Origin of the sequence: Aeromicrobium sp. (assembly GCF_025965075.1) — a bacterium.
In the GTDB taxonomy this organism is placed as follows: domain Bacteria; phylum Actinomycetota; class Actinomycetes; order Propionibacteriales; family Nocardioidaceae; genus Aeromicrobium.
Window position 1 is genome coordinate 1 of record NZ_JAOPXQ010000137.1, and the last position, 40,617, is coordinate 40,617.

Genomic DNA, 40,617 nt, shown 5'->3' on the forward strand with positions numbered 1-40,617 from the left:
CCTCGCCGGCGGTGAAGTCGCGGGTGAAGCCGCCCTCGGTGCCGGGAGCGATCTGGTTGCGCAGGCGGATGTTGGCGAACGTGCCCCGGATCATCACCTCGTGGTTGCCGCGGCGCGAGCCGTAGGAGTTGAAGTCGCGCTGCTCGACGCCGTGCTCGGCCAGGTAGGTGCCAGCGGGGCTGTCCTTCTTGATCGCACCTGCCGGGCTGATGTGGTCGGTGGTGACGGAGTCGCCGAGCTTGAGGAGCACGCGGGCGCCCTCGATGTCGGTGACCGGGGTCGGCTCGTCGGGCATGCCGTCGAAGTAGGGAGGCTTCCGCACGTAGGTGGAGTCCTCGTCCCAGGCGAAGGTCTTGCCCTCGGGCGTCGGCAGCGAGCGCCACGTCTCGTCGCCGGCGAAGACGTCGCGGTAGCTGTCGCCGAACATCTCCGAGCTGATCGCCTCGCCGATGACCCGCTCGACCTCGGTCGGGGACGGCCAGAGGTCCTTGAGGAAGACGTCGTTGCCGTCGGTGTCCTGACCCAGCGGCTCGTTGTACAGGTCGACGTCCATCGAGCCGGCCAGCGCGTACGCGATGACCAGCGGCGGGGAGGCCAGGTAGTTCATCTTGATGTCGGGGTTGATCCGACCCTCGAAGTTGCGGTTGCCCGACAGGACAGCGGTGACGGCGAGGTCACCGTCGTTGACGGCCTTGCTGACCTCGGGGATCAGCGGGCCGGAGTTGCCGATGCAGGTCGTGCAGCCGTAGCCGACGAGGTTGAAGCCGAGCTTGTCGAGATAGACGTTCAGCCCCGACTTCTCGTAGTAGTCCGTGACGACCTTCGAGCCGGGCGCCAGCGTCGTCTTGACCCATGGCTTGCGCTGCAGGCCCTTCTCGACGGCCTTCTTGGCCAGCAGGCCCGCGCCGATCATGACCGACGGGTTCGACGTGTTGGTGCACGACGTGATCGCGGCGATCGTGACGGCGCCGTGGTCGACCTCGAACTCGGTGCCGTCGTCCAGCGTGACCCGCTGCGGGTTGCTCGGGCGACCGGCGCCGGACGGTGCCGGCGCGTGGGGCTTGTCGCCGTTGGTGCCGGCGTCGCTGCTGCTGGGCGCGTCGGAGGCCGGGAAGGACTCGTCGACGGCCTCGTCGTAGCCGTTGAGGTCCTGCTCGGTGTAGTCGGCCAGGGCCGTGCGGAACGAGCCCTTGCTCTCGCTCAGGGAGACGCGGTCCTGGGGGCGCTTGGGGCCGGCGATCGACGGGACGACGTCGGCCAGGTCGAGCTCGAGGTACTCCGAGAAGCGCGGCTCGTTGTCGGCGTCGTGCCACAGGCCCTGGGCCTTGGCGTACGCCTCGACGAGCGCGATCTGCTCCTCGGTGCGACCCGTCAGGCGCAGGTACTTCGTCGTCTCGTCGTCGATCGGGAAGACCGCGATGGTCGAGCCGTACTCGGGGCTCATGTTGCCGATCGTGGCGCGGTTGGCCAGCGGCACCGCCGCGACGCCCGGGCCGTAGAACTCGACGAACTTGCCGACGACGCCGTGCTGGCGCAGCTGCTCGGTGATGACGAGCACCAGGTCGGTCGCGGTGGCGCCCTCCGGCAGCTCGCCGGACAGCTTGAAGCCGACGACGCGCGGGATCAGCATGCTGATCGGCTGGCCGAGCATGGCCGCCTCGGCCTCGATGCCGCCGACGCCCCAGCCGACGACGCCCAGGCCGTTGACCATCGTGGTGTGCGAGTCGGTGCCGACGCAGGAGTCGGGGTAGACCGTCCCGTTCTTGTCGAACACGACGCGGGCGAGCTTCTCGATGTTGACCTGGTGCACGATGCCGGTGCCCGGGGGGACGACCTTGAAGTCGTCGAACGCGCCCTGGCCCCAGCGCAGGAACTGGTAGCGCTCACGGTTGCGCTCGTACTCGATCTCGACGTTGCGCTCGAATGCCTCGGGCGTGCCGAAGACGTCGGCGATGACGGAGTGGTCGATGACCATCTCGGCCGGTGCGAGCGGGTTGATCTTGGTGGCGTCGCCGCCCAGGTCGGCCATCGCCTCGCGCATCGTGGCGAGGTCGACGACGCAGGGCACGCCGGTGAAGTCCTGCATGATCACACGGGCGGGCGTGAACTGGATCTCCTTGGAGGGCTCGGCGTCGGCGTCCCAGCCGGCGAGCGCCTCGATGTCGGCCTTCGTGATGTCGGCCCCGTCCTCGGTGCGCAGGAGCGACTCGAGGAGTACCTTGAGGCTGAACGGGAGGGTCGAGACGTCGAGTCCCTCACCCTCCACGGCACCCAGGCGGTAGTAGTCGTAGGACGCGTCCCCGACTGTCAGGGAGTCCTTGGAATTGAAGCTGTCGACGGCCATCGTCATTCTCCTTCGCGCGGTCGGTTTCCATCCTGCCCAGCATCGCGGTGCGACGCACGGTCAGGCTCGCCTAACCCGGGATCTCGGATATCTCTTGATATCAAGATACATGATGTCGAGAGGATCGGCACGCTCGTCGACCGCGAGTTCAGAAGATGTGCGGGAACCTCATGAGCTGCGCGAAGAAGACGATGTACGCCAGTGCCACCGCGACCAGGCCCGCCACCCCGAGGACCTCGATCACCGACAGCCACCGGGTGCGCCGCTCCGTCGTGACGGCGGCGGGACCCGTGCCACGCACGACCTGGGTGCGGGCGACCCGGTCGGCGAATCCCCGGTCGGCCTGCAGGAGCAGCGGGACGACGAGGACCAGCAGCGCGACGTACGCCGCTCCCCCGATGTGCCAGGACTCCGGCGTGAGCCGGCGCAGCACCGTCGGCAGGCCGACCGGGATCGCGGCGGCCGCCAGGTCCAGCAGCAGCGCCATCACGAGCCCGCGCAGGAGGCCGCGCGCGGGTCCGGTCGGTCGACCGCTGTCGACGTCCACGACCGCCAGCCCGACCCGGTGCTTGCCGATGCTGTGCCCCCGCACGCCCTGGCGCCAGCCGTTGTTCCAGACCAGGAACAGCTCGCCGGCGACGAGTCCCGCGAGGATCAGGTTGCCCGACAGCGTGACCGACCAGAACTCGGCGCCCCGGTCGTCGTCGGAGGCCCGGCGGACCGACTCGACCAGGAAGTAGCCGAGCGCGCCGATCGAGAAGGCAGCGCTGAACAGCAGGGCGTCCTGGCCCAGCGCATCGCGGCGCAGCTGGCGGATGATGCGGGACTCGGTCATGGTCGTCACCTCATGGCCCGAACGTAGCCGACCAGGCGGCGTCCGTCCCGCACTCGGTCCTCCCACGTGATGCCGATCCCGGTGAGCACGACCCCGACGACCGCGAGCAGGACGACGCGCGGCGCCGCGTTGGCGTAGGGCCCGATGTTGAACAGGACCAGCAGGGCCAGCACCACGGCGCCGGCGACGAACGGCGCCTGCCAGCCGAGCCGGATGCCGAGACCGAGGACGACGACCGCGCCGATCCCCAGCAGCAGCGACCGGGTCCCGGTGGGATCGGCCAGCGCCTGCGGCAGGCTCGGCAGCATCGCGACGGCGAGCCCCGGTCCGAGCAGGAGCCACGTGCCGGACTCGGGTCGGCGCCCGACGAGGGCCAGGCCGGCCGCCAGCAGCATGACGCCCAGCGGCAGCGTGTAGGCCTCGACGAACGAGAAGCCGCTGTCCACGATCAGCAGGACGTACGCGACGAGCAGCGCGACGGCACCGGGCCAGACGTACCAGCGTCGCCCCCGCACCACGAAGGCGAGCGCGACGAGGACGACGCCGGCCACGGTCCACCGCGCCGCGACCTCGCCGGTCGATCCGGGTGCGAGGAGGGCCACGAACCCACCCAGTGCCGCGGCCGCCTCGACCGGGACGCGGACGGGGTGCTGCGGCAGGACGAGCCCCGCGACCGCCACGAGGGCCAGGGCAACCGAGAGGACCACGAGGGCCGTCACGGCGTCGTCGACGTCGAGCAGGTCGACGACGGCGGCGGTGCTCGCCAGCCCGAGGGCGACCGCGCCACCGGCGCAGGTCTGACGCAGCACCGGATGGCACGGGGTGGTCGCCAGGACGACCAGCACCAGGGCGCCCACGGCCCACGTCGCGGCCGAGGTGCCGTGCGACGCGGCCGCGACCACCGTCGCCGCGGCCACCAGGACCGTCGCGGCCGGCGCCGCTGACCTGCTGAGTCCCCGCGCGTGGGCCGCCACGAGCGCCGCGGCGAGGAGCAGGAGGGCGGCCGCGGCGGCCCAGACCGGCGGCCGCCCGGCCACGACGACACCGACCCAGCCGAGCGCTCCGGCACCGAGCGCGAGGTCCACGGCGTGCCGCCGAGTGACCGGCAGCCCGGGCCAGCGGGGCAGGGACCACGCAACGACGACCAGCGCGAGCAGCACGACCGGCAGCGCCCAGAGGGCGTGGTCGTCGATCGACGCGATGTCGAGCCGGGTGTCGGCCGCGAGCTGCCACGGGTCCTCGAGGACGAGGGAGCCGGTCCGCACGGCCTCGGCGAGCAGCACCGCGTGGATCAGCAGCAGGCCCAGCACGACGGGTGCGGCACCCGCCCGCACTCCCTTGCCCCAGTCGTCGGTGCGTGCGGTCCCGGCGACCCCGAGCGCTGCCGCGAGGAGCGCGATCGCGACACCCGCTCCGTCGCTGCTCGCGGCCTCGGAGACCGGTGTGACCACGAGCGCGCACACGGCGAAGACGGCGAGCGCCACGGCCGGGATCCGGACGGGCTTCACGAGTGCCGCGACGACGACCGACGCGATCACCATCAGGACCAGCGGAGCGCCGTGCCCGCCGCCGACGAGATCGTCGAGCGCGGGGTTGTCGACGAGGTCCACGAGCGCTGCGACGTAGGCGGCGGTGAAGAATCCGGCGAAGACGATCCGGGCGATGATCGTCATCGGCCGCAGGCCCGCCGGTCGCGTGGCGAGCGCGAGCAGGCCGGCCACGACGACCGCGATGATCGCGCGCCACGCGAAGTCCAGGTCGTCGACGACGGCCCCGGCGCCGAGACCGGCGATCGTGATGCCGAGGCCGGCGGCGATCGCTGGCGAGACAAGGTCGGTCGTGACCAATGGTCGGGCCCACAGCGCGATGCCCACACCCAGCCCGACCACGACGACACCCCAGGCGACCCACGACGACGGGACGTCGAGGGAGCCGAGTGCGGCCAGCCCCTCGTGCCGGGCGGCGAAGAAGTCGAGCGTCAGCAGGCTCAGGAAGATCGTCCAGACCGCCTCCGCCGAGGCGCGGAGCGGGCGGCGTGTGACCCAGACGCCGAGCACGCCGACGAGGACCGTGATGCCGAGCAGGATCAGCGTCCGTGCGGCGAGCCCGACGTCCTCCCAGGACCGGGTCACGAAGATCAGTCCGGCGACGATGAGGCTGAACGGTCCGAGGACCAGCAGGACGGTCCCGACGGACCAGCGCCGCGGTGCCCGCGCGGGCGCCGAGGGCGGCGTCGGGTACGACGGGAGGTCCTGGGTCGGGAACGGGTCCCGGGCCGGCGGGGCCGGAGGCGGGCCCATCGGCTGCGGAGCGGGCGCGGCGGGTGGAACGGCGCCGACCGGGACGCGCCGGTGCGACGCCCGGCCGAGGAGCTCGTCTGCCTGCAGCAGCATCTGCCACAGCTGTCGCACCTCGACCGTGGTGAGGTCCAGGCCGCACTGCGGGCACGCCGGCTGACCGTTGATGACGCCTCGGCAGTCCGGACAGGCGTGCGGGTCGGCGAAGCGCATGCCCACACTGTGTCGTGCACGCCTGACCGGCACAAGGACCGGGCCGTGTCGTCGACGGCCGCCCGGGGTCAGGCCGGGTCGGCGGCTCGCACCAGCACCGCGACGCACTCGACGTGCTGCGTCATGGGAAACAGCGCGAACGCTCGAAGCCCGTCGAGGACGTACCCGCGGGCGGCGAACGAGGCCAGGTCCCGAGCGAGGGCAGCGGGATCGCAGGCGACGTAGACGATGCGGCGCGGCTCGAGCGCGACGATCCCCGCGACGGCCTTCTTGGCACCCGTGCGGGGCGGGTCGAGCACGACGACGTCGGCCCGCTCCCCCAGCCCGCCCTGGCGGAGCGCCCGCTCGACCGTCTCGCCGACCAGCGTGACCTGCGGCAGGTCGTGCAGGTTGCGTCGCGCGTCGCGGGACGCGCTGCGGTCGGACTCGACGCTGAGCACGGTCCCGTCGTCACCGACCACGTCGGCGAGGAACGTCGTGAACAGGCCGACCCCGGCGTACAGGTCGAGCACGGTCTCCCCGGGACGTGCATCGGCGCCGTCCAGCACGGCCTCGACGAGCGTCGCGGCGGCGGCGGGGTGCACCTGCCAGAAGCCCGAGCCGGAGACCCGGTAGTCGTTCGCGACCACCCGCTCGGTCACGGCACCACGACCACCGCGGGTCGTGCCGTCGGTCGCGACGACACCGTCGACCTCGGCCTCGACCTCGTCACTGATGCTGGCATCCGTCACCAGCAGCCGGTCCCCCGTCGACGACACGATGGCCTCGACGGTGTCGGCGTCCCACGTGCGGCCCAGCACCCGGGGCAGCCCGGGATGGGCGATCAGGCACTCGTCGACCGGAACGATCTCGTGCGACCGGTGGCGCCGCAGCCCGGGCGTCCCGTCCCGGTCGACCGCGAACTGCATCCGCGTGCGCCAGCCGAGCGCCTCGGGCTCGACCGCCTCGACCTCGCCGTCCCAGGCCAGGCCGGCCAGCCGCCGGAGCTGCTCGCGCACGACGTCCCCCAGGAGCCCGCGCTGCACCGCGGGGTCGACGTGCTGGAAGTCGCAGCCGCCGCAGAGGCCGGGACCCGAGAACGGGCACGGTGGCACGACCCGCCCCGGGGCCGCGTCGATGACCTCGATCGCGTCGGCCCGCAGAAACGAGCTCGTCCGGTCTGTGATGCGGATCCGGACCCGTTCGCCGGGCAGCGTGTGCCGCACGAAGACGACCTGGCCGTCCAGGCGGGCGACGCAGTGGCCGCCGTGGGCGACGGGTCCGATGTCGACGACCGGGTCGGTGACGTCGGTGGTCATCAACGCCCCCGGAATCCGCGGCGCACGTCACCCGGTGCCGGGCGTTCCTTGCCGAGCCGCTGCTTGGCCCGGCCGGCCGAGCTGAGCTGGTAGGGCACGCTCGTGACCATGACGCCGGGCATGAACAGCAGGCGCCCCTTGAGCCGCAGCGCGGTCTGGTTGTGCAGGAGCTGCTCCCACCAGCGCCCCACGACGTACTCGGGGATGTAGACCGTGATGATGTCGCGAGGACTCGCCTTGCGACGCTCCTTGACGTAGCGGATGACCGGCCGGACGAGCTCGCGGTAGGGCGAGTTGACGACCTTCAGGGGGATCGGGATCTGCAGCTCGTCCCACTGCTTCATGAGCTTCTCGGTCTCGGCCGGGTCGAACTCGACCGTCAGCGCCTCGATCGAGTTGGGGCGGGACACCCTGGCGTACGCCAGGGCCCGCATCGTGGGCTTGTGCAGCTTGCTGACCAGGACGATGGCGTGGACCCGTGACGGCAGGGTGACGTCGGAGTCGTCGATCGCGAGCTCCTCGGACACCCGGTCGTAGTGACGGCCGATGCCGCGCATCAGCACGAAGACGCAGATCATCGCGACGATCGCGATCCACGCGCCGGCGAGGAACTTGGTCAGCAGCACGATGACCAGCACCGTCGCGGTCATCGCCAGCCCGACCGTGTTGACCGCGCGGGACCGCATCATCCTGGAGCGCTCGGCCGGGTCGGTCTCGGTCCTGAGGTGCCGGTTCCAGTGCCGGATCATGCCCAGCTGGCTCAGGTTGAACGACACGAACACGCCGACGATGTAGAGCTGGATGAGCTTGGTGACCTCGGCGTCGAAGGCCTGGATCAGGACCACCGCGGCCAGCGCCAGGACGATGATGCCGTTGCTGAACGTCAACCGGTCGCCGCGCGTGTCGAGCTGGCGGGGCAGGTAGCCGTCGCGGGCCAGGATCGAGCCGAGCACAGGGAAGCCGTTGAACGCGGTGTTGGCGGCCAGGATCAGGATGACGCCGGTGCACGCGATGGTGAAGTAGAACAGCGGCGTGAAGTCGCTGTAGAGGGTCTTGGCGAGCTGGCCGATCACGGTGTCCTGCTCATAGCTCGACCCGACGGGCTTGCCGTTCTTCAGGAGCTGCGTCGCGGGATCCTCGACGTACCGCAGCTTCATCAGGTCGGCCAGCACGATGATGCTCATCAGCATCGCGATCGCGAGGGTGCCGAGCAGCAGGAGCGTCGTGGCGGCGTTCTTGCTCTTGGGCTTCTTGAACGCCGGGACGCCGTTGCTGATCGCCTCGACCCCGGTCAGCGCGGCGCAGCCGGACGAGAAGGCCCGGGCGAGCAGGAACACCATCGCGATGCCCGTGAAGCCCTGCTCGAACTGTCCCTCCGGGGCGATGTCGAAGCCGGCGCTGGGGACCTCCGGCAGGTCGCCGAACAGGTAGCGGGAGTAGCCCCACAGGCCCATCATGAGGATCGCGATCATGAACAGGTAGGTCGGCACCGCGAACGCCTTGCCCGACTCCTTGGTGCCGCGCAGGTTGATCGCCATCAGGATGATGACCAGCGCCGAGGCGGCGGTCGCCTCGTGCCCGTCCAGCCAGGGCAGGGCCGAGCTGGCGTTCTGCACGCCCGACGAGATCGACACCGCGACCGTGAGGACGTAGTCGACGAGCAGCGCGCTGCCGACCGTCAGGCCCGCGGTCGGGCCGAGGTTGACCGTGGCGACCTCGTAGTCGCCGCCGCCGCTGGGGTACGCGTGGACGTTCTGGCGGTAGGACGCGACGACCGTCAGCAGCACCAGCGTCACGGCGATGCCGATCTTCCAGTTGAACGCGTACGCCGACAGTCCACCCAGCGACAGGGTCAGGAAGATCTCATCCGGTGCGTACGCGACGGAGGACAACGCGTCGCTCGCGAACACCGGGAGCGCGATGCGCTTTGGGAGCAGCGTCTCTCCGAGCTGGGTGCTGCGGAGCTTGCGACCGACCAGCGCCCGTTTGGCGACCTCTGTGACTCCCACGAGAGTCGATGCTAGACCTCATACGGGCATGTGCACGCACGAGCGTCGGGCCCGGTGTAGCGTCGCCTGCGTGCACATCGTGATCATGGGCTGCGGCCGTGTCGGCTCGACTCTCACGCGCAGCCTCGAGGAGCGCGGCCACACGACGGCCGTGATCGACACCAACCCCGACGCGTTCCGCCGTCTGGGGCCGGGATTCAGCGGGATCACGGTGACCGGCATGGGGTTCGACCGGGACGTCCTGGTCAAGGCCGGCATCGAGCGCGCCGACGCCTTCGCGGCCGTCTCGAGCGGTGACAACTCCAACATCATCTCCGCGCGTGTCGCCCGCGAGCAGTTCAAGGTCGAGAACGTCGTCGCCCGGATCTACGACCCGGGCCGCGCCGAGGTCTACGAGCGTCTCGGCGTCCCCACGGTCGCGACGGTTCCCTGGGCCGCCGACCAGGTGCTGCGGCGTCTGGTCCCGGCCGGCTCCGAGCCCGCGTGGCGCGACCAGTCCGGTGACGTGCGCCTGGACCTCGTCTACGCGCCGTTCAGCTGGATCGGCCACCGGATCGCCGATCTCGAGGCCGCCGCGAAGGTCCGCGTCGCGTACCTCACCCGTCTCGGGGCCGGGCTGATCGCCCAGCCCGACACCGTGATCCAGGAGGGCGACTACTTGAGCCTGTTCATGCTCGAGAAGACTGCCGAGTCCTCGCACGCCGCCCTCGATGCAGGACCGGAGGCCGACTGATGCGCGTCGTGATCGCCGGAGCCGGAGCCGTCGGCAGGTCCGTGGCCCAGGAGCTCATCGACAACGGCCACTCCATCCTGCTGATCGACAAGTCCCCCGCGTCGATCCGCGCCGAGCTCGTCCCCAAGGCGCAGTGGCTGCTCGCCGACGCCTGCGAGCTGTCCTCGCTCGAGGAGGCGCAGCTCGAGGGCTGTGACGTCGTGATCTCCGCGACCGGCGACGACAAGGCCAACCTGGTCATCTCACTGCTGGCCAAGACCGAGTTCGCCGTGCCCCGCACCGTGGGACGGGTCAACCACCCCAACAACGAGTGGTTGTTCAGCGAGTCCTGGGGAGTCGACGTGTCCGTCTCGACGCCACGCCTGATGTCGGCCCTCGTCGAGGAGGCCGTCACGGTCGGTGACCTCGTCCGGCTGTTCACGTTCCGCCAGAGCAACACCAACCTGGTCGAGCTGACGATGCCCAGCGACTCCCCCTACGTCGGCACCCGCGTCAGCGAGGTCCCGTGGCCCGACGACGTCGTGCTCGTGGCGATCCTGCGGGACAACACGATCGAGACGCCGGACGCCGACCGCTCTCTCGAGGCCGGTGACGAGCTGCTCTTCGTCACGCCCGCCGAGGCCGAGGACCACCTCGGCGAGCTCCTCAGCCCCAAACGCTGACGCGTGGGTTACGCCCGCCGACGCGCGGGTTACCGACGCTGACGCGCGGGTTACCGACGCTGACGCGTGGGTTAGCGACGCTGACGCGTGGGTTAGTACGTACCGAAAAGCTGGCCGTGGCCGTCACCTGACTCGCATCCGCTCGTGGGCGCGATTCGGCCCACCTCCCACGTGCGCAACCCACGCCTCACCGTGCGCAACCCACGCGTCAGCGGTCGGGGGTGGGTCAGTCGTCGAGCTCTACCGGGGTGCGGTTGCGGCTCAGCAGCCAGCCCATGACGGCGAACGACGCGAGCTGCAGTGGCCAGCCGAGGGCGATCTTGGAGGCGCCCAGCAGGCCGATCTGGTGGTCGAGCCACAATGGCAGCTGGACCGCGACGCGGATGACGCACGGGATCACCAGGATCCAGGTCAGCTGCGAGCACAGCCGCACCATGGCCCGGTCCTGATGCCAGGCCGTGGGGTCGCCCGTCACGGAGCCGACCATGAAGCCGATGATGGGCCAGCCGATGAGGATCGTGAGGATGATGACGACGGCGTACACGCCGTTGTAGATCAGCCCGGGGGTGAAGACCGCCCGGGCGACGTCCTCGTCGGACCCGCCGCCCTGGGACGCCCGATAGGCGAAGAACGCGCCGATCCCGATCCCGAACAGCGCGTTGAGCACGAACTGGGTCGTCGAGCGCTGCAGCACCCGGACCAGCAGCAGCACCGCGGTCACCGCGATGCTGATGACCAGCGACAACCGGATCTCGTCGGTGACCAGGAAGCACACCGTGAACAGCGCCGTGGGCACGGCGCTCTCGACGATCCCGCGCCGTCCACCCAGCGCCTTGGCCAGCTGGGCGCGGACGACCTGCTCGACCGTCGCCTGCGTCGATCCCCTCTCAGGGTCGGACCGGGTCACGCGTCGAGTTCGTAGCGCGGGTTGTAGATGATCCGCGTCCCGGCCCGCATGCCGATCCGGCCGTGCGCCTTGAGCTGTCGCCCCGCGACCACGCCCTCGATCTTGCGGCGGCCCAGCCAGATCAGGGTCACGCAGTCGGAGCCGTCGTAGAGCTCGGCCTCCAGCGCCGAGACGCCGTCGACAGGGCGGATCGTGACGGAGCGAAGGACGCCGTGGATCGTGACGACGGCGCGGTCGGCCTGGGAGGCGATGAGCTTGCAGCCGGCCTTGGCGGCATCGCTCTTGAGCTCACCGGCCTCGAGGTTGTCGTTCGAGAATCGCTCGAGGGTTTTGCTGAAGCGTCCCATGGAAAAATCCTACTCCTCGTCCGAGATGACGGTCGCGTTGTCGGGCAGCGTCAGGAGCAGCGCCTCACGCGGGATCCGGGCCTCGTCGCCGCGCACCACGATGACGTCGCGCAGGGCGTCCATCAAGATCCCCTCGTCGCTCGGGTTGAGGCCCGCGTCGCCCAGGAACGTGGCCCGCAGCAGCCAGCGTGGTCCCTCGACGCCGACGATCCGGCTGGGCTGGAACGCGTCGGTCGCGTCCTCGACCTCGACCGGCACGCGGACGTGCAGCTCGGCGCCGTAGGGGCCCTCGACCTGCTCGCACTGGCCGTCGAGCCGCTCGACCTCGAGGATCAGGTCGTCACGCACCTCGTCCCACAGCCCACCTGAACGGGTGGCCGCGAAGGCGCGGAGCTCGAGGGCCGCGTCGTCGGTCACGAGGACCGCCGAGCCGATCTCGTCACCCTCGCCGTCGGTCGGCATCTGCAGCGTGAGCCCTGGCCGGACCTTGACGAGCAGGTGACCCAGGTCGATGTAGGTCGGATCGTCACCTGCGGTCCGCTCGGTGGAGTCCCACGGGCCCTGGTGGCGGGCTCCCGTGACGACGACGGGGGTCTCCTCGACCGCCTCGTCCGTGGACTTGTTCTTGCCGAATCGGCGTGCCATCAGCTGCTCTCCCCCTCGGTGGCGGCCGCATGGCCACCCGTAGAACCGTAGCCCCCTGCGCCCCGGGCCGACTCCGGCAGGACGTCGGCCTCGACGAACGCCACGTGCTCGACCCGCTGGACCACGAGCTGCGCGATGCGGTCGCCCCGAGCCAGCCGGACCGACTCCCGCAGGTCGTGGTTGACCAGGAGCACCTTGATCTCTCCACGGTAGCCCGCATCGATCGTGCCCGGGGTGTTGACGATCGACAGGCCCAGCCGCAGCGCCAGACCGGAGCGGGGGTGCACGAACGCCGCCAGCCCGTCCGGCAGGGCGAGCGCGATGCCGGTCGGCACGAGGGCCCGTTCCCCCGGGGCGAGCTCGACGTCGATCGTGGTCACGAGATCGGCGCCGGCGTCGCCGGGGTGGGCGTACGTCGGGAGCGGCACCCCCGGATCGAGCCGCGTGACGGTCACGTCGAACATGGCAGCGACCCTACCTGCGTCGCAGCGCATACCGACATGAGGCAAGGTTGAACCGTGACGACCTACCGTGAACGCCTGACTGCCCCCGTCTCCTGGTGGCTGGCCGCACTCGCCTTCGCGGCAGTGTGGGGCTGGGTCATGCTGGTCGCGACCAACGTCGCGATCGCCCTGGTGACGTTCGCCGCGGTCGCCGCGGCCGGCCTGTACGCCGTGTGGCGCTACGGCTCGCTGGCCGTGGTGGTCGACGAGTCGGGCCTGCGCGTCGGAAGCGCGTTCCTCGAGTCCCGGCACGTCGGGACCGTCGCCCCGCTCAACCGCACGGACTACCGGACCCGGCTCGGCACCGGCGCCGACGCGCGCGCCTACCTCGTGACCCGGCCCTATCTCGACCACGGTGTCTCGGTGGGCGTCGACGACCCCAGCGACCCCGCACCGTACTGGCTCGTCTCGAGCCGCCACCCCCAGGATCTCGCCGCCGCCCTCGGCGCACCCACGGCACCGGAGGCTCCGGTGCACGACCCGATCGGAGACACACCCCGTGGCGAAGAAGTCTGAGCACCGCCGCAAGCTCGAGGCCGAGGCCGCCTCGAAGCCCGACACCAGGTCACCCGGCCGGGGCACCTGGAAGCTGATGGACCGCGGGTCGGCGATCGCGGCCGGCCTGCTGGCCCAGCGGGCCTCGGCGATCGCCTGGCGGGTCGTGACGGGCAAGAAGCCTCCGACCAGCGGGCGTCACCCCGACGTCGGGACGCGTGAGGCGGTGGCCTGGGCGGTCGTCGGCGGCGCGATCATCGAGCTCGTCAAGGTCGGGGTCCGCCGCGGCACCGCGACCTACTGGGTCAAGTCGACCGGCAAGCTGCCCCCCGGCATGAAGCCCCTGAAGGCGTCAGGAAAGACGAAGGAGCCGGTCCCTGAGGAACCGGCTCCGAATCACACGTCGACCAAGAAGGTCAGTCGGCGCAGTCGCGGCAGATGAGAGCGCCGTTCTTCTCCGACGCAAGCTGACTGCGGTGGTGCACCAGGAAGCACGACGAGCAAGTGAACTCATCGAGCTGCTTGGGCACGACCTGGACAGCCAGCTCCTCGTGGGAGAGGTCGGCTCCGGGCAGCTCGAATGACTCCGCCGCCTCGGTCTCGTCCTCGTCGACCTTGCCGGAGTTCTTCTCGTGCCGACGCGCCTTGAGCTCCTCGATGCTGTCCTCGGACTGCTCTTCTTCTGTCTTGCGCGGTGCGTCGTAGTCGGTAGCCATCAAATCTCCCTTGTGCGGAACAACCGGCGTGATTGTGCCACACGAACCCGTGGGCATCACACTCAGAACCCACAAGCACGCACCAGGGCAAAATATTCCTTGGCGGCCGCGGGGTGGACCGCCATCACCAGACGCTCGTCCGGCTCGCCGTCCAGGCCGCTGAGCACGAGCCCCGCCTCCCGGGCGATGAGGCCGCCGGCCGCGAGGTCCCAGGACTTCAACCCCTCCTCCAGGTACGCGTCGTACTGCCCCTCCGCAAGGGCGCAGAGGTCGAGCGCGGCCGACCCGATGCGACGGATGTCACGCACCTGCGGGAGGAAGGTCGCCATCGCCGCGGCCTGCTTGGCGCGGATCGCCGGGACGTAGTTGAAGCCCGTCGCGACGAGCGCGTGGGCGACGTTGTCGAACCGGGGTGCGGCCAGCACGCGACGGTCGTCGCCGTCGTAGCGCCACGAGCCCTCGCCGGCGACGGCTCCCCACTCCGCCCCCGAGGCGATGTTGACGACATAGCCGGCGACCACCTCGCCGTCGCGGCGCGCCGCGATCGAGACGGCGTACGTCGGGATGCCGTAGACGAAGTTGACGGTGCCGTCGATGGGGTCGACGACCCAGTCCACGCCGCTGGTGCCGACGACGTCGTCACCCTCCTCGCCGACGAACCCGTCGCCGGGTCGGGCCCCGAGGATCCGCTCCCGGACGAGCCGCTCGCAGGCCTCGTCGATCTCGGTCACGACATCGGTCGGGCTGGACTTGGTGGACGACACGTCGACCCGTCCGGCGGGTCGGGCCGAGCGGACGAACGCGGCCGCCTCGAGCCCCACCGCCCGAGCGAGCCCGAGGAGCTCGTGGGTCATGCCGTCGTCTCGGCGGACCCGATCGTCGGCAGCGACGAGCGGGGGTTGAGGCAGCAGTCGACCGGGCACAGGTCGTGCGACGGGGGCAGCTCGCCCAGGGACGCACGCGTGACGGGCTCCCCGCGCTCGACGGCGGCCCGCTCGAGCAGCAGGTCGCGGACCATCGCGACGAACTCGGGGTGCGCGCCCGGGGTGGCCACCCGGTCGTACTGCAGGCCCAGCTCGGCGGCCGTGGCACTGGCCTCGGTGTCGAGGTCGAAGATGACCTCCATGTGGTCGGAGATGAAGCCGATCGGCACCACGACCACGGACTCCACGCCCTCCTGCTTGAGCTCGCGCAGGTGGTCGTTGATGTCGGGCTCGAGCCACGGGATGCGCGGGGAACCGGAGCGCGAGCAGTACGCCAGCGACCAGCGCTCGGCACCCGCGCCCTCGGCGACGAGCGCCGCGACGCTGGCGTGCTGCCGGACGTACATCCCCCGGCCGGGGCCACCCGAGGCGTCGTTCATCGACGTCGGGATCGAGTGCGTGACGAACACGACGTGCGAGCCGGCCGGTGCCCCGGCGAGGGCCGACCGGGTCGCCTCGGTGAACGGGCCGACGAAGCCCGGGTGGTTGAAGTAGTGCCGCAGCCGGCTCAGCTCCACGTGCAGCCCGCTCGTCGCGTCGAACAGGTCCTCGCGGTACTGGCGGCAGCCCGAGTACGACGAGTAGGCGCTGGTGACGAAGCACGCGGCACGCTGCACGCCGTCGGCGGCCATCTGCTGGGCCGCGTCACGCAGGTAGGGGTCCCAGTTGCGGTTGCCCCAGTAGATCGGCAGATCGATCCCGTGCTCGGCGAAGTCCTTGCGGAGCGCGTCGAGCAGCTCGCGGTTGAGGTCGTTGATCGGGGACCTGCCCCCGAACAGGAAGTAGTGCTCACCGACCTCGACCAGACGCTCCCGCGGGATGCCCCGCCCGGCCGTCACGTTCTCGAGGAACGGGACGACGTCGTCGGGGTGCTCCGGACCACCGAAGGACACGAGGAGCAAGGCGTCGAACGGCTGCACATCCATGTCCCGATCCTCTCACCGGGATCGATAGGGTGCTCAGTCTGGTCGGGAGGAGCGCCATGTTGAGGACGTACCGGGACGTGCTGTCGCACCCCGGCGCCGCGTCGTTCTCCTTGGCCGCCGTGTGGTCCCGGCTGCCGCTGTCGATGGCGGGGCTCGGGATCGTCCTGCTGGTGCACGAGCGGGGCGGCACCTACGGCGAGGCGGGGATCATGGCGGCGGCGTACGTCCTCGCGGCCGCGGCGTTCGGACCGCTGCAGGGGCGGCTCGCCGACCGCATCGGCCAGGCCCCCGTGCTGTGGGGCGTCGGCGCGGGGTACGCCGTCGGGATCGCGGGCTTCCTCCTCGCCGTCGAGCAGGACTGGGCCACCCCGTGGGCGTACGTGTTCGTCGTCGTGGCCGGGCTGGCCACCCCGCAGACCGGCAGCATGGTCCGGGCGCGCTGGTCCCACGCGATCCGCGACCGCTCGCAGCTCAACACGGCGTTCTCGATCGAGGCGATCCTCGACGAGGTCGTGTTCATCGTGGGCCCCGTCCTGGTCACGTTCCTGACCCTGCAGGTCTCGGACTTCGCCGGGCTGGCTTTCGCGGCGGCCAGCGCGCTGCTGGGCAGCTGGGCGCTGGCGGTGCAGCGCTCGACCGCCCCTCCCGGCGTCGGGCACCACGACCGTCGTGGGCCCGCGATCGGGTGGGGCGTCCTCGGCCCGATGGTCGTCGTCTCCGCGGCGCTCGGCATCGTGTTCGGCTCGGCCGAGGTCATCGTGGCGGCGTTCACCGAGGAGCAGGGCCGCAAGGGCGCGGCCGGGCTGGTGCTGGCCGTCTGGGCCGCCGGCAGCCTCCTCGCCGGGATCGCCGTCGGCGCGCTCCCCCAGCCCGTGGCGCCCCTGCGCCGGCTGCGGGCGGCCCTGCTGGCGCTGAGCCTCCTGTTCGTCCCGATGGTGTTCCTGTCGAGCATCCCGTGGCTCGCGGCGGCGATGTTCCTCGGCGGGTTCATGATCTCGCCGACGCTCATCGCGACGGTCAACCTGATCGAGCGCGAGGTGCCGCCGTCGCGCCTCACCGAGGCCCTGACGTGGACCACCACCGGGATGTCGGTCGGGGTGGCCCCGGGCGCGGCGGTGGCGGGTTCGGTCATCGACTCCCACGGCTCCTCGGCCGGCTTCCTGGTCCCGCTCGTGGCGGGGCTGGCCGGATCGATCGTCGCGTGGACCGCCCGGGTCCACGACTGAGCCCGAGTCCGGGTGAGAAGCGACCCCTCAGGTCACTAAGGTGGGGGCACGATGACCGAACTCTCCCTCGCCGAGCGCAGCGTCGAGCTCGTACGCGCCTGGATCGATCCCGCCCGCTCCTCGGCCCGCCGCCCCGGTGCCGCGGCCCGGCGGCTCGCCGAGCTGCTCAAGGACCCGCAGGGGCTCGAGTTCACGATCGGCTTCGTCGATCGCGTCGTCCGGCCCGACGACCACCGCGTCGCGGCGCGCAACCTGCGCTCCCTCGCGCAGGACACGCCCGCGTTCCTGCCGTGGTTCCAGCGGTTCCTGCTCAAGCTCGGGGCCCTGACCTCGGTCCTGCTGCCAGGTCTCGTCGTCTCGATCGCCCGGTGGACGCTGCGCCGGATGGTCGGGCACCTCGTCGTCGACGCCCGGCCCGACCGGCTCGGACGGGCGATCAAGAAGCTGCGCGCCGACGGCAACCGGCTCAACCTCAACCTCCTCGGCGAGGCCGTGCTGGGCGACGGCGAGGCGGCCCGCCGCCGGGACGGCACCCTCGAGCTGCTCGCCCGCGACGACGTCGACTACGTCTCGGTCAAGGTCTCGTCGGTCGCGAGCCAGCTGTCGATGTGGGCGTTCGACGAGTCGGTGGCACGGGTCGTGACCCAGCTGACCCCGCTCTACGAGCGCGCGGCCGCCGGCGAGCCGACCTTCATCAACCTCGACATGGAGGAGTACAAGGACCTCGACCTGACGGTCGCGGTGTTCACGGCGATCCTCGACTCGTTCCCCGACCTCGAGGCCGGCATCGTCCTCCAGGCGTACCTCCCCGACGCCCTCGCGGCGATGCAGGAGCTGCAGGCGTGGGCCGCGAAGCGCCGGGCGTCGGGCGGTGCGCCGATCAAGGTCCGCGTCGTCAAGGGCGCCAACCTCGCGATGGAGCGGGTCGACGCGACGGTCCACGGCTGGCCGCTCGCGACGTGGGGCAGCAAGCGCGACACCGACACCAACTACAAGCGGGTCCTGCAGTGGGCGTTCACGCCCGAGCGGGTCGACGCCGTGCGGATCGGTGTCGCCGGCCAGAACCTGTTCGACATCGCGTACGCCTGGCTGCTCGCCGGCGACCGTGGCGTCCGCGACGCGATCGACTTCGAGATGCTGCTGGGCATGGACACCGGCCCGGCCGACGCGGTCCGCGCCGAGATCGGCCAGCTGCTGCTCTACACGCCCGTCGTCCACCCTTCCGAGTTCGACGTCGCGATCTCCTACCTCGTGCGCCGGCTGGAGGAGAACGCCAGCAGCGACAACTTCATGTCCGCGGCGTTCGAGCTGTCCGACGACCCGAGCCTGCTGGACCGCGAGACGCAGCGCTTCCTCGACTCGGTCAAGAACCTCGACGAGGCCGTGCCCGCCCCGCACCGGGTGCAGAACCGCCTCACCGAGATCCAGCCGCCGCACGCCGCGGGCTTCGTCAACACCCCCGACACCGACCCGTCCACCGCCGCCAACCGGGAGTGGGGCCGGCTCGCCCTGGCCCGCTCGACGTACACACAGCTCGGCACCCAGACCGTCCGCGCGGGCCGCGTCCCCGGACCGGCGAGCCTCGAGACGATCATCCACGACACCCGTCGCGCGGCCCGGGCCTGGCAGGACCGGGGCTCGGAGGTCCGCGGCTGGATCCTGCACCAGGCCGGCAACGCGCTCGGCGCCCGCCGCGGCGACCTGGTCTCGGTCATGGCGGCGGAGGCCGGCAAGACGATCGCCGAGGGCGACGTCGAGGTCAGTGAGGCGATCGACTTCGCGCACTACTACGCCGAGTCGGCGCGTCGCCTCGACGGCGTCGACGGCGCCCAGTTCGTCCCCGACACCCTGACGGTCGTCACTCCCCCGTGGAACTTCCCCGTCGCGATCCCGGCCGGTTCGGTGCTCGCCGCCCTGTCGGTCGGCAGCGGCGTCATCATCAAGGCCGCTCCCCAGAGCCAGCGCTGCGCCGCGGTCATGGTCGAGGCGCTGTGGCAGGCCGGGGTGCCGCGTGAGGTGCTCCGGTTCGTCACGATCGACGAGGGGCCGCTGAGCAAGGCGCTCATCGCGCACTCCGACGTCGACCGGGTCATCCTCACGGGGGCGTGGGAGACCGCCAACCTGTTCCGCTCCTGGCGTCCCGACCTGCCCCTGCTGGCCGAGACGAGCGGCAAGAACGCCATCGTCATCACGCCCAGCGCGGACATCGACCTCGCGGTCGCCGACCTGGTCAAGAGCGCGTTCGGGCACGCCGGGCAGAAGTGCTCCGCCGCGAGCCTCGCGATCCTGGTCGGGTCGGTCGCCCAGTCCGAGCGGTTCGAGCGCCAGCTCGTCGACGCGGTGTCGTCGCTCAAGGTCGGCCACCCCACGGATCCCGAGGTCACGATGGGGCCGGTCATCGAGCCCCCACGCGGCAAGCTCGCCGACGGGCTGACGACGCTCGGCGACGGTGAGACGTGGCTCCTGGCCCCCGAGCAGCTGGGCGCCGACGCGCGTGTCTGGACGCCCGGCATCCGTACGGGCGTGCGTCCCGGCAGCCAGTTCCACACGACGGAGTACTTCGGGCCGATCCTCGGGATCATGCACGCCTCGTCGCTGGAGCAGGCGATCGAGTGGCAGAACGCGACGGACTACGGCCTGACCGCGGGGATCCACTCGCTCGACGCCGAGGAGGTCAACACCTGGATCGACACGGTCCAGGCAGGCAACCTCTACGTCAACCGCGGCATCACCGGCGCGATCGTCCAGCGGCAGCCGTTCGGCGGCTGGAAGCGCTCCTCGGTCGGGACGACTGCCAAGGCCGGTGGCCCCAACTACCTGACCCACCTGGGGTCGTGGACGCCCCGCCCCCTACGGGCGTCGTCCGGTGCCCCCGACCTCGCACCGGCCGTCAGCGCGCTGCTCGAGGCCGCCCGGTCCCACGTCACCCCCGCCGAGCACCTCGCCCTCACCGCCGCCGCGGCATCCGACCACGTCGCGTGGACCCGGGAGTACGGCGTCGCCAAGGATGTCTCGAGGCTCGGGGTCGAGCGCAACGTCTTCCGCTACGTGCCGGTGCCGGTCACGATCCGCTTCGACGGCTTCCTGCCCGAGCTGGTCCGGATCCTGCTCGCCGCCGCCCGGACGGGTTCCCCCGTCACGGTCAGCAGCCGCACCGAGCTACCCGCGGGGCTCGTGGACGGGGCTCGCACCGAGACCCACGACGAGTGGCTGGCCCACGTGGCGCAGGAACGCCCCGCGCGCGTACGCCTGGTGGGGACCGACGCCAAGGAGCTGTCGGCCGTCGTCGAGGGCGACCCCGACGTCGCGATCCACGCCCAACCGGTGACCCCGTCCGGTCGGGTCGAGGCGCTGCCGTTCCTGCAGGAGCAGGCGATCTCGATCACCAACCACCGCTTCGGCAACCACGACGCCGAGTTCGACCGCGTCCTCCCCCGCCGCCGCTGACCCACCCCACCGCTGGGAGTGACGTTTAGGCCCCAGATCCGCGGATTTTGGGGCCCAAACGTCACCGCCAGCGGGCCGCGGGGGGCCACTCACGCCACCAGTCAGGTTGGTCGAGGGTCCAGCGACGGTCTCGTTCCCGTGCGGCATCCCGTCGCGCCCGGACCATCCGTGCCGCCATGGCCAGCCGGTCCGCGTGATCGAGTGACGTGAAGCGACACACCGTCAACCGACCGCGCTCGAGCTCCTCTTCGCGCCGGTTGTCGTCGGTGTGCCTCTCCACCTCGCGGTGCTGGCCCCCATCGGACTCGATGACCAGGCCTGTGGCCTCGTCCAGGAGGTCGACCACGCCGAGGAGGTTGCCGAGCTCGTCGAAGACCGGCGGGTTGACCCGCAGACCCGTGATGCCGGCGTCCAGCTCGGCGACCAGACGGGTACGGGTCTCCCATGGACTCGCCGACCGGGTCGACCCCAGCCCCAGGGCCCTGCGCGCCTGGGCCATCCCCCGCGTCTTGACGTGCATGCTGACGACCCGCTCGACCGCCGCGAGCGTCGCATGTGGCAGACGGTGGGTCGTGCTGGTCGCCATGTCCAGCACCACGACGGACTCACGGAGATCCCGTGCAAGGCGCATCTCGTCGTACGCCGCCCGTGCCATCGTGGTGACGTCGTAGTGCTCGAGCGACACGATCTCCTCGGGATGGAGCAATCCCCGCAACGGGCTGATCCCGGGCCGACGTCGCAGCTGCGACCCGGGGAGACAGTGCAGGCCGACATCCCGGCGCTCACCCTCGGACACCCGGTCGTCGAACCACGTGTTGCCCTGGACCCGCAACGACGCCCATCCGCCGAGGACGTGCTGGGGCCCCAGCAACGCGACCGCGTCGGAGATCTTCAGGAGCAGCGGATCGGTGGCGGACCCGGCATGTCGGAGGACCCCGTGGTGCGGGTGCACGAACGCGGGGCCCCGGGCGCCCTTGGCGGACACTCCCGAGGCGCGGGCGAACGCAGTGCGTCGTGACTGGAAGGTCGGATCGAAGGGGCTCACGCCCCGATGCTCGCGAGATTCCCCGTCCGGCACCTCCCTTCGTCCACAGCCCCGCTGGGCGTGACGTTTGGGCCCCAAAAACGCGGGATCGGGGGCGCAAACGTCACCGCCAGCGGTGCGGGGGGTGGGGTGGGGATCAGCCGATGACACCTGGGGGCAGGGGGGCGCTCCACCCCCGGCGCAGGGCGAGGACCCGCCAGACCAGGCAGATCCCGCCGGCCAGCAGGTACCACCACTGCGGCCAGCCCTGGTGGTGGACGAAGGTCGCGACCAGGGCACCCGCGAACGCCGGGGTGGCGTACAGCTCACCGCGGAAGACGACCGGCACGCGACCCGAGACGATGTCGCGCATCATGCCGCCGCCGATGCCGGTCAGCATCCCGAGAGCAGCCGCCGCGAGGAAGCCGAGCCCGGCCGCGTCCGCCGCGACGGCGCCCGTGACACAGAACAGCGCGAGGCCAACGGCGTCGAGCAGCATGATCTCGCGCTCGAGCCGGCCGAACGCCGGATGGAACGCGAACACCACGATGGCCGTCACGAATGGGACGACGAGATAGCGCCAGTCCTCCAGCGCATTGGGCGGCACGGCACCGATCAGGACGTCGCGCATGACGCCGCCGCCGAGCCCCGTGATCATCGCCAGCACCGCGACGCCGAAGACGTCGAGCTCCTTGCGGACGGCGATCAGAGCACCCGTCGAGGCGAAGACCGCGATGCCCACCAGCTCGAGGACCAGCAGCACGGTGTCCGACACGGCATCGACGCTATCGTGCGTCGGCGCGTCGCCCGATCCTGGTGCTCGTCCCACCTAATATGAGAGGACGCTCCTGTGTACGCCACGCGGAGCGGCGAGACATCGGAGGCGATGGGATGCGCGATCTCGATCTCGAGGGATTGAGTGGGGACCGACGGTTCCTCGTTGCGCGCGACCTCACATCCGGTGAGCAGTTCCGCATCACGGCCGACCACCGCCTCACTTCCCTGATCGGCAAGACGTCCCAAACCGGGAGCACCTCCGGCCAGTTGGAGATCCGCATGCAAAGTTCACTCAGCCCGCGCGACATCCAGACCCGCATCCGCCGCGGCGAGTCGCCGCAGTCGGTCGCCGACTCCGCCGGCGTGCCGGTCGAGCAGATCTCGGGCTTCGCCGGCCCCGTCCTCGCCGAGCGCGAGTTCATGAGTGAGCAGGCCCGCAAGACCTCGATCCGCCGCAAGCACATCGGTGGCGCCGGCGTGCTGCTCGGCACCCTCGTCGACGAGAACATCGCCTCGTCCGGTGGTGTGCCCGAGGAAGCCGTCTGGGACTCCTGGCGGCGCGAGGACGGTCGCTGGACCGTCGTGGTCACGCCGCACGACCGCACCCATCCCGCGACCTTCCTGTTCGACGTCAAGAGCCGCTATGTCGTCCCCGCGGACGAGTTCGCGCACGATCTCGTGGGGGACGTCGCGCTGCCCGACTCGACCGACATGGCGATCGCCGACGCCGTACGCGCCGAGCGTCGGCCCGAGCCCGCCGCCGGCGAGCCGGACGTCGTTGAGGAGATGATGCTCGACGTCGGGATCGTCGAGGTCGAGGCCCTGGCCGACGACGCCGAGTTCCTCACCGGCGTCTCGTCGCTCAAGAAGGCCCGTGACCGCCGCGCCCTCGAGCAGCTCGCCCTGGGCGAGGCCGAGGAGGCCGAGGCCGCCGCACCCGCCCCGGAGACCGAGGTCGACGACTTCGAGGACTCCCTGGAGGACAATGTCGCGGTCCCCGACACGATGGGCCCCCGCAAGAAACGGCACGAGCGCCGCCGCGTCCCCAGCTGGGACGAGATCATGTTCGGCGACAAGTCGGACTGAGCCGAACGGCAGAGCTCGCTCGGCTCAGTCGAACGGGAGGACGTCGGGCGACATCGCGGCGGCCTTGGCCGTCTCGGCCGTCATCCGGCGTCGGTGGTGCCGGCGGCAGAGGACCTCGTAGCCGACCTGTGGAACGGGCCGCTCCGGGTCGTCGACGTCACCGACGACGATGACCTCGCCCTCGGTGACCATGATCCCGTCCTCGGTGCGCGCGTTGTGGGTCGCCCGCTCACCGCACCAGCACAGTGCCTCTACCTGCAGGGTGTGGACCCGGTCGGCGAGCTCGACCAGCCGGAGGGATCCGGGGAACAGCTGCGTGCGGAAGTCGGTGAGGATCCCGAACGCGAACACGTCGATCGACAGCTCGTCGGTGACCTTGGCCAGCTGGTCGATCTGGTCGACGGTGTAGAACTGCGCCTCGTCGCACACGAAGTAGTCGATCCGGCCACCCTGAGTCAGCTCGTCGACGGTGTACTGCCAGAAGTTGAACTCGTCACTGACCTCGATGGCCTCGACCGCCAGGCCGAGCCGGCTCGACAGGGTCGCCGTGCCGGCGCGATCGTGCGACGTGAACACCCGACCGACCCGGCCGCGGGCACGATGATTATGGTCCATCTGCAGCGCCAGCGTGCTCTTTCCGCAGTCCATCGTGCCGCTGTAGAAGCCGAGCTGTGCCATGTGGTCCCCTCAGTGCGCAACGAAGGATCCCGGTGCCCGGATCCCGCGCCCCATGCTTTCATCGCCGGGGCCGTGCGCCACGAGCCGGGTCGGGGGCGAGATCGGCCGGGGCGCATAATGGCTCGACGGGACGCCCGTGAGGCGCAGCCCGTCCATGCCCACGAGGAGCTCATGAGCCGCATCACCTGCCCGGTCCTCAGCACGATGACCAGCACCGCTGCCGCGGCCGCGGAGCTCATCCGCCCCGGTGACAACGTCGGCTTCAGCGGTTTCACGGGTGCCGGCTATCCCAAGGCGCTCCCGGCGGCCCTGGCCGACCGGATCCGCGCGGCCCACGACGCCGGCGAGGACTTCCGGATCGGCCTGTGGACCGGCGCGTCGACCGCTCCCGACGCCGACGGGGCGCTCGCCGAGGTCGACGGCATCTCGACCCGGCTGCCGTACAGCTCCGACCCGACGCTCCGCAGCCTCATCAACTCCGGCGAGGTCGACTACATCGACGAGCACCTGAGCCACTCCGCGCAGCACATGTGGTTCGGCTTCTACGGGCCGCTCGATGTCGCGGTCGTCGAGGTCACCGCGATCCTGCCGAACGGGGTGCTGGTCCCCAGCACGTCGGTCGGCAACAACAAGACCTGGCTCGACCAGGCCGACAGGGTCATCCTCGAGGTCAACCACTGGCAGCCGCGGGAGCTGGAGGGCTTCCACGACGTCTATTACGGCACCGCGCTGCCGCCGCACCGACGCCCGATCCTGCTGACGTCGCCCATGGAGCGGATCGGTGAGCCCTACCTCCGGGTCGACCCGGACAAGGTCGTCGCGGTCATCGAGACGGACCGGCCCGATCGCAACTCCCCGTTCAGCCCGCCCGACGCGACCTCCGCGGCGATCGCCCACCACGTCCTGGACTTCCTGCGCCACGAGGTGCGGGTCGGGCGCATGCCCAGCACGCTGCTGCCGATCCAGTCCGGTGTGGGCAACGTCGCCAACGCGGTGCTGGCCGATCTCGACGGCAGCGAGTTCACGGGCCTGACGGCCTTCACCGAGGTCATCCAGGACGGGATGCTCGACCTGCTCGACAGCGGGACGCTCGTCTCGGCGTCCGCCACGTCCTTCGGGCTGTCCGATCTCGGTGCAGCCCGGTTCATGGCGAACATCGACGCCTACAAGGGGCGGATCATCCTCCGTAGCGAGGAGATCTCCAACCACCCCGAGCTCGTGCGTCGCCTCGGAGTCATCGCGATGAACGGGATGATCGAGGCCGACATCTACGGCAACGTCAACTCGACGCACATCATGGGCAGCGCCATCATGAACGGGATCGGCGGCAGCGGCGACTTCGCCCGCAACGCCTTCCTCAACTTCTTCCTGTCACCGTCGACCGCCAAGGACGGCGCGATCTCCGCGATCGTGCCGATGGTCAGCCACGTCGACCACACCGAGCACGACGTGCACGTCGTCGTGACCGAGCACGGGCTGGCCGACCTGCGTGGCCTGTCACCACGGGCCCGCGCCCGCCGGGTCATCGCCCAGTGCGCCGACCCACGCTTCCGGGACGCGCTGCTCGACTACGCCGAACGGGCCTGGGCGGCCCACCCGACGGCCCGGCACACGCCGCACCTCCTGGGCGAGGCGCTCAGCTGGCACCAGCGCTACCTCGACACCGGGGCCATGTGACCGGGGCCGTCAGTCGGCGCTGATCTGCTGACGGAACGTGTCACGCCGGGTGTGCAGGTTCCACAGGTGATCGGCCAGCACGGCCGGGTCCTTCTCGTCGTCACCCTCGATGATGCGCCCGCCGATGATGAGCTGGGACACCTGGATCCCCTCCTCCCCCAGCACCTCGTGGAGCAGCTCGGCGTACGCCGCCTGGCCCGCGAAGGCGACCGAGGTCCCCGTGACGTTGCGGCCGGGCGTCACGGCCGAGCCGCCGTTGACGAACAGGATCGTGCCGCGGTTCTCACCGAGGAAGCGCATGCCGGGGATGACCTGGTGCACGGCCGCGACCGGTCCGTAGATCGAGAACTCCACAGGTCCGACGAGGTCGGCCGGCGTCGTCTCGAGGACGGGCCGCATGAAGTCCTTCTGCGGCAGCGGGCTGTACTGCAGGACCTCGATCGGGCCGAGCGTCTCGGTCACCTGCTCGAGCGCAGCGGCGATCGAGGCCGGATCCCGTACGTTCGCGGCGAATCCCTGCGCCTGCACGCCGTCGGCGGTCAGCTCCGCCGCCAGGGCGTCGAGCCGCCCCTGGTGCCGGGAGATCAGCCCGACGGCGAATCCCTCCGCCGCGAATCGACGGGCCACGGCCGCGCCGAGTCCCCTGCCAGCTCCGATGATCGCGATGGAAGTCATGGGGCCGCCGTACCCGATCGTCGTGCGGCTAAGCCGAGACCAGCACCGGGATGCGAAGCTCCGCCTCGGTGATCGAGCCGTGGAAACCGGTCATCTTCATCTCGATGCCGAACTCCCGCGACGAGAACACGCCGAAGTCGCCCAGCGCGGCCACGACGACATCGCCGATCCGGCCGCGGACGTCGGGCGACACGGGGCCGAACCACTCCTCGATGTCGGCGTGCGTACGGACGACGGCGCGGTCGCCCAGCGTCGCCCGCCAGCGCTCCGCGACCTCCTCGGCGGCACCGTCGCGCGTGTAGACGTGACGGAACCGCGCCTCGCCGGCCAGCAGCGTCACGTCGTCGAGCAGGCGGGGCGAGGCGTCGACGTCGAAGCGGTCCTCGAACGGCAGGTCGAGCATCCCGTGATCGGCGGTGACGACCAGGGTCGTGTCGCGCGGCAGCTCGTCGCGCAGCTCCATCAGCTCGGTGTCGATCGTCGTCAGCATCGTCCGCCACTCCTCGGACGTGCAGCCCTTGGAGTGGCCGGTGTGGTCGAGGCGCGACTCGTAGGCGTACGTCACCGAGCGGGGCGCGGACTCGATGACGTCGACCACCACGTCGAGGCGTTCGTAGACCGAGTTGACCCCGTGGAACGGGACCCCGCGCTGGCTGCAGACCGTCAGGCCCGTGCCCTCGAACTTGGCGTCGTTGACCGAGGTCGCGGACACACCGGCCTCGGCGAGACGCTGCAGGACGGTCGGGTGCGGCTGCCAGGCCGTGGGGTCGAGCGGCTGGTCCCACTTCAGCGCGTTGAGCCGCTTGCCGGTCGCCGGGACACGCGACGTGTAGCCCACCATGCCGTGGGCGCCGGCGCGCAGCCCCGTGCCGAGCGACGTCAGGCTCGTCACGGTCGTCGACGGGACACCGCACACGACGTCCTCGACATTCTTCAGCGACGACAGGAACGGGGCAGCGTCGCCGTGCTCGCGCAACAGCTCCAGGCCCATCCCGTCGACCAGGAACACGACGTAGCGGGGGCCATCCGGGAGGCCGAGCGAGTTGTCGAGGCCCGGCACACCGAGCGCGGCCCCCACCGACGGCATCAGCCGGTCGATCGTCGCACGCCCGCCGACACCCGGCGTCGTCATGAGGCCCGGCCGCTGGTCGCAGCCGAGAGGGTACGGGCGAAGGTCAACAGCCGCTCGACCGCGGCACCGCCGTCACCCGCTGCTGCGAGACGCAGCGAGAAGTCGTCACCGGTCAGGCTGCCGGAGTAGCCGTGGTCGGCGTCGCACTCGGGGTCCGAGCACCGGGCCGGCTCCAGCTCGACGCGGGACACCGCGCCCCAGCTGATCGTCAGGACCGCCTCCTCGAGCTGCTTGGACTTCGAGGTCACCATGCGGGTCACGACGACGGAGCGCACCTGGTCGATCCCCACGGCCTCCGAGGTCGTCGACGTGTAGGGCTTGGGGAGCAGGTCGTCACCGGGGTGCTCGTCGGTGTGCACCAGGATCAGCCGGCTCGTCGTCAGGGCCAGCACCGTCATGTGACGGCGGATCTCGTCGCGGTCGAACGTGGGCTCGTGGTGCAGCACGTACCCGGCGACGGGTTCACCGGCCAGCGCGTCGCGCAGGCCGTCCGCCACGATCTCGGGGTAGTAGCCACTCCGGGACACCTCGTCGAAGAGGGCGTCGGTGTGGTCGAGGGTCATCACGTCAGCGTATCTCCCGAGACTGGCGGCTGACTGAGCCGCCGGACGTACCACTCGCCCCGACGGTCGGTCGAGGGCATGACCTTGGCCCGCGCGCTGAGCGCGGTGTATCCCGTGCCGTGGACCGACACGGGCTCGAGGTCGAGCTCGGCGATCTCGGGCAGGTCGTCCTTCATCGCGGCGAGCCGCACGATGATGTCCTGCAGCGCGTCGACGTCGGCGGGCTCGGACCCCCGGTAGCCGTAGAGCAACGGAGCCGATCGCAGGTTGCGGATCATGGCTTCGGCGTCGAGGTCCGTCAGCGGCGGGATGCCGTAGGAGCGGTCCCCCAGCAGCTCGCTGGGTGCACCGGCGAGGCCGAACGACACGAGCGGACCGAACAACGGGTCCTCCGTGACGCTGAACGACACCTGGATGCCCTCCGCCGCGACGCGCTGCACGAAGAACTTGGTGTCCTTGCGCATCCCGGTCCAGCTCGTCAGCTGATCCCACGCCGCACCCATCTCGTCGGCGTTGCGGATGCCGCGCCAGATGTGGGCGATGTCGGGACGGCTGCGCAGGTGCTCGCTGCCGGCCTTGAGGACGACGTCCCAGCCGAGCTTCTCCCCCGCCGCGATCGCCTCCTCGCGGTTGTGGACGTTGATCCACGTCCACAGGTCGATGCCGTAGCAGGCGAGCAGGGCGTGGACCTGGTCGGTCGAGAGGATCGCGCCGCGCGGTGCCGCGGCGAGGACCTGCCGCACCAGCGCCCGGGCGTCGCCCGTGCGGTGGTCCAGCGAGAGGTGGAACTCGCCGTGCTCGCGGGCGGCCCACTCGGCGTAGTTGACGACGCGGGACAGCGCGCGGACCGCGGACTCCGGCGCAGAGTACGACGGCACCGATCCGCGTCCGGCGGAGCCGCCCAGGAGGTCAGGGACTCGCAGCAGCACCGGGACGCCCTCCGTGCCGAGGAATGTCGAGACGATGGGCTTGTCGGACTGCTCACCGATCGCGGCGAGCACGTCGGCGACCTCCTCGCCGGTCGTGTTGAGCGGCGGGATGTAGACCGCGACGAGGGCATCGGTGTCGGTGCTGGCGATCGCCTCGTCGATCGCGACCTCGAAGTCGTCGGCGTTGGCGTTGGCGCCCAGCGACACCGGCTCGTTGACCCGCAGCCCCGAGGCCGCCGCGGCGTCCGCCACGATCAGGGCCACGGCGTCGGAGTTGCCGACGATCGAGATCCGGTTGCCGCGCGGCAGCGGCTGGTGGGCCAGCAGCTGGGCGACGTCGAACATCTCGTCGAGGGTGTCGACCTGGATGACCCCGGCCTGGCGGAACATCGCGTCGACGGCGCTCTGGGGCGCCGAGGTCCGGGCGACCGAGTGGCCGACCGGGACGCCCTGCGTCGACCGGCCGGACTTCACCGCGACGATGGGCTTGGTGCGCGAGACCCGGCGGGCGATGCGGGAGAACTTGCGCGGGTTGCCGATCGACTCCAGGTAGAGCAGGACGACCTCGGTCGCGTCGTCCTCCTGCCAGTACTGCAGCAGGTCGTTGCCCGAGACGTCGGCGCGGTTGCCGGCCGACACGAACGTCGACAGGCCGAGGCCACGACGCGACACCGACTCCAGGATCGCGGTGCCGAGCGCACCGGACTGGCAGAAGAAGCCGACACGACCCTGCGGGGGCATCGCCGGCGACAGCGAGGCGTTGAGCTGCAGGTCGGGGGCCGTGTTGATGAAGCCCAGGCAGTTGGGCCCGATCAGCCGCAGCCCGTAGGACCGGCTCAGGCCCAGCAGCGCCCGCTGGCGCTGGCGCCCCTCCGGCCCCTCCTCGGCGAAGCCGGCGGAGATCACGATGAGCCCGTGGACGCCCTTGGCGGCGCAGTCGAGCACGACGTCGTTGACCGACTCGGCGGGGACCGCGACGATCGCGATGTCGACCTCGCCGGGGATGTCCTGCACGGTCTTGTAGGCCGGGAGCCCCGAGACCGCCTCGGCCTGCGAGTTGACGGCGTAGACGCTGCCGCTGAAGTTGCCGAGGACCAGGTTGCGGACCATCGCCTGGCCGATCGAGTCCTGCCGCCGGCTCGCGCCGATCACGGCGATGCTCCGGGCCCGGAAGATCCGCTCGATCGAGGCGGCCTCGGCGCGCTGCTCGCGGGCCCGCATGACGCCGATCGCCATGTCGGTCGGCTCGATCTGGAACGACAGCCGCTGCACGCCGTCCTCGATCATGCCCTCGACCTGGTAGCCCATCTCGCGGAAGATCTGCTGCATGCGGGCGTTGGACGGCAGCACGTCCGCGATGAACCGCAGGAGACCGCGCTCCCGCCCCGCCTGGGCCAGGTGCTCCAACAGGAGCTGGCCGACACCGCGTCCCTGGTGGGCGTCCTCGACGAGGAACGCGACCTCGGCCTCGTCGTCCGTGATCGCGTCGTAGCGACCGACGCCGATGATCTCCCCGTGCAGCGTCACGACGAACGCGACCCGCCGGTCGTGGTCGACCGTCGTGAAGCGGGCGACGTCCTTGTCCGACAGGCGCGGATAGGGTGCGAAGAACCGGAAGTACTTGGACTCCTCGGACACTCTGGCGTAGAACTCGACGATCAGCGCGGCGTCAGCCGCGCGGATCGGCCGGAGCTGGGCGACGCGGCCGTCCCGGAGCAGGACGTCGGCCTCCCAGTGCTCGACGGCATGCACCTCGCTGGTCACGAGCCCAACCTATCGGGTCGGGTGTCGGCGTGGCGGTGGGAGTCCAGTCGTCGGCGTGGGGAAAAATGGACGCCTGACCAGCGTCTCCAGGAGAGGAAGGCATGGCCCGCAGCAGCAAGCAGGCTCCCGAGGAGGACTTCGAGGAGCACATCGTCGACACCGACGTGAGCGACGAGATGCGATCGAGCTTCCTCGAGTACGCCTACTCGGTCATCTACGCCCGGGCCCTGCCGGACGCGCGCGACGGCCTCAAGCCCGTCCAGCGGCGCATCCTCTACACGATGGACGACCTCAACCTGCGCAGCGACCGGGGCCACGTCAAGAGCGCGCGCGTCGTCGGCGAGGTCATGGGCCGGCTGCACCCCCACGGTGACAGCTCGATCTACGACGCCCTGGTCCGGCTGATCCAGCCGTGGTCGCTGCGCCTCCCGCTGGCCGACGGCCACGGCAACTTCGGCTCGCAGGACGATCCGCCGGCCGCGATGCGTTACACCGAGGTCCGCATGCACGGCGCAGCCGAGGCCATGACCGCCTCGATCAACGAGGACACCGTCGACTTCAAGCCCAACTACGACGGCCGGGAGAACGAGCCGGTCGTGCTGCCGGCCGCCCTGCCCAACCTCCTGGTCAACGGGGCCAGCGGTATCGCGGTGGGCATGGCGACCAACATCGCGCCGCACAACCTGATCGAGGTCGTGCAGGCGCTGCGCCACCTGATCAAGACCCCCAAGGCCGATCTCGACGACCTCATGCGATTCATCCCGGGCCCCGACCTGCCGACCGGCGGCAAGATCGTCGGGCTCGAGGGAGTCCGCGACGCGTACGCGACGGGCAACGGCTCGTTCCGCATGCGCGCCTCGGCCCGGGTCGAGAGCGTCACCCCACGCCGCAAGGGCATCGTCGTGACCGAGCTGCCCTACAACGTCGGCCCCGAGAAGGTCATCGAGGCGATCAAGAAGCTCGTCCAGGCCAAGAAGCTGCAGGGCATCTCCGACATCAAGAACCTGACCGACCGGCACAAGGGCCTGCACCTGGTCATCGAGATCAAGAACGGCTTCATCCCCGAGTCGATCCTCGAGAAGCTCTACAAGAGCACCCCGATGGAGAGCTCGTTCGCGATCAACGCCGTCGCGCTGGTCGAGGGCCAGCCGCGCACGCTGGGCCTCAAGGCGATGCTGGAGGTCTATCTCGAGCACCGCCTCGACGTCGTCCGCCGGCGGACCCAGTTCCGTCGCACCAAGGCCGCCGACCGGCTGCACCTGCTGGAGGGCATGCTGCTCGCGCTGCTCGACATCGACGAGGTCATCCAGCTGGTCCGCGCCAGCGACAACCGTGCGGCCGCCAAGGAGCGGCTCATGACGGTGTTCGACCTGTCCGACCTGCAGGCGACCTACATCCTGGACCTGACGCTCGGCCGGCTCACGCGCTACGACCGGCTCGAGGTCGAGAAGGAGATCGCCGAGCTGCGCAAGATCATCGAGGACCTCGACGCGATCCTCGCCGACGACCGGCTCCTGCGGAAGGTCGTCGGCGACGAGCTCGAGGACATGGCCAAGAAGTTCGGCACCCCCCGCCGCACGGTGCTGCTGGAGTCCTCGGGACAGACCGCGACCGCCGCGTCGCCGCTCGAGGTCGCCGACGACCCGTGCTGGGCGCTGCTGTCGGCCACGGGCCTGCTCGCCCGCACCTCGGACGACTCACCGCTCGGCGACGTCGACCGCCGGGTCAAGCACGACACGATCGTCTCGGCCGTGCGCACGACGGCCCGTGGCGAGATCGGCGTCGTGATGGCCGACGGCCGGGTGCAGCGCATCCAGGTGCTCGAGCTCCCGGCGCTGCCGCCCACCGCGCAGTCCCCCAGCCTGCAGGGCGGCATGCCCGTGCGGGAGCTGCCCAACCTCGACGGCACGGTGCTCGCCCTGACCTCGCTGGCCGCCGACGGACCGGGCCTCGCGCTCGGCACCCGTCAGGGCGTCGTCAAGCGGGTCAGGCCCGAGACGCTGTCCCGCGACTCATGGGACGTCATCTCGCTGGCCGACGGCGACGTCGTCGTCGGCGCGGTCGAGCTGGCCACGGGCGACGAGCAGCTGGCCTTCGTGACGTCCGACGCCCAGCTGCTCTACTTCTCCGCCTCGCTCGTACGTCCGCAGGGCCGTTCGGGCGGCGGTGTCGCCGGCATCAAGCTCGCGGCCGGCCAGCGGGCCGTGTCGTTCGCCGCCGTCAGCGACATCGCGACGGCCCACGTCGTGACGGTCGCCGGCTCCGCCGACGCCCTGCCGGGCACACAGACCGGTGCCGTCAAGGTCAGCCCGCTGTCGATCTACCCGCCCAAGGGAAGGGCCACGGGCGGCGTCCGCTGCCAACGGCTGCTCAAGGGCGAGGACGGCCTCCTGCTGGCCTGGGTCGGCGACGGCGTGCCGATGGCGTGCGCGACGAGTGGCACACCGGTCGAGCTCCCCGCCGTCAGCGACCGGCGTGACGGCTCCGGCGTGCCCGTCTCCCAGCCGATCCTGGCCGTGGCAGGACCCGCCGCGACGCTGCCCAGCGGGCACGAGACGCCGGCTCCCGCCGTGCAAGACTGAGCCCGTGCGTACCCGACTCCTCGTCCTTGCCCTGGTCTCGACCGGTCTCGCCCTCGCCGGCTGCACCGGCTCCTCCGACGACAAGGGGAGCAAGGACGACGGGACCGACCAGCTCGCGGCCCGCCTCGCGACCGCCAAGAAGACGCTGGACGGTGCCGAGACGATCACGATCTCGCTGTCGACGCCGAGCCTCCCGGACGGCATCACCGGCCTGCTGTCGGCGACCGGCAAGGGCAACCACTCCCCAGCGTTCGACGGCACGGTCAAGGTCGTCACGGGCGGAGCGAGCCTGGGCGCCGACGTCATCGCGGTCGACGGCAAGGTCTACGCCAAGACCGGGCTGGCCCCCGTGTTCCTGACGATCGACCCCGCCTCGCTCAAGGCCCCCGATCCCGCCTCGCTGCTCTCCACCGACGACGGGATCACGCAGATCCTGGTCAAGACCCAGCAGCTGGAGGAGGACGGCAGGAGCCGCGACGGCAAGGACATCCTGACGACGATCAAGGGCACCCTGCCCGGTGACGTCGTCCGGACCATCATCCCGTCGGCAGCGGCCGACGAGACGTTCACCGTCGTCTACCGCCTCGACGACGACGACGAGCTGCGCGACGCGACCCTGACCGGCCAGTTCTACCCCAGCGGCGGCAAGGTCACCTACACCGTGTCCCTGGCGACGTCGGACACGCCGGTGACGATCAAGGCTCCCTGAACCGGCACCCGTGACCAGCACCCCGACGATCAGGCCCGCCTCCAAGGTCCTGCTGGGACTCGCCGCTGTCGCGATCTCCTTCGCAGCTGCCGACACGTACGTCGTCGTGCTCGCGCTGCCCAAGATGATGAGCACCGTGGGCCTCGACCTCAACGAGCTGCAGCGCGCCGCGCCGATCGTGTCGGGCTTCCTGCTCGGGTACGTCGCGGTGCTGCCCCTCATCGGGCGCATCTCGGACCTGCGGGGGCGCGTGCCGGTGCTGCTGGGGTCGCTCGCGATCTTCGCCGTGGGATCGATCGTGACAGCCGCGGCCTTCAACCTCGAGACGATCGTCGCCGGGCGGCTCATCCAGGGCATCGGTGGCGGTGGACTGATCCCGCCGACGCTGGCGCTGGTGGCCGACCTGTGGCCGCCGCACAAGCGCGGGCTGCCCCTCGGCGTCGTCGGCGCCGTCCAGGAGCTCGGCAGCGTCCTCGGCCCGCTGTACGGCGCCGCCGTGCTGGCCTTCGGCGACTGGCGCACGATCTTCTGGCTCAACTGCGCGATCGGGCTGGTGCTGGCCGCCGCGATGCTGCCGCTGCGCGACGCCGCCCGGCAGAAGGTCACGAGCGACCGGGCGGACTGGATCGGCGGCGCCCTCGGCGCCCTGGCACTGGCCGGGCTCGCCCTGGTGATGGCGGCACCCACCCGGCTGGTGCAGGACGTCGAGATCGGTCGGGCCTACCTCCCCGTCACGGGCGACTCCCGTTGGCTCACCCCGCTGGCGCTCTTGACGTTCGCGCTGTCCGCCCTGTTCCTGGTGCGGATCCTCACCGCGCGCCACCCCCTGCTCGCGTGGCGGACCTGGCCGGCCCTCGCACGCGAGACCGACGTGTGGGGCGGCCTGCTCCTGACGCTCGGCCTGGGCGCCGTGATCCTGACATTCGCCTCGGCCGATCCCGAGAGCGGCACGGTGTCGCCCGATGCGCCGTGGCTCGTGCCGATCGCCGTCGTCGCATTCGTCGGCTTCGCCATCCGGCAGCGACGCGCCCCCCGGCCGCTGGTCCCCCGCGGCGCCCTGGCCGACCGGGCCGCGTGGGGCTCGCTCGTCGTGTCGTTCTTCATCGGCGCCGCGCTGATCGCCGCGTTGGTCGACATCCCGTTCTTCGCCCGGCTGACCGTCGACCGGGACTCCCAGCTCGACGCCGCGCTGGTCCTCGTGCGATTCCTCGTCGCCCTGCCCGTCGGGGCGGTGCTGGGCGGCTGGCTGCTGCGCCGGGTCCCGGCCAACGTCCTGACGTGCATCGCGATGTTGATGAGCGCAGTGGCGTTCTGGCACATGTCGACGTGGGGGCCGACCTCCCTGGACCACCAGGTCGAGACCCTGTCGCTGGTCCTGGGCGGTCTGGGCTTCGGGCTCGCGATCGCACCGGTCAACTCGGTCCTCCTGGGCCACACCGCGGACGCCGTCCACGGCATCACCTCGGCGCTGCTGATCGTGGCCCGCATGGTCGGGATGCTGCTCGGCATCTCGGCCCTCACCACGATCGGGCTCCAGGCGTTCTACCGCGCGTCCGACCGGATCCCGCCGGCCTCGACGCTCTGCGGCGGGACCGGCAACGACCTCTGCCAGGCCTACAAGGACGCGCTCCGCGACGCCGGCATCACGCAGCTCCACGCGGTCTTCGTCGGGGCCGCCGTCGCGGCGGTGATCGCCGCCGTGCTGGGGCTGGTCCTGCTCCGCAGCCCGTCCGAGCAGCCCCTGGAGTGACGTCGACCGGGGCTGGATACGCTGTTCCCCATGGCTGACTTCGACGACCTCCTCGCCGCCAACCACGCGTACGCCGAGGACTTCACCCTGTCCGGCTTCGACGGCATCGCCCACGCGGGTGTCGCGATGGTGACCTGCATGGACTCGCGCATCGAGCCGCTCGAGATGATCGGACTCCAGGCCGGCGACGCCAAGATCCTGCGCAACCCGGGCGGCCGCGTCACCGACCAGGCGCTGGTGGCCCTCGTGCTCGGGGTCAACCTCCTGCGCGTCAATCGCGTGCTCGTCGTCGAGCACACGCGCTGCGCGATGGCGTCCTCGACGGAGGACGACCTCAAGGGTCGGATCGCCGACAGCTCCGGCTCGGACGCCTCCTGGATGACGCTCGGCGCGATCGTCGACCAGGAGAACACCGTCAGGGCCGATGTCCTGCGGGTCCGTACGCACCCCTTGATCAGCGACGACGTCATCGTCGGCGGATTCATCTACGACGTCGACACGGGCCTGCTGCGGCCCGTCGTCTGACGGCCGCCGTCAGGCGTCGATCTTGTCGGCGTCGATCTCGTAGGCGCCCTGCACGATGAACTCCTTGCGGGGCGGCACCTCGTTGCCCATCAGGAGCTCGAACACCTCGGCCGCGGCCTCGCCGTCGTCGACGGTCAACCGACGCAGCGTGCGGTGGCGCGGGTCCATCGTGGTCTCCGCGAGCTGCCCGGCATCCATCTCGCCGAGGCCCTTGTAGCGCTGGACGGGGTCCTTCCACGCGATGTTCCGGCGCTTGAGCTCGGCGAGCTTGCGCTGCAGCTCGGCGTCCGAATACGTGTAGACGTACTTCTCCTGGCCCTTCTTGGGGCTCGAGAGCTCGATCCGGTGCAGCGGCGGGACGGCGGTGTAGACCCGCCCGGCGTCCACCAGCTCGCGCATGTAGCGGAAGAACAACGTCGCCAGCAGGCAGCGGATGTGCGCCCCGTCGGAGTCGGCGTCGGCCATGAAGATGATCCGGCCGTAGCGGGCGGCGTCGACGTCGAACGTACGCCCGGAGCCGGCGCCGACGACCTGGATGATCGACGAGCACTCGGCGTTCTTGAGCATGTCGCCGATGCTGGCCTTCTGGACGTTGAGGATCTTGCCGCGGATCGGCAGGAGGGCCTGGAACTCCGAGTCCCGGGCCGACTTGGCCGTGCCGAGGGCCGAGTCGCCCTCCACGATGAACAGCTCGGAGCGCTCGACGTCGTTGCTGCGGCAGTCCGCGAGCTTGGCCGGCAGCGCGCTGGACTCGAGCGCGTTCTTGCGGCGCTGGGTGTCGCGCTGCTGGCGGGCCATGATGCGGGTCCGGGACGCGCCCACGACCTTCTCCATGACGATCCGCGCCTTGGCCTTCTGCGCGGCCTTGGTCGAGGTCAGGAACGCCTTGAGCTCGCGGGACACGACCTGGTTGACGATCTTGGTCACCGCGGGCGTGCCGAGGACCTCCTTGGTCTGACCCTCGAACTGCGGCTCGGCCAGCCGGACCGTCACGACCGCGGTCATGCCCTCCAGGACATCGTCCTTGATGACGTCCGGGTCGCCGGACTTGAGCAGCCGGGTCGTCTTGAGCACGTCGTTGAACGTCTTGGTGATGCCGCGCTCGAAGCCGTTGACGTGGGTTCCACCCTTGGGCGTCGCGATGATGTTGACGAACGACTTGACCCCCGTGTCGTAGCCGGTCCCCCAGCGCAGCGCGACGTCGACGCCGAGCTTGCGCTCGATGTCCTGCGGCGTCATGTGTCCCTTGGCGTCCAGCAGCGGCACGGTCTCGGTGAAGACGTCCTCGCCCTGCAGGCGGAGGACCTCGCTGACCGGCTCGTCGGGGGCGAGGAACTCGCAGAACTCCGCGATGCCGCCGTCGTGGCGGAACTTCTCCTCGCTCGGGACGTCACCCCGCTCGTCGCGGATCACGAGCTCGAGACCCGGCACGAGGAACGAGGTCTGGCGCGCCCGGCCGACGAGCTCGTCGTAGGCGAACGTGGCGCCCTTGATGAAGATCTGCGGGTCGGACCAGTAGCGGACCCGGGTGCCGGTCCTGGCCTTGGCGACCTTGCCGATCTTGCGCAGCTCGCTGGTCGGCGTGAAGTCGGCGTCGGGACCCTCGCCGGCGAACACCCCGGGGACTCCTCGACGGAACGACATCGCCCACGTCGCGCCGCCCTTGTCGACCTCGACGTCCAGGCGGGACGACAGCGCGTTGACGACCGAGGCGCCAACGCCGTGCAGGCCGCCGGTCGCGACGTAGGAGCCGCCGCCGAACTTGCCGCCGGCGTGCAGCTTGGTGAAGACGACCTCGACACCCGTCAGGCCGGTCTTCTTCTCGATGTCGACAGGCACGCCGCGCCCCTGGTCCTGCACCTCGACCGAGCCGTCGGCGTTGAGCGCGACCAGGATGTGCGAGCCGTGCCCACCGAGGGCCTCGTCGACGGAGTTGTCGATGATCTCCCACAGGCAGTGCATGAGACCACGCGTGTCGGTCGAGCCGACGTACATGCCGGGGCGTTTGCGGACCGCCTCCAACCCCTCGAGGACGAGGAGGTTCCGGGCGTCGTACGTGCTGTCGATGATGGCTTCCTTTGCGAGTGCGGCTTCGACCAACCCTAGCCAGCGTGGCCATGGACTCCCGTCTGACACGCGGTCCGCCGCGCGCCTGCATCGGTTTGTCCCCGTCAGGGAGTATCTATGTCATAGGTCACCATCCGGCGGACCGCCCGCCACGGAATACCCCTCCGTGGTTGGATGTTGATCAGGACACAACCGCCGATGGCTCAGAGAGAAGGTCACCGTGACAACACTGACAGCCCCCAAGCTGAGCTCGCTCGACCGCTGCGACCGGTGCGGCGCCCAGGCCTACGTTCGCGTGACCCTGGGTGGAGGCGGAGAGCTCATGTTCTGCGCCCACCACGCCCGTCAGCACGAGGACAAGCTCCGCGAGATGTCCGCCTCCATCCATGACGAGAGCGAGCGCCTCGCTCCCTCGGCGCTGGTCGACGAGGTCTGACCTCACCACAGCAAGCATGACGAGAGCCCGCCCGGAAGATCCGGGCGGGCTCTCGTCATGCTCTGCCGCGTCGTCAGGCGTGGATGCGGCGTCGCTCGCCGGCGATCAGGCCCAGCCCGCTCAGGACCAGCAGCAGCCCGCCCGCCGCACCGAGCATGATGTGCTCGGGAGCGCCGGTGTCGGGCAGGACGGCCGAGGTGTAGCCCGCGGTCGTGACGACGTTGTCCGCCGCCGTCGAGGCATTGCCTGTGTTGCCGCTGCCAGTCACCGCACCGCAGCCACCGCGACCCGTGACGGCGATCAGCACGTCGGCGAGAGTCGTGAAGGCAGCATCCGCGCGTGTGACGCCGTACGTCAGGCTGCCCGACCTGGTCGCTGAGAAGGTGAGCTCACCGGTGTCCGCGTCGATCGTGGCGTCGGTGCACCGGTTCGTCTTCTCGATCGAGTAGATCAGCGGGGAGACCTCGGACGTCTCGTCATCGAGCTGCTCGTCGTTGCCCGCGAGGTCGAGGACGCTGACGACGCCGGCTGCGACCGTCACGACGTCATCGACCGCGCAAGCGATGTCCGCGTCCTCGCCACCGAGCAACAGGTCGTCACCCTCGCCACCGCACAGCAGGTCGCTGCCACTGTTGCCGAGCAGCACGTCGTTGCCGCCCTCGCCGTTGAGGACGTCGTCGCCACCGTTGGCGATCGTGTTGCAGAAGATGACGATGCAGAAGCTGTCACCGTCGCCGTAGATCACGTCGTCGCCGTCGCCGCCGTTCAGCACGTCGTCACCGCCGTTGGTGGCGCCGAGGAAATCGAATCCGTCGCCCAGGATCTGGTCGTTGCCGTCGCCGCCGTTGATCGTGTCGTCCCCGCCGTTCACGGTTCCACCCAAGACGGCATCGCCGTCACCGGTCAGGTTGTCGTCCCCGTCGCCGCCATTGATCGTGTCGTTCCCACCGTTCACGGTTCCACCGAAGACGGCATCGCCGTCACCGGTCACCACATCGTCCCCGTCGCCGGAGCTGATCGTGTCGTCTCCGCCGTCCACGGTCGCGCCGCCCACGGCATCGCCGTCACCGGTCACCACGTCGTCCCCGTCGCCAGAGCTGATCTCGTCCGACGCGGGTGTTCCCGTGATGGTGTCGGGGCCGGGGGTCCCGGGGATGTCATCCGCGTGCGCCGCGATCGGGGCGAACATCAAGGTGACGGTGGTCAGAAGTGCCGCTAGTCGCGGCGCCGTGCGGGAGAACTGCATGGGACGCTCCGGTCCGTGGTGGGAGTGTGACGCCCCAACCTCACACATCCACGCGCCGCGCGCGGCCGAAATCCGAAAAACACAGCGCCCGGGCAGGAAGTCTGCCCGGGCGTTGCGAGGTGATGACGGCTCAGTCGAGGTAGTCGCGCAGGACCTGCGAGCGCGAGGGGTGACGCAGCTTGCTCATGGTCTTGGACTCGATCTGACGGATGCGCTCGCGCGTCACGCCGTAGACCTTGCCGATCTCGTCCAGTGTCTTGGGCTGGCCGTCGGTCAGGCCGAACCGCATCGACACGACGCCGGACTCGCGCTCGCTGAGCGTGTCGAGGACGGCGTGCAGCTGCTCCTGCAGGAGCGTGAACGACACGGCGTCGGCCGGGACGATCGCCTCCGAGTCCTCGATCAGGTCGC

Annotated in this window: 35 protein-coding genes; 13 read left to right on the top strand and 22 right to left on the bottom strand. The window is 70.7% G+C overall.

Going from position 1 to position 40,617, the window contains the following annotated elements:
* From JWQ91_RS08490 to JWQ91_RS08510, 5 genes are all read right to left on the bottom strand, one after another.
* Window positions 1-2,344 (bottom strand): aconitate hydratase (locus tag JWQ91_RS08490; protein ID WP_297782445.1); only part of this gene is annotated, 2,344 nt, incomplete at its 3' end.
* 148 nt (window positions 2,345-2,492) lie between these two features.
* Window positions 2,493-3,179, bottom strand: coding sequence for an RDD family protein (locus JWQ91_RS08495; RefSeq protein ID WP_297782447.1), 687 nt, complete (start codon window positions 3,177-3,179; stop codon window positions 2,493-2,495).
* A 5-nt stretch (window positions 3,180-3,184) separates the two neighbouring features.
* On the bottom strand, window positions 3,185-5,689 hold the full coding sequence (locus tag JWQ91_RS08500; protein WP_297782449.1) for a hypothetical protein: 2,505 nt from the start codon (window positions 5,687-5,689) through the stop codon (window positions 3,185-3,187).
* A 68-nt stretch (window positions 5,690-5,757) separates the two neighbouring features.
* Window positions 5,758-6,987 (bottom strand): TRAM domain-containing protein, encoded by a 1,230-nt coding sequence (locus JWQ91_RS08505; RefSeq protein ID WP_297782451.1) that lies wholly within the window; start codon window positions 6,985-6,987, stop codon window positions 5,758-5,760.
* Entirely contained in the window at window positions 6,987-8,996 is a 2,010-nt protein-coding gene (locus JWQ91_RS08510; protein WP_297782453.1) for an APC family permease, read from the bottom strand. Before JWQ91_RS08510 ends, JWQ91_RS08505 begins: the two co-directional genes overlap by 1 nt.
* Before the next feature lie 70 nt (window positions 8,997-9,066).
* On the opposite strand from JWQ91_RS08510, the gene JWQ91_RS08515 reads away from it, so the two are divergent.
* Together JWQ91_RS08515 and JWQ91_RS08520 are read left to right on the top strand one after the other, a co-directional pair.
* Entirely contained in the window at window positions 9,067-9,729 is a 663-nt protein-coding gene (locus tag JWQ91_RS08515) for a TrkA family potassium uptake protein (RefSeq protein ID WP_297782455.1), read from the top strand.
* Window positions 9,729-10,391: a TrkA family potassium uptake protein gene (locus tag JWQ91_RS08520; RefSeq protein WP_297782457.1), complete on the top strand. Its 663-nt coding sequence runs from the start codon at window positions 9,729-9,731 to the stop codon at window positions 10,389-10,391. The genes JWQ91_RS08515 and JWQ91_RS08520 overlap by 1 nt, the downstream gene beginning before the upstream one ends.
* A 226-nt stretch (window positions 10,392-10,617) precedes the next feature.
* Here the strand turns inward: JWQ91_RS08520 and JWQ91_RS08525 are convergent, their stop codons facing one another.
* From JWQ91_RS08525 to dut, 4 genes are read right to left on the bottom strand one after another with little or no spacing between them, the layout of a single operon-like run.
* Window positions 10,618-11,298 carry a DUF3159 domain-containing protein gene (locus JWQ91_RS08525; protein ID WP_297782459.1) on the bottom strand — a complete coding sequence of 227 codons (681 nt, stop codon included), beginning with the start codon at window positions 11,296-11,298 and terminating at the stop codon, window positions 10,618-10,620.
* The gene (locus JWQ91_RS08530; RefSeq protein WP_297782461.1) at window positions 11,295-11,645 is read right to left on the bottom strand and encodes an OB-fold nucleic acid binding domain-containing protein; all 351 of its coding nucleotides are present in this window, start codon (window positions 11,643-11,645) and stop codon (window positions 11,295-11,297) included. Before JWQ91_RS08530 ends, JWQ91_RS08525 begins: the two co-directional genes overlap by 4 nt.
* A gap of 9 nt (window positions 11,646-11,654) precedes the next feature.
* Window positions 11,655-12,290 carry a DUF3710 domain-containing protein gene (locus JWQ91_RS08535; RefSeq protein WP_297782463.1) on the bottom strand — a complete coding sequence of 212 codons (636 nt, stop codon included), beginning with the start codon at window positions 12,288-12,290 and terminating at the stop codon, window positions 11,655-11,657.
* Window positions 12,290-12,754: a dUTP diphosphatase gene (dut, locus tag JWQ91_RS08540; protein WP_297782465.1), complete on the bottom strand. Its 465-nt coding sequence runs from the start codon at window positions 12,752-12,754 to the stop codon at window positions 12,290-12,292. Before dut ends, JWQ91_RS08535 begins: the two co-directional genes overlap by 1 nt.
* Window positions 12,755-12,808: 54 nt before the next feature.
* On the opposite strand from dut, the gene JWQ91_RS08545 reads away from it, so the two are divergent.
* Window positions 12,809-13,309: a DUF3093 domain-containing protein gene (locus JWQ91_RS08545; RefSeq protein ID WP_297782467.1), complete on the top strand. Its 501-nt coding sequence runs from the start codon at window positions 12,809-12,811 to the stop codon at window positions 13,307-13,309.
* A complete protein-coding gene (locus JWQ91_RS08550; RefSeq protein ID WP_297782469.1) occupies window positions 13,293-13,730 on the top strand; it encodes a DUF4235 domain-containing protein in 438 nt (145 codons plus the stop codon). The genes JWQ91_RS08545 and JWQ91_RS08550 overlap by 17 nt, the downstream gene beginning before the upstream one ends.
* Here JWQ91_RS08550 and JWQ91_RS08555 read toward each other — a convergent pair.
* The 3 genes from JWQ91_RS08555 to JWQ91_RS08565 all read right to left on the bottom strand — a co-directional run bounded on the left by JWQ91_RS08555 (window position 13,705) and on the right by JWQ91_RS08565 (window position 15,913).
* Complete coding sequence (locus JWQ91_RS08555; protein WP_297782470.1) at window positions 13,705-14,004, bottom strand: DUF4193 domain-containing protein; 300 nt, start codon at window positions 14,002-14,004, stop codon at window positions 13,705-13,707. The genes JWQ91_RS08550 and JWQ91_RS08555 overlap by 26 nt on opposite strands.
* A gap of 62 nt (window positions 14,005-14,066) precedes the next feature.
* A complete protein-coding gene (locus tag JWQ91_RS08560; protein WP_297782472.1) occupies window positions 14,067-14,858 on the bottom strand; it encodes an inositol monophosphatase family protein in 792 nt (263 codons plus the stop codon).
* Complete coding sequence (locus JWQ91_RS08565; RefSeq protein ID WP_297782474.1) at window positions 14,855-15,913, bottom strand: ferrochelatase; 1,059 nt, start codon at window positions 15,911-15,913, stop codon at window positions 14,855-14,857. Before JWQ91_RS08565 ends, JWQ91_RS08560 begins: the two co-directional genes overlap by 4 nt.
* A gap of 56 nt (window positions 15,914-15,969) precedes the next feature.
* Here JWQ91_RS08565 and JWQ91_RS08570 point away from each other — a divergent pair, with 56 nt between their 5' ends.
* Together JWQ91_RS08570 and JWQ91_RS08575 are read left to right on the top strand one after the other, a co-directional pair.
* The gene (locus tag JWQ91_RS08570) at window positions 15,970-17,139 is read left to right on the top strand and encodes an MFS transporter (protein ID WP_297782476.1); all 1,170 of its coding nucleotides are present in this window, start codon (window positions 15,970-15,972) and stop codon (window positions 17,137-17,139) included.
* Window positions 17,140-17,190: 51 nt separating this feature from the next.
* Complete coding sequence (locus tag JWQ91_RS08575; RefSeq protein ID WP_297782478.1) at window positions 17,191-20,586, top strand: bifunctional proline dehydrogenase/L-glutamate gamma-semialdehyde dehydrogenase; 3,396 nt, start codon at window positions 17,191-17,193, stop codon at window positions 20,584-20,586.
* 61 nt (window positions 20,587-20,647) lie between these two features.
* Here the strand turns inward: JWQ91_RS08575 and JWQ91_RS08580 are convergent, their stop codons facing one another.
* Both JWQ91_RS08580 and JWQ91_RS08585 read right to left on the bottom strand, forming a co-directional pair.
* Window positions 20,648-21,631, bottom strand: coding sequence for a DUF559 domain-containing protein (locus JWQ91_RS08580; RefSeq protein WP_297782480.1), 984 nt, complete (start codon window positions 21,629-21,631; stop codon window positions 20,648-20,650).
* 136 nt (window positions 21,632-21,767) lie between these two features.
* On the bottom strand, window positions 21,768-22,385 hold the full coding sequence (locus tag JWQ91_RS08585) for a trimeric intracellular cation channel family protein (RefSeq protein WP_297782482.1): 618 nt from the start codon (window positions 22,383-22,385) through the stop codon (window positions 21,768-21,770).
* Window positions 22,386-22,501: 116 nt separating this feature from the next.
* Here JWQ91_RS08585 and sepH point away from each other — a divergent pair, with 116 nt between their 5' ends.
* Window positions 22,502-23,473 carry a septation protein SepH gene (gene sepH / locus JWQ91_RS08590; RefSeq protein WP_297782484.1) on the top strand — a complete coding sequence of 324 codons (972 nt, stop codon included), beginning with the start codon at window positions 22,502-22,504 and terminating at the stop codon, window positions 23,471-23,473.
* Between the two features lie 24 nt (window positions 23,474-23,497).
* On the opposite strand, the gene JWQ91_RS08595 is transcribed toward sepH, so the two are convergent.
* Complete coding sequence (locus JWQ91_RS08595; RefSeq protein WP_297782486.1) at window positions 23,498-24,151, bottom strand: thymidine kinase; 654 nt, start codon at window positions 24,149-24,151, stop codon at window positions 23,498-23,500.
* Window positions 24,152-24,322: 171 nt separating this feature from the next.
* Here JWQ91_RS08595 and JWQ91_RS08600 point away from each other — a divergent pair, with 171 nt between their 5' ends.
* Window positions 24,323-25,828 (top strand): acetyl-CoA hydrolase/transferase family protein, encoded by a 1,506-nt coding sequence (locus tag JWQ91_RS08600; protein ID WP_297782488.1) that lies wholly within the window; start codon window positions 24,323-24,325, stop codon window positions 25,826-25,828.
* Between the two features lie 9 nt (window positions 25,829-25,837).
* Here the strand turns inward: JWQ91_RS08600 and JWQ91_RS08605 are convergent, their stop codons facing one another.
* From JWQ91_RS08605 to JWQ91_RS08620, 4 genes are read right to left on the bottom strand one after another with little or no spacing between them, the layout of a single operon-like run.
* On the bottom strand, window positions 25,838-26,503 hold the full coding sequence (locus JWQ91_RS08605; RefSeq protein ID WP_297782490.1) for an SDR family NAD(P)-dependent oxidoreductase: 666 nt from the start codon (window positions 26,501-26,503) through the stop codon (window positions 25,838-25,840).
* A 28-nt stretch (window positions 26,504-26,531) separates the two neighbouring features.
* A complete protein-coding gene (locus JWQ91_RS08610; protein ID WP_297782492.1) occupies window positions 26,532-27,635 on the bottom strand; it encodes a nucleotide pyrophosphatase/phosphodiesterase family protein in 1,104 nt (367 codons plus the stop codon).
* Window positions 27,632-28,198 (bottom strand): DUF5998 family protein, encoded by a 567-nt coding sequence (locus JWQ91_RS08615; protein WP_297782494.1) that lies wholly within the window; start codon window positions 28,196-28,198, stop codon window positions 27,632-27,634. Before JWQ91_RS08615 ends, JWQ91_RS08610 begins: the two co-directional genes overlap by 4 nt.
* Complete coding sequence (locus JWQ91_RS08620; RefSeq protein WP_297782496.1) at window positions 28,198-30,891, bottom strand: bifunctional GNAT family N-acetyltransferase/acetate--CoA ligase family protein; 2,694 nt, start codon at window positions 30,889-30,891, stop codon at window positions 28,198-28,200. Before JWQ91_RS08620 ends, JWQ91_RS08615 begins: the two co-directional genes overlap by 1 nt.
* A gap of 101 nt (window positions 30,892-30,992) precedes the next feature.
* Between JWQ91_RS08620 and JWQ91_RS08625 the strand changes: the two genes are divergently transcribed.
* Genes JWQ91_RS08625 through JWQ91_RS08640 form a run of 4 tightly spaced genes read left to right on the top strand, consistent with a single transcriptional unit; the run spans window position 30,993 to window position 36,457 of the window.
* Window positions 30,993-33,473, top strand: a complete 2,481-nt coding sequence (locus JWQ91_RS08625) for a DNA topoisomerase IV subunit A (protein WP_297782497.1) — start codon at window positions 30,993-30,995, stop codon at window positions 33,471-33,473.
* Between the two features lie 4 nt (window positions 33,474-33,477).
* A complete protein-coding gene (locus JWQ91_RS08630; protein ID WP_297782498.1) occupies window positions 33,478-34,182 on the top strand; it encodes an LppX_LprAFG lipoprotein in 705 nt (234 codons plus the stop codon).
* A gap of 10 nt (window positions 34,183-34,192) precedes the next feature.
* Window positions 34,193-35,932, top strand: coding sequence for an MFS transporter (locus JWQ91_RS08635; RefSeq protein WP_297782499.1), 1,740 nt, complete (start codon window positions 34,193-34,195; stop codon window positions 35,930-35,932).
* Window positions 35,933-35,962: 30 nt separating this feature from the next.
* Window positions 35,963-36,457 carry a carbonic anhydrase gene (locus JWQ91_RS08640; RefSeq protein WP_297782501.1) on the top strand — a complete coding sequence of 165 codons (495 nt, stop codon included), beginning with the start codon at window positions 35,963-35,965 and terminating at the stop codon, window positions 36,455-36,457.
* Window positions 36,458-36,466: 9 nt separating this feature from the next.
* On the opposite strand, the gene JWQ91_RS08645 is transcribed toward JWQ91_RS08640, so the two are convergent.
* Window positions 36,467-38,557 (bottom strand): DNA topoisomerase IV subunit B, encoded by a 2,091-nt coding sequence (locus tag JWQ91_RS08645; protein ID WP_297782503.1) that lies wholly within the window; start codon window positions 38,555-38,557, stop codon window positions 36,467-36,469.
* A gap of 187 nt (window positions 38,558-38,744) precedes the next feature.
* On the opposite strand from JWQ91_RS08645, the gene JWQ91_RS08650 reads away from it, so the two are divergent.
* On the top strand, window positions 38,745-38,960 hold the full coding sequence (locus JWQ91_RS08650; protein WP_297782505.1) for a hypothetical protein: 216 nt from the start codon (window positions 38,745-38,747) through the stop codon (window positions 38,958-38,960).
* Window positions 38,961-39,033: 73 nt separating this feature from the next.
* Here JWQ91_RS08650 and JWQ91_RS08655 read toward each other — a convergent pair whose 3' ends face one another.
* Together JWQ91_RS08655 and JWQ91_RS08660 are read right to left on the bottom strand one after the other, a co-directional pair.
* A complete protein-coding gene (locus tag JWQ91_RS08655) occupies window positions 39,034-40,206 on the bottom strand; it encodes a calcium-binding protein (protein WP_297782507.1) in 1,173 nt (390 codons plus the stop codon).
* 130 nt (window positions 40,207-40,336) lie between these two features.
* Window positions 40,337-40,617 (bottom strand): sigma-70 family RNA polymerase sigma factor (locus tag JWQ91_RS08660; protein ID WP_297782509.1); only part of this gene is annotated, 281 nt, incomplete at its 5' end.

Excerpts from the sequence above, each read along its gene's own strand:
- JWQ91_RS08600 (WP_297782488.1), top strand. The coding sequence starts at position 24,323 with ATGAGCCGCATCACCTGCCCGGTCCTCAGCACGATGACCAGCACCGCT.
- JWQ91_RS08500 (WP_297782449.1), bottom strand. The coding sequence starts at position 5,689 with ATGCGCTTCGCCGACCCGCACGCCTGTCCGGACTGCCGAGGCGTCATC.
- JWQ91_RS08655 (WP_297782507.1), bottom strand. The coding sequence starts at position 40,206 with ATGCAGTTCTCCCGCACGGCGCCGCGACTAGCGGCACTTCTGACCACC.
- sepH (WP_297782484.1), top strand. The coding sequence starts at position 22,502 with ATGCGCGATCTCGATCTCGAGGGATTGAGTGGGGACCGACGGTTCCTC.
- JWQ91_RS08610 (WP_297782492.1), bottom strand. The coding sequence starts at position 27,635 with ATGACGACGCCGGGTGTCGGCGGGCGTGCGACGATCGACCGGCTGATG.
- JWQ91_RS08535 (WP_297782463.1), bottom strand. The coding sequence starts at position 12,290 with ATGGCACGCCGATTCGGCAAGAACAAGTCCACGGACGAGGCGGTCGAG.
- JWQ91_RS08605 (WP_297782490.1), bottom strand. The coding sequence starts at position 26,503 with ATGACTTCCATCGCGATCATCGGAGCTGGCAGGGGACTCGGCGCGGCC.
- JWQ91_RS08595 (WP_297782486.1), bottom strand. The coding sequence starts at position 24,151 with ATGGCACAGCTCGGCTTCTACAGCGGCACGATGGACTGCGGAAAGAGC.
- JWQ91_RS08505 (WP_297782451.1), bottom strand. The coding sequence starts at position 6,987 with ATGACCACCGACGTCACCGACCCGGTCGTCGACATCGGACCCGTCGCC.
- JWQ91_RS08570 (WP_297782476.1), top strand. The coding sequence starts at position 15,970 with ATGTTGAGGACGTACCGGGACGTGCTGTCGCACCCCGGCGCCGCGTCG.
- JWQ91_RS08575 (WP_297782478.1), top strand. The coding sequence starts at position 17,191 with ATGACCGAACTCTCCCTCGCCGAGCGCAGCGTCGAGCTCGTACGCGCC.
- JWQ91_RS08640 (WP_297782501.1), top strand. The coding sequence starts at position 35,963 with ATGGCTGACTTCGACGACCTCCTCGCCGCCAACCACGCGTACGCCGAG.
- dut (WP_297782465.1), bottom strand. The coding sequence starts at position 12,754 with ATGTTCGACGTGACCGTCACGCGGCTCGATCCGGGGGTGCCGCTCCCG.
- JWQ91_RS08555 (WP_297782470.1), bottom strand. The coding sequence starts at position 14,004 with ATGGCTACCGACTACGACGCACCGCGCAAGACAGAAGAAGAGCAGTCC.
- JWQ91_RS08560 (WP_297782472.1), bottom strand. The coding sequence starts at position 14,858 with ATGACCCACGAGCTCCTCGGGCTCGCTCGGGCGGTGGGGCTCGAGGCG.
- JWQ91_RS08520 (WP_297782457.1), top strand. The coding sequence starts at position 9,729 with ATGCGCGTCGTGATCGCCGGAGCCGGAGCCGTCGGCAGGTCCGTGGCC.
- JWQ91_RS08615 (WP_297782494.1), bottom strand. The coding sequence starts at position 28,198 with ATGACCCTCGACCACACCGACGCCCTCTTCGACGAGGTGTCCCGGAGT.
- JWQ91_RS08495 (WP_297782447.1), bottom strand. The coding sequence starts at position 3,179 with ATGACCGAGTCCCGCATCATCCGCCAGCTGCGCCGCGATGCGCTGGGC.
- JWQ91_RS08530 (WP_297782461.1), bottom strand. The coding sequence starts at position 11,645 with ATGGGACGCTTCAGCAAAACCCTCGAGCGATTCTCGAACGACAACCTC.
- JWQ91_RS08565 (WP_297782474.1), bottom strand. The coding sequence starts at position 15,913 with ATGGATGTGCAGCCGTTCGACGCCTTGCTCCTCGTGTCCTTCGGTGGT.
- JWQ91_RS08625 (WP_297782497.1), top strand. The coding sequence starts at position 30,993 with ATGGCCCGCAGCAGCAAGCAGGCTCCCGAGGAGGACTTCGAGGAGCAC.